Annotated in this window: 50 protein-coding genes and 8 tRNA genes (1 of these 58 running past the window's edge); 36 read left to right on the top strand and 22 right to left on the bottom strand. The window is 43.8% G+C overall.

All coding sequences use genetic code 11. The annotated features are described in order from the left end of the window. Positions 1–106, top strand: the final stretch of a protein-coding gene (locus DFP76_RS16465) for a benzoate/H(+) symporter BenE family transporter (protein WP_113875659.1). 1,082 nt of this gene lie to the left of the window's left edge; the window shows 106 of its 1,188 coding nt (coding positions 1,083–1,188); the start codon falls outside the window, past its left edge; its stop codon occupies positions 104–106. Next, positions 107–724 carry a GntR family transcriptional regulator gene (locus DFP76_RS16460; RefSeq protein WP_113875658.1) on the top strand — a complete coding sequence of 206 codons (618 nt, stop codon included), beginning with the start codon at positions 107–109 and terminating at the stop codon, positions 722–724. A 19-nt stretch (positions 725–743) separates the two neighbouring features. Here the strand turns inward: DFP76_RS16460 and DFP76_RS16455 are convergent, their stop codons facing one another. The 12 genes from DFP76_RS16455 to nadC form a co-directional block, all read right to left on the bottom strand. After that, positions 744–1,406 carry a sensor histidine kinase gene (locus DFP76_RS16455; RefSeq protein ID WP_113875657.1) on the bottom strand — a complete coding sequence of 221 codons (663 nt, stop codon included), beginning with the start codon at positions 1,404–1,406 and terminating at the stop codon, positions 744–746. A 5-nt stretch (positions 1,407–1,411) separates the two neighbouring features. Continuing rightward, positions 1,412–2,623 carry a response regulator gene (locus DFP76_RS16450; RefSeq protein WP_113875656.1) on the bottom strand — a complete coding sequence of 404 codons (1,212 nt, stop codon included), beginning with the start codon at positions 2,621–2,623 and terminating at the stop codon, positions 1,412–1,414. 26 nt (positions 2,624–2,649) lie between these two features. Then, entirely contained in the window at positions 2,650–2,868 is a 219-nt protein-coding gene (locus DFP76_RS16445) for a DNA gyrase inhibitor YacG (RefSeq protein WP_113875655.1), read from the bottom strand. Continuing rightward, a complete protein-coding gene (coaE, locus tag DFP76_RS16440; RefSeq protein WP_113875654.1) occupies positions 2,865–3,467 on the bottom strand; it encodes a dephospho-CoA kinase in 603 nt (200 codons plus the stop codon). The genes DFP76_RS16445 and coaE overlap by 4 nt, the downstream gene beginning before the upstream one ends. After that, positions 3,458–4,249: a prepilin peptidase gene (locus tag DFP76_RS16435; protein ID WP_113875653.1), complete on the bottom strand. Its 792-nt coding sequence runs from the start codon at positions 4,247–4,249 to the stop codon at positions 3,458–3,460. Before DFP76_RS16435 ends, coaE begins: the two co-directional genes overlap by 10 nt. 9 nt (positions 4,250–4,258) lie before the next feature. Next, complete coding sequence (locus tag DFP76_RS16430) at positions 4,259–5,323, bottom strand: type II secretion system F family protein (RefSeq protein ID WP_113875652.1); 1,065 nt, start codon at positions 5,321–5,323, stop codon at positions 4,259–4,261. Between the two features lie 8 nt (positions 5,324–5,331). After that, positions 5,332–6,255, bottom strand: coding sequence for a GspE/PulE family protein (locus DFP76_RS16425; protein ID WP_113875651.1), 924 nt, complete (start codon positions 6,253–6,255; stop codon positions 5,332–5,334). Continuing rightward, positions 6,252–6,704 carry a pilin gene (locus DFP76_RS16420; protein WP_113875650.1) on the bottom strand — a complete coding sequence of 151 codons (453 nt, stop codon included), beginning with the start codon at positions 6,702–6,704 and terminating at the stop codon, positions 6,252–6,254. The genes DFP76_RS16425 and DFP76_RS16420 overlap by 4 nt, the downstream gene beginning before the upstream one ends. Before the next feature lie 62 nt (positions 6,705–6,766). Next, entirely contained in the window at positions 6,767–7,147 is a 381-nt protein-coding gene (locus DFP76_RS16415; RefSeq protein WP_113875649.1) for a hypothetical protein, read from the bottom strand. Between the two features lie 117 nt (positions 7,148–7,264). Beyond that, positions 7,265–9,361 carry a phosphate acetyltransferase gene (gene pta, locus DFP76_RS16410; protein ID WP_113875648.1) on the bottom strand — a complete coding sequence of 699 codons (2,097 nt, stop codon included), beginning with the start codon at positions 9,359–9,361 and terminating at the stop codon, positions 7,265–7,267. A 44-nt stretch (positions 9,362–9,405) separates the two neighbouring features. Beyond that, the gene (locus tag DFP76_RS16405) at positions 9,406–10,599 is read right to left on the bottom strand and encodes an acetate/propionate family kinase (protein WP_113875647.1); all 1,194 of its coding nucleotides are present in this window, start codon (positions 10,597–10,599) and stop codon (positions 9,406–9,408) included. Next, entirely contained in the window at positions 10,599–11,450 is an 852-nt protein-coding gene (nadC, locus tag DFP76_RS16400) for a carboxylating nicotinate-nucleotide diphosphorylase (protein WP_113875646.1), read from the bottom strand. Before nadC ends, DFP76_RS16405 begins: the two co-directional genes overlap by 1 nt. An 882-nt stretch (positions 11,451–12,332) precedes the next feature. On the opposite strand from nadC, the gene aceE reads away from it, so the two are divergent. Further along, complete coding sequence (gene aceE, locus DFP76_RS16395) at positions 12,333–14,999, top strand: pyruvate dehydrogenase (acetyl-transferring), homodimeric type (protein WP_113875645.1); 2,667 nt, start codon at positions 12,333–12,335, stop codon at positions 14,997–14,999. A 90-nt stretch (positions 15,000–15,089) separates the two neighbouring features. Continuing rightward, on the top strand, positions 15,090–16,997 hold the full coding sequence (gene aceF, locus DFP76_RS16390; protein WP_113875644.1) for a pyruvate dehydrogenase complex dihydrolipoyllysine-residue acetyltransferase: 1,908 nt from the start codon (positions 15,090–15,092) through the stop codon (positions 16,995–16,997). Positions 16,998–17,378: 381 nt separating this feature from the next. Here the strand turns inward: aceF and DFP76_RS16385 are convergent, their stop codons facing one another. Together DFP76_RS16385 and rne are read right to left on the bottom strand one after the other, a co-directional pair. Then, positions 17,379–19,031, bottom strand: a complete 1,653-nt coding sequence (locus tag DFP76_RS16385; protein ID WP_181799868.1) for a SulP family inorganic anion transporter — start codon at positions 19,029–19,031, stop codon at positions 17,379–17,381. Positions 19,032–19,145: 114 nt separating this feature from the next. Next, on the bottom strand, positions 19,146–22,412 hold the full coding sequence (rne, locus tag DFP76_RS16380; protein WP_181799867.1) for a ribonuclease E: 3,267 nt from the start codon (positions 22,410–22,412) through the stop codon (positions 19,146–19,148). A gap of 473 nt (positions 22,413–22,885) precedes the next feature. Between rne and DFP76_RS16375 the strand changes: the two genes are divergently transcribed. The 3 genes from DFP76_RS16375 (at position 22,886) to DFP76_RS16365 (ending at position 25,344) form a co-directional block, all read left to right on the top strand. Then, a complete protein-coding gene (locus DFP76_RS16375; protein WP_113875642.1) occupies positions 22,886–23,854 on the top strand; it encodes an RluA family pseudouridine synthase in 969 nt (322 codons plus the stop codon). 221 nt (positions 23,855–24,075) lie between these two features. Further along, the gene (locus DFP76_RS16370) at positions 24,076–24,552 is read left to right on the top strand and encodes a hypothetical protein (RefSeq protein WP_113875641.1); all 477 of its coding nucleotides are present in this window, start codon (positions 24,076–24,078) and stop codon (positions 24,550–24,552) included. 27 nt (positions 24,553–24,579) lie between these two features. After that, positions 24,580–25,344 (top strand): CLCA_X family protein, encoded by a 765-nt coding sequence (locus tag DFP76_RS16365; protein WP_113875670.1) that lies wholly within the window; start codon positions 24,580–24,582, stop codon positions 25,342–25,344. 84 nt (positions 25,345–25,428) lie between these two features. Here the strand turns inward: DFP76_RS16365 and gcvP are convergent, their stop codons facing one another. The 3 genes from gcvP to glyA form a co-directional block, all read right to left on the bottom strand. Beyond that, positions 25,429–28,293, bottom strand: coding sequence for an aminomethyl-transferring glycine dehydrogenase (gene gcvP / locus DFP76_RS16360; RefSeq protein ID WP_113875640.1), 2,865 nt, complete (start codon positions 28,291–28,293; stop codon positions 25,429–25,431). 86 nt (positions 28,294–28,379) lie between these two features. Next, positions 28,380–28,763, bottom strand: a complete 384-nt coding sequence (gene gcvH / locus DFP76_RS16355) for a glycine cleavage system protein GcvH (protein ID WP_113875669.1) — start codon at positions 28,761–28,763, stop codon at positions 28,380–28,382. 55 nt (positions 28,764–28,818) lie between these two features. Next, a complete protein-coding gene (gene glyA, locus DFP76_RS16350; protein ID WP_113875639.1) occupies positions 28,819–30,096 on the bottom strand; it encodes a serine hydroxymethyltransferase in 1,278 nt (425 codons plus the stop codon). Positions 30,097–30,468: 372 nt separating this feature from the next. Between glyA and gcvT the strand changes: the two genes are divergently transcribed. The 4 genes from gcvT (at position 30,469) to DFP76_RS16330 (ending at position 34,072) form a co-directional block, all read left to right on the top strand. Continuing rightward, a complete protein-coding gene (gene gcvT, locus DFP76_RS16345) occupies positions 30,469–31,569 on the top strand; it encodes a glycine cleavage system aminomethyltransferase GcvT (RefSeq protein WP_113875668.1) in 1,101 nt (366 codons plus the stop codon). A 114-nt stretch (positions 31,570–31,683) separates the two neighbouring features. Further along, entirely contained in the window at positions 31,684–32,226 is a 543-nt protein-coding gene (locus DFP76_RS16340; RefSeq protein ID WP_113875638.1) for an elongation factor P hydroxylase, read from the top strand. After that, positions 32,207–33,337 carry a 4-phosphoerythronate dehydrogenase gene (locus DFP76_RS16335; protein WP_113875637.1) on the top strand — a complete coding sequence of 377 codons (1,131 nt, stop codon included), beginning with the start codon at positions 32,207–32,209 and terminating at the stop codon, positions 33,335–33,337. Before DFP76_RS16340 ends, DFP76_RS16335 begins: the two co-directional genes overlap by 20 nt. Positions 33,338–33,355: 18 nt before the next feature. Continuing rightward, complete coding sequence (locus DFP76_RS16330; protein WP_113875636.1) at positions 33,356–34,072, top strand: flagellar brake protein; 717 nt, start codon at positions 33,356–33,358, stop codon at positions 34,070–34,072. 74 nt (positions 34,073–34,146) lie between these two features. Here the strand turns inward: DFP76_RS16330 and htpX are convergent, their stop codons facing one another. Both htpX and DFP76_RS16320 read right to left on the bottom strand, forming a co-directional pair. Next, a complete protein-coding gene (gene htpX / locus DFP76_RS16325) occupies positions 34,147–35,025 on the bottom strand; it encodes a protease HtpX (RefSeq protein ID WP_113875635.1) in 879 nt (292 codons plus the stop codon). A gap of 79 nt (positions 35,026–35,104) precedes the next feature. After that, a complete protein-coding gene (locus tag DFP76_RS16320; protein ID WP_113875634.1) occupies positions 35,105–36,319 on the bottom strand; it encodes a pyridoxal phosphate-dependent aminotransferase in 1,215 nt (404 codons plus the stop codon). A 65-nt stretch (positions 36,320–36,384) separates the two neighbouring features. Between DFP76_RS16320 and msrB the strand changes: the two genes are divergently transcribed. Continuing rightward, positions 36,385–36,795 carry a peptide-methionine (R)-S-oxide reductase MsrB gene (gene msrB / locus DFP76_RS16315; RefSeq protein WP_113875633.1) on the top strand — a complete coding sequence of 137 codons (411 nt, stop codon included), beginning with the start codon at positions 36,385–36,387 and terminating at the stop codon, positions 36,793–36,795. A gap of 58 nt (positions 36,796–36,853) precedes the next feature. On the opposite strand, the gene DFP76_RS16310 is transcribed toward msrB, so the two are convergent. Next, positions 36,854–37,423 carry a YajG family lipoprotein gene (locus tag DFP76_RS16310; RefSeq protein WP_113875632.1) on the bottom strand — a complete coding sequence of 190 codons (570 nt, stop codon included), beginning with the start codon at positions 37,421–37,423 and terminating at the stop codon, positions 36,854–36,856. Positions 37,424–37,553: 130 nt separating this feature from the next. Between DFP76_RS16310 and DFP76_RS16305 the strand changes: the two genes are divergently transcribed. The 14 genes from DFP76_RS16305 (at position 37,554) to DFP76_RS16240 (ending at position 45,309) form a co-directional block, all read left to right on the top strand. Beyond that, a tRNA-Glu gene (locus DFP76_RS16305) sits at positions 37,554–37,629 on the top strand. Between the two features lie 58 nt (positions 37,630–37,687). Continuing rightward, positions 37,688–37,762: transfer RNA gene (locus DFP76_RS16300), tRNA-Gly, on the top strand. 28 nt (positions 37,763–37,790) lie between these two features. Continuing rightward, a tRNA-Glu gene (locus DFP76_RS16295) sits at positions 37,791–37,866 on the top strand. Positions 37,867–37,924: 58 nt separating this feature from the next. Further along, positions 37,925–37,999: transfer RNA gene (locus tag DFP76_RS16290), tRNA-Gly, on the top strand. A gap of 28 nt (positions 38,000–38,027) precedes the next feature. Continuing rightward, positions 38,028–38,103, top strand: a tRNA-Glu gene (locus DFP76_RS16285). A gap of 69 nt (positions 38,104–38,172) precedes the next feature. Next, a tRNA-Glu gene (locus DFP76_RS16280) sits at positions 38,173–38,248 on the top strand. Between the two features lie 55 nt (positions 38,249–38,303). Beyond that, positions 38,304–38,378 (top strand) — tRNA-Gly (locus DFP76_RS16275). Between the two features lie 11 nt (positions 38,379–38,389). Next, positions 38,390–38,465 (top strand) — tRNA-Glu (locus DFP76_RS16270). A gap of 47 nt (positions 38,466–38,512) precedes the next feature. Next, positions 38,513–39,340 (top strand): aminodeoxychorismate lyase, encoded by an 828-nt coding sequence (gene pabC, locus DFP76_RS16265; protein WP_113875631.1) that lies wholly within the window; start codon positions 38,513–38,515, stop codon positions 39,338–39,340. Next, positions 39,327–40,358: an endolytic transglycosylase MltG gene (gene mltG / locus DFP76_RS16260; protein ID WP_113875630.1), complete on the top strand. Its 1,032-nt coding sequence runs from the start codon at positions 39,327–39,329 to the stop codon at positions 40,356–40,358. The genes pabC and mltG overlap by 14 nt, the downstream gene beginning before the upstream one ends. A gap of 12 nt (positions 40,359–40,370) precedes the next feature. Next, a complete protein-coding gene (gene tmk, locus DFP76_RS16255; protein ID WP_113875629.1) occupies positions 40,371–41,009 on the top strand; it encodes a dTMP kinase in 639 nt (212 codons plus the stop codon). A gap of 2 nt (positions 41,010–41,011) precedes the next feature. Beyond that, entirely contained in the window at positions 41,012–41,947 is a 936-nt protein-coding gene (gene holB, locus DFP76_RS16250; RefSeq protein ID WP_113875628.1) for a DNA polymerase III subunit delta', read from the top strand. A 7-nt stretch (positions 41,948–41,954) separates the two neighbouring features. Further along, on the top strand, positions 41,955–42,761 hold the full coding sequence (locus tag DFP76_RS16245) for a TatD family hydrolase (RefSeq protein WP_113875627.1): 807 nt from the start codon (positions 41,955–41,957) through the stop codon (positions 42,759–42,761). Positions 42,762–42,873: 112 nt separating this feature from the next. Beyond that, positions 42,874–45,309 carry a Lon protease family protein gene (locus DFP76_RS16240; protein WP_113875626.1) on the top strand — a complete coding sequence of 812 codons (2,436 nt, stop codon included), beginning with the start codon at positions 42,874–42,876 and terminating at the stop codon, positions 45,307–45,309. On the opposite strand, the gene DFP76_RS16235 is transcribed toward DFP76_RS16240, so the two are convergent. Then, positions 45,306–45,599, bottom strand: a complete 294-nt coding sequence (locus DFP76_RS16235; RefSeq protein WP_113875625.1) for a hypothetical protein — start codon at positions 45,597–45,599, stop codon at positions 45,306–45,308. The two genes, DFP76_RS16240 and DFP76_RS16235, sit on opposite strands and share 4 nt — an antisense overlap. 180 nt (positions 45,600–45,779) lie before the next feature. Here DFP76_RS16235 and DFP76_RS16230 point away from each other — a divergent pair, with 180 nt between their 5' ends. The 9 genes from DFP76_RS16230 (at position 45,780) to DFP76_RS16190 (ending at position 56,492) form a co-directional block, all read left to right on the top strand. Further along, a complete protein-coding gene (locus tag DFP76_RS16230) occupies positions 45,780–46,211 on the top strand; it encodes a cytochrome b562 (RefSeq protein ID WP_113875624.1) in 432 nt (143 codons plus the stop codon). Between the two features lie 60 nt (positions 46,212–46,271). After that, entirely contained in the window at positions 46,272–46,619 is a 348-nt protein-coding gene (locus DFP76_RS16225) for a hypothetical protein (RefSeq protein WP_113875623.1), read from the top strand. A gap of 101 nt (positions 46,620–46,720) precedes the next feature. Further along, positions 46,721–47,794, top strand: a complete 1,074-nt coding sequence (locus DFP76_RS16220) for an AraC family transcriptional regulator (protein ID WP_113875622.1) — start codon at positions 46,721–46,723, stop codon at positions 47,792–47,794. 131 nt (positions 47,795–47,925) lie between these two features. Continuing rightward, positions 47,926–49,695, top strand: coding sequence for an acyl-CoA dehydrogenase family protein (locus DFP76_RS16215; protein WP_113875621.1), 1,770 nt, complete (start codon positions 47,926–47,928; stop codon positions 49,693–49,695). Positions 49,696–49,737: 42 nt separating this feature from the next. Continuing rightward, positions 49,738–51,387, top strand: coding sequence for an electron transfer flavoprotein-ubiquinone oxidoreductase (locus DFP76_RS16210; RefSeq protein ID WP_113875620.1), 1,650 nt, complete (start codon positions 49,738–49,740; stop codon positions 51,385–51,387). A gap of 117 nt (positions 51,388–51,504) precedes the next feature. After that, positions 51,505–51,954, top strand: coding sequence for a YaiI/YqxD family protein (locus DFP76_RS16205; RefSeq protein ID WP_013796216.1), 450 nt, complete (start codon positions 51,505–51,507; stop codon positions 51,952–51,954). A gap of 92 nt (positions 51,955–52,046) precedes the next feature. Beyond that, positions 52,047–53,336, top strand: coding sequence for an NAD(P)/FAD-dependent oxidoreductase (locus tag DFP76_RS16200; RefSeq protein WP_113875619.1), 1,290 nt, complete (start codon positions 52,047–52,049; stop codon positions 53,334–53,336). 158 nt (positions 53,337–53,494) lie between these two features. After that, positions 53,495–53,947 (top strand): MerR family transcriptional regulator, encoded by a 453-nt coding sequence (locus DFP76_RS16195; RefSeq protein ID WP_113875618.1) that lies wholly within the window; start codon positions 53,495–53,497, stop codon positions 53,945–53,947. Then, positions 53,931–56,492, top strand: coding sequence for a heavy metal translocating P-type ATPase (locus tag DFP76_RS16190; RefSeq protein WP_113875617.1), 2,562 nt, complete (start codon positions 53,931–53,933; stop codon positions 56,490–56,492). Before DFP76_RS16195 ends, DFP76_RS16190 begins: the two co-directional genes overlap by 17 nt. 97 nt (positions 56,493–56,589) lie before the next feature. Here DFP76_RS16190 and DFP76_RS18405 read toward each other — a convergent pair whose 3' ends face one another. After that, complete coding sequence (locus DFP76_RS18405) at positions 56,590–56,793, bottom strand: LysR substrate-binding domain-containing protein (RefSeq protein WP_425451762.1); 204 nt, start codon at positions 56,791–56,793, stop codon at positions 56,590–56,592. A gap of 25 nt (positions 56,794–56,818) precedes the next feature. Between DFP76_RS18405 and dkgB the strand changes: the two genes are divergently transcribed. Then, positions 56,819–57,619, top strand: a complete 801-nt coding sequence (dkgB, locus tag DFP76_RS16180; RefSeq protein WP_113875615.1) for a 2,5-didehydrogluconate reductase DkgB — start codon at positions 56,819–56,821, stop codon at positions 57,617–57,619. Positions 57,620–57,671: the final 52 nt, after the last annotated feature.

The following is a 57,671-nucleotide window of genomic DNA, read 5'->3' as shown; positions in this document are numbered from 1 at the left end:
TGTCTCGGGTGTCTCGTTTGCTGGTATCGCGTCGGCGTTTTGGGGGATTCTGTTTGGTGTCATTTGCTTACTGGTCAGCAAGCTAAAATGGTCTAGGACGCGCTAAATGGAATTAATAAATAGAATAAAAGAAGATATTTTAAATAATCGATTACCGATGGGCGTGGCCTTAAGGCAAACGGTTCTATCGACACGCTATGAGGTTAGCCGAATTCCTGTTCGCGATGCGTTACAAGCTTTAAAAGCAGAGGCTTGGCTAGTACCTCATGGCAAAGCGGGAGTGATGATTCCAAAGCTAAATTGGAAAGAAGCGGAAGATCTAGCTTTGATGCGTGCAAAGCTAGAAACTTTAGCACTAGAGTTTGCTTTTGAGCACATTAGGTCAACTCATTTGGGTGAAGCATACTCGTATCTCAGGAAGCTAGAGGTGAGAGACTTAACTTTATTAGAGCGCGGCAACTTAAACTGGCGTTTTCATTATGCTATTTACCGAGCTTGTGATCGTCCAACTTTAATGAGAAGTATTGAGGTGTTAAATATTCAAGCAAGTCGTTACCTTGGCTTTCAGTTTGGACCATTAGGTTATCATAATCACAGTCAACAAGAGCATAGCGAGTGGTTGGAATTAATCACATGTCACGATAAAGTGGCGGCGGTGCAGTTGCTTAAAAAGCATATTGTATCTGCTGGGGAGCGTTTAACGGAACATTTGAAGAAAGCTTAATGCGTTCTTCATGTTGAGGTTATGGGGTTTGTGGTAAGTACACAGACAGACAAGCGCCACCGAAGCGGGAAGCCGATTTTTTAATGTATCCGCAGGTTTCACCGTAAGTATGGGCATTCGCCGAGAGCTCTGCGAAATATAAGCCTAGTCCTGTATTGTCATCTAATAAAGCATCGTGATGCTCTTCATCATTAACAAAGCCAGGGCCATCATCTTCGACATTGATAATCAAAAAAGTTTCATCTCGAAAAGCGGTTAATACGATCTTACTTTTTGCATAGCGAAAGGCGTTGTAAACAGCAGTACTGACAACAGCAGTCATGAGACGTTCGTCAAAACACCCCGTCAGTTTTGCGTCACACTCAAAGTCTAATTGCAGATCTTTTGCGATAGCGGAGGGCGATAAAGCAAACACCTGGTCATCTAAAAACTCTTCCATTAAGAAGGTATCAGGATGCAGCTCATAGCCATCCGAAGCTAACCGATACAAATATAGGTATTCAACCCATTCGTCATTAAGTTTTTTTAAAGACTCTTCAATTTGAATGATTTTGCGGTTTTGAGGGGCCTCAATACCTAAGCTTTCTTTGACAGTCTGCAGTTGATAGAGCAGAGTGCCTACTTGATTTTTACTCTCATGAATAGCGCTGGCTAAAATGGTGCTTATATTAACTTTTTCCATCTTGGTTAGCTTCCGAATGCACTTGAATAACGATCAGTTTGTTGTTTGCTAGGCGCAGTAGCCGCGGCCGAGCCTACATCGCTAAGCCAAACCTCAAATATTTGCTTTGCGGTTGAAATTTCGTTGTCCGCGATGCAAATGTCCATTTCATACTCATAAGCTTTTGCTCTTGAGTCTGGCTCATCAAAAAAACCATCATGAATTTTCTTCAAAGTACTGTCAAAGTTGTCTTTTTGGCGTGGAATCAATGGGCCACTGTCAGCGATTCTGGCCAATGACTCCAAATGTTTTAAGTATACTTCAGAGGTATTATAGCAAGAATGTTTAGCGAGAAAGACGGCTTTACGATACGCCATTTCTGCTGTGATACTGTCACCAAGGAGTAAACTGATTCGTCCCAGCTCCATTTGACGCAGGATGTTTTTAGGTGACTTAGTAATGGCAGCGATTAGCGTTGATTGTGCTTCAGCCACTTTGTCTTGTTTCAATAACACTTTGGCCAGCCAATCATAAGCATTAACAAAGAAACGATTGTCTAACATTAGTTGGTTTAACAACTTTTCTGCTTTATCCAGTTCATCCATCAAGTAATAGGATTTGGCTTTGCCAAATAAAGCCCAAGGCATTTTGCGGCTTTTGATGGTTTTGTTAAACAGAGCGAGTGCTTTTTTATATTCTTTCAATTCTAAAAAACAATCACCCATAATGCGTTCGCATTTGCCTTCAAGAGAAGGGTACTTGTCCATCACGATTTTTGCTTCGCTTATGGCTGTTTCGTACTCTTTGTTATCCAGCGCTAGGTTGACTTTATATAGTCTTTCTTTGGTCTCTAGAAGCTTATTGAGTCGGCGCTGAAGCATAGCCTGAGAAAAAGGCTTTGTGACATAACCATCTGGTTGATATTCAATGGCGCCCATGACCATCTCAATTGACGTTTCCGCCGTAACCATTAAGTAGGTTGCGGTGTTAGGGATCAGTGCGGAGTGACGAACTTCTTCGAGCAACTGTTGGCCGTCTTTACCTTTCCCCAAATTGTAATCCGATAGAATGACATCAAATGATTTGCTACGAAGCAATTCAATGGCGGTTTCAGCTTTCATGGCTATATCGATTGAAGTGAAACCAAAATCGGTCAGCATTTTGCGCTGCATGATTCGAGCTTCAGCCATATCTTCAATCAAAAGTGCTTTTTTATTAGAAAAATCTTGCTGAGCCATAAAATATTATATTCCCACTCTAAACATCATAAAAAAGACTTATTAGGGTTTGCTGCTAAGTCTTCGGAGAAAATTTCATCTTCCTCAGACGTTTGCTGAGGTATGGCATAGGACTCATTAGCCCACTCACCAAGATCAATTAATTTACAGCGAGCACTGCAAAAAGGTCGATCTGGATTATCAATTGACCATGCGGATTTTGTTTGGCAGGTTGGACAAGCAACAAGACTTTTGTTCTCTATCATTTGATCAACCTTAAAATGGTTTCATGCATCTTTAAAACTTTATCATTCATCTCATTAATATTTCCAGCATTTTCAAGGACTAAATCTGCTTTATCGAGCCTATCCTGATTGCTTAATTGAGAATTGATAATATTAAGGGTGGTTTCTTCATCAATTCGATCACGACTCATGACTCTTTGGATTTGAATCTCTTTTGGAGTATCAATTGCTACAACATAGCGGCACATTTTGTTTTGCTGAGTTTCAAACAATAAAGGGTGAACCAGCAAAACATAAGCTGAAGTTGCTTTTTTTAAGGCGGTGTCTAATGACTCTCTAATAGCCGGATGGGTAACACTTTCTAACCAAGCCTTTTCTTCTGGTTGACTGAAAATGATATGACGTAAGGCACGACGGTTAAGCGTACCATCTGTAAGAAGAATCGCATCACCAAATCTCTGATGGATTTTGTTGAGTGCTGGGGTGCCAAGCTCAACGACTTGTCGGGCGACATCATCAGCATCAATGCTTTCAATACCAAGTTGATTAAATAGGGCGGCAATGGTGCTTTTTCCAGAACCAATGCCGCCGGCTAAACCAATAATAGGGACTACTGCCATAATATTTTTACGTAAAATAAGAAAATACTCGAAAATGTTAAAAAAGGACCAAAAGCAATGAATTTTACTTCATGCCCCTTAATAGAGACAGTGTATAAGATTCCGAGTATACATGCACAAACTAGAATGTCAGAAAGGTGCAAAATTCCAAGCCATGCCCCTAAAACGGCCATTAATTTTGCGTCCCCAAGACCAATGCCAGTTTGTTTTCGGACCCTGTAATATAGTGTTTTAAGACAATATATTGTTAAGAAACCAATCATGGCCCCCAGCACATGATTAGACAGTTGGGCTGAGTGAAGCTGTGCTAACAAAGCGCAAATAATTGCGACTAAGAGACACTCGTCTGGTAATAGATAATGCTCAAAATCTATAAAGGAAGCAGTAATTAAGGCGCTAATGAGCAAGCAGTTCAGGATTAAAGTATGCATATCATGAATGTAAAACGGCAGTGCAGCACATGTGATCAAATGTGTTACTTCAATGATTGTATAGCGGGCTGAAATTCTTTGCTGGCAATAGCGGCAGCGTCGTTGAAGCAAGACAAAACTTACGATAGGGATGAGATCCCAGACAGAAAGTTGGTGCTGGCATGAAGGGCAGTGAGAGTAATTGGATAAGCTATGGCTATCGGTGGTTTTAGGAGGGAGATCTAGTATGAGTCTAGCTTCTTTTTGCCAATTTAACGCTTGTTGCTTGGGCCAACGATAACCGTATGCACCAGAAAAACTCCCTAGACTTAGAACAAAGATGAGATATAAAGCATAGTGAATGCTGTCCATGGCGTTCCTCTAGGATAAATTTAACAAGGGAGCATAGATGCTAACGAGTGCTGAGGCGACAAAGCTGCCAGCTATCAAAAGGCAAACCGCTGGAATGAGTTTTTCAAGAAGATGTATCTTTTTCTGCCAGTTTTTTTCGTGCCTTTTCGCTGCAATCAATAATGCGCGATCTAAATCCCCATCTTGTTCTGCTGAATAAAGGGCAATTGCTGCCTCATCAGGAAACCAATGACCAGGAAAACTCTCAACATAACTTCGACCAAGCTTGAGTTGATAATAAGTAAATAGAATCTCGTCTATTGTTGCTGAGTGGTTCAAAAATAAGTGCATTCTTTGCAAGGTCTGCTGCAGAGTAGTTCCTGTGCTTCTTGCTGTTGATAGCAAAGAAAATATCTTAGTTAAACGAAATGTAATGCTGATTTTTTCTAACCAGAAACAGGCGTTTCCATTGTGTAAGGACAGCAATATATAGAGTTGCCCAAGGCTGGTTAAAACATAGACTGAACCCATTGGTAGCATGGCGGTAATCATTTTTTGGTCTGATTCGAGCTGCCAGTAATGATTGAGGATTGACATGATCAAAGCAATTTGAATGATGCAAAAGGGATACAGAATGGCTTTGAAAATTCGAGTTGACCAATCCAGCAAAGAGGTCAGTTGCAAAATCGATGTGGTTAAACTTTGCTGGCAGTCTTCTCTGGATCCTTTTGCATTAATAAGCTGACAATATGGCACCGTAATATTGAGGCACAAACTGGAAAGGGTGAAATTGAAACTCTTGCCTTTGTTTAGTTCGGTTAACAAGGCTTTATTTATGGCGGTGAGGGAATCTTTACGTGATGCCAAGGCCAGATGTTCTATTGCCTCTGTGAGTTGAAGGCCAGACCGTAGAGCGCTGTCAATTTCCTTATAGAAGGTTAATAAAGTGGCGTAATTAAGATAGGTTGGTTGCCATTTCCTAATATCCCTTGGCCATTTTCCATGGGGAATGAGCGCTAAAACAAGCTCAGCTTCAGAATCGGCTTGATATATCTCTTCGCGTTTATCATCGAGTATCACTTTGAACCAAGTCATATGAAAGCCTATGAGTGATTCATGGCATGCCAGAGATGATTAGAGTGAATCAGCGTATCGTAAGTGTCTGGCATACGATCACGCCAGAGAGGTTTTAAAGCGCTAAAAACAGCGTGTTGACCTTGTTCTTCAAATTGCATGGATTGGTGGATGATGAGCTTCAAAGAGCTAACCAGAGAGAAAAAGTCAACTTGCCAAGCATGACATCGGTGAATGGCATCCAAAGCAGAGTTAGTATGAAGTGTCGCCAGAACAAGATGTCCAGTTAATGCAGCATTAACGGCCAAGTTTGCGGTGGTAGCGTCTCGTATTTCCCCTAGCATTATGATGTCAGGATCTTGCCTTAATAATGATTTCAATAAGGCTGCTGGACTAAGGTCTATGGCTGGATTGGGTTCACATTGAAATAAGCCAGGCAATTCATATTCGACAGGGTCTTCAATGGTAAAAATGCTTTTCTGTCCACTGTTTAATGCTTCTAGGCAAGCGTAGAGCGTCGTACTTTTTCCAGCCCCCGTTGCTCCACAAACCAATATTAAACCGCTGGTGGATTGGATTGCGGTGTCTAGTTGGCTGAAAATGCTTTTGGGTAAGCCAATTTCATCCAAGCTTAATTGGTGTTTTTCTGGTAATAGGCGTAAGGCGACTTTTTCACCTTTTACAGTGGCAATGATGCTAACTCGAATGAAGGTGGTTTTGTTTTTTTCAGTAAAAGAGAATTGACCTTCTTGAGTTCGCCGAGACTCTGAAAGGTCTAAGTTCGCTTTCATTTTAATTCGATTGAGCAAACCTTCATTTGAGGATAGCTCGCTCATTTTTTTCAATAAACCGAATTGCCTTTGATAAACATAAATGACCTGATCTGTCTGTTCAATGTGTATGTCTGTGGCTCTGTTGTGAATTGCGGTGGTTAAGATTTCTTCCAGTGTCATTCTTCTTCTCCAATGCTAGAGGTACATTGCTGAGGTAGAAGCTGCTCATTTATGTCAGAGGTACAAGACCAGTTTCGATTGCTATCACGTTGATAGGTGATCATTTGGCCTTCAGTAATGTCGGTACTGTTGTTTAGGGTTAATACGAGATCGCCGCTGATACTATTTTGGTTCTTAACAGTGAGACTTTTAACAATTGAATTATCTGCCAAAGTGCGTCTGTAGAGAGCAAATTCTTCAGTACTTGGAAAATGCCCATTTAATAAAATGAATTCTTCCACAATTGCTTGGTGTTGGGTGGCGATATTTTGGGCATCAATTAATTTGGCCTTCGCAATTTGGCGAGTAAAGGTGGGGGCTGAAAGGCTGGCTAAAATAGAGATAATGGCAATAACAACCATAAGTTCAAGCAAGGTAAAGCCTTGCTGAACATTGCGGTAAATAAACATTCTTCACTCCTTGAAGATATTGTTAGGCATCCTGCCTTTATATTAAGAATTGTTATTCATTATTAGACGGTTTGATCTAACATCTCACCCGTAGGCGTTTTTTCTGAATAGAACTCTGATTTGCTTGTTTTTCCAAATACAGGTAAAGAGGCGTCATCTCCTTCGAGAAATTCATCCTCGATTAGGTCTTCTCGGGTTTCGGATGATGTTTCTTTTTTCTTCTTAGTTTCTTCGAATTGCTTTCGAGTTCGACCTTGAAGCGCTTGTCCTTGTTCCGATATGGTGACGACTAGATCACTGGAGGCTTTGGCATTTCGGGCATTTAATGCGGCCATATTCGTATCTTCGTCAGAACGAACATCGTAAGTCGTATAGCCTGGCTGGGCTACATTGGATTGTGTTTGGTTGGACACCGCGATGGAATGGGGGAGGCTACCGGACATAATACTCACCACCTACAATTGTAATTTATTGTTAATGGTTAAATATTAATCGGCAAAATGGTGATTGTCCAATCCGGTTTTCATTATAGGATCCCGGATTGGACAAAGTGAGCTACATTAAGACTTGATTTCACCTGCTTGAATGGCTGTGATCGCAATGGTGTAGACAATATCATCCACCAAGGCTCCACGAGACAAATCGTTCACTGGCTTGCGAATACCTTGCAGCATTGGACCGATACTAACCACGTCAGCACTTCGTTGTACGGCCTTATAAGTTGTATTGCCGGTATTTAAATCAGGGAAAATAAATACAGTAGCTTTACCTGCAACTTTACTGTTGGGCGCTTTTTGCTTGGCGACTTTTTCCATGATCGCGGCATCGTATTGCAATGGGCCATCAATTAAAAGGTCAGGGCGAAGTTGTTGAGCAATTTCTGTTGCTTCACGTACTTTATCGACATCGTTCCCTGTGCCTGAACCGCCAGTACTGTAACTGATCATAGCGACTTTCGGTGTAATACCAAACGCGCTTGCTGAATCCGCACTTTGAATCGCAATTTCAGCGAGTTGCTCTGCACTAGGGTCTGGGTTAATCGCACAATCACCATACACTAGGACTTGATCTGGTAAGCACATGAAGAAAACAGAAGAAACCAAGCTAGCATCTGGAGAGGTTTTGATTAATTGTAAAGCAGGGCGAATGGTGTTGGCCGTGGTGTGAACTGCGCCAGAGACTAGACCATCTACGTCACCCGTTTGCAGCATCATAGTTCCTAAAACCACGTTATCTTCGAGTTGTTCACGAGCCACAATCTCTGTTAAGCCGCGATTCTTACGAAGTTCGACCATTGGGCCAACATAACGCTCTAAAATGCTGGCAGGGTCTAAAATTTCAACGCCATGACTTAATTCGATACCATTGTTTTGAGCCGTGCGAAGAATTTCTTGCTCATTTCCAAGTAGAGTACAGCGTGCAATGCCACGTTCTGCACAAATAGAGGCCGCTTGAATGGTGCGAATTTCTTCGCCTTCTGGCAGTACGATGCGTTTGTTTAGGGAGCGAGCTAATTCAATTAAGCGGAAACGGAAAGCAGGCGGTGAAAGCTTTCTTTCTTCTTGATTGAGAGCAAAAGAATTAATCCAGTCATGGTCAATACAGCGTGCTATGTGTTCTTTTACCATAGAGACACGCTCTTTATCATCGAGCGGGATTTCTTGGTTAAAAGATTGCATATTAATCACGGTTTCCCAGCTATTCGAATTAACGGATAACACTGGCAAGCCTTTGGCCATGGCTTTACCACAAAGGGACATTAAGGCTTCACTTGGTTGATAACCACCAGTTACCACTAATGCGGCGATTTTAATGTCGTTTAGAGCGGCAATGGCAGTGGCCATGATGACGTCTGTACGATCGCCCGGTGTAAAGACGACCACGCCAGGTTTTAAGGCCTCAAGAACATTCTCAACGCCTCGAGCACAAAGTGTATAAGATTGCACTCGTCGGGTTTCCATTTCACCCGCATTCACAATGTTTGCGCCCAAAAAATCTGCGACGTCTTTTACCCTCGGAAAGGTCAGTTCGTCGGCCGATGGTATTTGGCCTAGTAAGCTGAAGTTACGTTTAAAAATGCCGCGTTGGGCAAACAAGTCACCGTAGGATTTCACTCCTAGTGAACCAGGTGTTGTTTTATTTAGAATACAGCCGATGACATCATCTGCTTTAATGCCGCCATAAGAGCCAGCAGCAATCTCAACATGATGCTCTAGTTCATTTACTCGCATGTTATTAGGAGCGGTGACCAGCACTAAGCCAGCATCCAGAGTACGAGCAATGGCTTTATTCAAGCGAGTCGCATACGGATGCCCGGCAATTTGCGCTAAGCCTTCTACTATAACCGTCGAGTCAGGCTCAACACTGGCTTGGAAGCGGCCGACGATTTCTTCCATTAATTCATCAATGTTGTCGTTATAAAGAAAACGCTCGGCTTCGTGCAATGGGATAGGTTCGGCCGGTGTTAAGGATGAGCCTTGCGCTACCATGGCAGTCGATTTATCTGGCCCTTTATCACCTGGTTGAGGTTGAGCGACTGGTTTAAAGAAGCTCGCTTTCAGTCCTTGCTGTTCAAGAGCACGAACTAGGCCAACCGAAACGGATGTTAAGCCAACACCTGGTCCTGTTGGAACTGTCATAAGTACGTTAATTGTCATATGTAAGAATCCTATGTTAGTCCATTAATAGTGGGCTGAACCTGTTATGAACCTTGTATCAAGCTAATGGTATCCAATGCAATCATAAGCTCCTCATTTGTTGGGATGATCCAGACTTGAGTTTGGCTACCCTCGGCGCTTATGTTTGATGCTTCACCACGAGGAGCGTGGTTGTTTAGACTATCATCCAGCTTAATATTAAAGGCACGCAGTTGTTGGCAAATGGCATTACGTAGATAAACTGAATTCTCGCCGATACCACCGGTGAAGACCAAGTGATCAATACTTTCTAAAGTTGTGGCGGTACTGACTAGGTATTTAGCGGTCCGAACAGCAAACATATCGAGAGCTAACTTGGCTCTCTCGTCACCTGATATCATGGCATCTTCTAACGTACGGCAATCATTTGAAAGTTCAGATACACCAAGCAAGCCACTTTTTTTATTAAGCACATCAAGTGCTTCTTCTGCGGAAAGGTGTTTGGCTTTCATGATAAAGGTTAGCAAGCTTGGATCCAGACTGCCGGAACGAGTTCCCATCATTAACCCTTCAAGAGGTGTAATCCCCATGCTGGTATCCGACGACTTGCCTTTGTTAATGGCGCAAGTGCTCGCACCATTACCAAGGTGAGCTACCAAAACCCCTTGCTGATCGCTGCCGGGCGCTAATTTAGCAAGCTGTTGATTGATGTAGCGATAGCTGGTGCCATGAAAGCCGTATTTGCGAAAGTGGTGTTCTCGATAAAAATCCATTGGGATCGGGTAAAGAAACTGCTCTTTCGACAGGCTTTGGTGGAACGAGGTGTCAAATACTGCGGCCTGTGGTAAGCCTGGGAACAACACTAAGGAAACTTCAATGCCTTTTAAATGTGCGGGGCTGTGAAGTGGGGCTAAGCTGGCACATTCTTGAATGCCATTAATGACCTCTTGATTGATCAATACGGACTGATTAAATGTTTCACCACCATGAACGATGCGGTGTCCAATCCCAACTAAGGAATGGTTGATGTCTGAGTGTAGATCTAACCAAGCCTTAATCTCTTTCACTGCATGCTCATGATTGCCTACAGCAAGAGGCTTTTGATTTTTTTCACCTTGGTGTTTAAAAGTAATGGTGCTGGTGTCTGAGCCAAGTTGGTCGGCAATACCTTCCATCAATGTATCTTGTCCGGCGTTGGCTAAGATAGCGAACTTCAGTGATGAACTACCGCAATTAATTACTAGAATACTGTCTTTCATCATGACTCCTGATATACACGTAAAGATAAATCGATGGCTGTAACATGCTTTGTTAGTGCACCTATTGATACAAAGTCAACGCCAGTTTTGGCTACTTCTGGCAAGCGTTGTTTGTCCATATTGCCAGAAGCTTCAAATTTTACTGAACCTTGATACTGGTGAACGGCTTTGCGCATGTCGTCGTAGGAAAAGTTATCTAACATGATGATGTCAGCACCGGCGTTAACCGCTTCGGCGACTTCTTCTAGATTTTCTGTTTCCACTTCAATGGTTTTGCCTGGTGCAATTTGTTTTGCCATCGCAACAGCATTAGCAATAGAGCCAGCAGCCATAATATGATTTTCCTTGATCAGGAACGCGTCATATAAACCAATGCGATGATTTTGACCACCGCCAGTCGTCACGGCATATTTCTGTGCTAAGCGCATACCCGGAATGGTTTTGCGAGTATCCAGTATGGTTAATGCAGTTCCTTCCACTAACTGGCAATATTGGCGTGTGACAGTGGCGGTATAGGATAGGCTTTGAATGAAGTTAAGGGCGGTTCTCTCACCTGTTAAGATCGTTCGGGCATGTCCCTTGATGGTCAGAAAAACTTGATCGGCGGATATTAGGTCGCCGTCTTGTTGATGCCAAGTTAAGCTGACATCATTTCCAAGCTGTTTAAATACTTCATTGGCCCAAGCTTGACCACAGAGTACAGCGTCTTCTCGACTGATGAGATTGGCAGTAATGTATTGATCATCTGGAATCAGTTGCGCCGTAATGTCGCCACTACCGATATCTTCTTTGAGTGCAAAAGCAACCTGAGTTTGAATATGCTCAATTAATTGAGCGTCCAAAGGGGTCATGTACAGTCCTATAATGCGCATTTTTGAATTCACTATTGTAGCTTTATATTCACAAATCGTCAGTGCTGAATTGATCATAATGATTGATTTATATGACATTCAGCTGAATTCGTATCTGAATTAAGCAAAATATACTCAGTGGTTGAGAGTGAGTGTGTGCAAAATGCCATATGAAAAGAGTGGTGTTCATGTAATTTTATTACGGTTTTTTAGGTTATATAGATCAAGTTATGAACAATTTTACTTCTATTAATGTGATTTATAGTCTGCATTTATTTTGTGAATTGAAGGTTTTACAGTTAGACTGAGGCCGAATTGGTCGGACTTTACATGGATTTGTGTCAGTAAAACGTCATGTTTTAAAGCTACAAAAGTGGTCTTGATCTATGCTTGTTGCGTAGTTTGTCTATGCGATTTCTTGTTTAGGTGTTAATCTTACGCCCGAATTAGAAGAGCATAAGACAAAAAATAGCCTAATTTAGATTGGTTAGACTAAAGTGAAGTAACACTTTATTTGCGCTTTCTACTTTCATTATACAGTAATGAAATTTTGTATTTTCATTCTCAGTTAGTCATGCTGCTGAGGTGAAAAATAAATGAAGGGTCTGTTGAACCAGACTCAAATTGGAAGCGAGCCGACCAGCGTATTTCAGCTGGTGGTTGATTCAATGGTGAACAATTAAAACAAAAACTATGACCATTGGTGCAGATAAAACGACACGCTAGCTCAAACGAGTAGGGTGTCGTTTTATCTAGGTCGACTGAAATAAATGGTGCAACACACCGTTCATTTCTGGCTCGTTTAAGTAGCTTTTAAATGGTTAGCAACACTGATTATTTGAAGGTTAAGTATCTGTTCTAATAGCGGGAGTTATTAACACGATGACTGAGCAGCATATTCTCGAAGACATCGATCCAATTGAAACCAAAGAGTGGGTCGATGCGCTTGAGTCTGTCCTTCGCGAAGAAGGTCCTGATCGCGCGCAATACATTTTAAACCGTCTGACTGGTGAAGCCTCTAAAGCGGGCACTTCACTACCAGCCTCTATTACGACGCCATATCGCAATACGATAGCGCCAGAAGATGAAGCGCCACTTCCTGGCGACATCTTTATGGAGCGTCGTATTCGTTCAATCATTCGTTGGAATGCATTGGCAATGGTAATGAAAGCAAACCGAGCGGATTCTACCCTTGGTGGCCACATTACCAGTTTCTCATCTGCAGCAACCTTGTACGATATCGGCTTTAACCACTTTTTCCGTGGTAATGACGGTAAACAAGAAGCAGATATGGTGTTCTTCCAAGGCCATATTTCCCCAGGAATTTATGCTCGTTCATACATTGAAGGTCGTTTGACTGATGAGCAGCTTGATAACTTCCGTCGTGAAGTAGATGGCAAAGGTATCTCTTCGTATCCACACCCATGGTTGATGCCAGATTACTGGCAGTTCCCAACGGTATCTATGGGTCTTGGGCCACTACAAGCCATTTACCAAGCTCACGTGATGAAATATCAGCACAGCCGTGGCTTGATCGATCAAGGTGATCGTAAAGTCTGGGCTTTCCTAGGTGATGGTGAGTGTGATGAGCCAGAATCTTTGGGTGCGATTGCGCTTGCGGGTCGTGAGAAGCTAGATAACTTAATCTTCGTGATCAACTGTAACTTACAGCGTCTTGATGGGCCTGTACGTGGTAACAGCAAGATTGTTCAAGAATTGGAAGGTGTCTTCCGAGGTGCTGGTTGGAATGTTGTTAAGTGTCTTTGGGGTCGTCATTGGGATCCTTTATTCGAAAAAGACACCAAAGGTTTGCTTGTTAAGCGCATGAACGAAGTGTGCGATGGCGAACTACAGAACTACAAAGCGAACGGTGGTGCTTATACTCGTGAGCATTTCTTCGGTAAGTACCCTGAGTTGCTAGAAATGGTTAAAGACATGACTGACGATGAGATTATGAATCTTAATCGCGGTGGTCACGATCCATATAAAGTATATGCGGCTTATAAAGAAGCGACTTCTCATAAAGGTCAACCTACTGTTGTCTTGGCTCAAACGGTCAAGGGTTACGGCATGTTTAAAGCGGCTGAAGCGCAAAATACAGCTCACCAGACTAAGAAACTTGATGAAGAGTCTCTTGCTCAGTTCCGTGACAAATTTGGTATTCCAATCAGTGATGAAGAGCTGAAAGATCTACCTTATTACAAGCCAGCTGAAGACAGCCCAGAAATGCAATACTTGCGCTCACGTCGTAAAGAATTGCATGGTGACTTCCCAACACGTCGTCGTGATTGTGAAGCTCTGGAAGTGCCGTCTCTTGAAGCGTTTAAAGCACAAATTGCAGGCACTAAAGGTCGTGAAATTTCCACGACGATGGCATTTGTTCGTGCTTTGAACGTGATGGTGAAAGACAAGCAAATTGGTCCGCGCGTTGTGCCAATTCTTGCCGATGAAGCACGTACTTTCGGTATGGAAGGTATGTTCCGTCAGTTGGGTATTTATTCTTCTGAAGGTCAGCGTTACACGCCACATGACCATACTCAGATCATGTACTACAAAGAGTCACAAGACGGGCAGATTCTTCAGGAAGGTATCAACGAAGCAGGGGCATTCTCTTCTTGGTTGGCGCTTGCTACGTCATACAGCAACAGCAATCTACCTATGATTCCTGTTTACATCTACTACTCTATGTTTGGTTTCCAACGTATTGGTGACTTGGCATGGGCAGCAGGTGACTCTCAAGCACGTGGCTTCTTGATTGGTGCCACTGCAGGTCGTACTACGCTTAATGGTGAAGGTCTACAGCACGAAGATGGTCACTCACACATCTTGGCTGGTACGATTCCAAACTGTATTTCTTACGACCCGACTTACTCTTACGAAGTGGCTGTTATCGTTCAAGATGGCTTACGTCGTATGTACAAAGAGAAAGAGAGTGTTTTCTATTACCTAACAGTAATGAATGAAAACTACGCTCACGAAGATATGCCTGAAGGTGTTGAAGACGGCATCCTGAAAGGTATGTACAAGCTGAAATCTCACACTAAGAAAACCAATAAGAAGCAAGTTCAATTACTTGGTTCTGGTGTTATTCTTCGTGAAGTGGAAGCGGCCGCTGAAATTCTGTTCAATGACTTCGGTGTGAACTCGGATGTTTGGAGTGTGACTTCTTTCAATGAATTGCGTCGTGAAGGTTTGGATGCAAGTCGTTGGAATATGCTTCACCCTGAAGCTGAGCAACGCCAGTCTTATGTTGAGACTTGCTTAGACGGTAAAGGGCCTGTGATTGCATCAACTGACCACATGAAGTTGTTTGCTGATCAGATCCGCCCATTTGTAAAAGGTACATACAATGTACTTGGAACAGATGGTTTCGGTCGAAGCGATACACGTGCTCAATTGCGTCATTTCTTTGAGATCAACCGTTACTGGGTTGTTGTTTCTGCCTTGAGTGCACTGGCAAAAGACGGTGTGGTTGATGCATCCGTAGTTAGTGAGGCGATTGCTAAGTTTGGTTTAGATCCTGAGAAGCCAAATCCAGTTATTTGCTAATTACTTGACAAGCTAGGTATCTGGTTTTGATTTTATCAAAACCAGATAAGATTTTAAGTTTGATGCGTCTAAACGACAAAGGAGATTTCTGTGAGTACTGAAATCATTCGAGTACCGGATATTGGCGGTGCGACTGATGTCGAAGTTATCGAGGTCAGTGTTAAGGTTGGTGACATTATTGAAGTTGACCAATCAATTATTGTTTTAGAAACGGACAAGGCTTCAATGGATGTGCCTTCATCGCAAGCAGGTAAAGTAACGAAAATTTCCGTTGCTGAAGGCGATAAAGTGTCTGAAGGTGATGAAGTTCTAGTGATCGAACTTGAAGGTTCCGCTAGTGTTGATCAGCCTGCTGAAGCAGAACAAGCAGCTGGGTCGACTGCTGCACCTGCACCTGCTGCTACGTCTAGTGAGCAACAAGTTGTTGTACCTGATATTGGTGGTGCTACAGACGTTGAGGTGATAGAGCTTTGTGTCGCTGAAGGTGATCAGGTAGAAGAAGGTGATTCTTTAATCGTTCTTGAAACGGACAAAGCGTCAATGGATATACCTTCACCATTTACAGGTAAAGTTGGTGCTATCTCTATCAAAGTAGGCGATACAGTGTCAGAAGGAAGTGCCATCTTAGCCATGGTTACGGAATCTGCAGGTGCCTCTGAAGAGGTTGCTGAGCCTGCTCAACAGGCAGCCGAAGCTGCACCTGTTGCGACTTCTGGTGGTGTCGAATCCGTTAAGGTGCCTGATATTGGCGGTGCTGAAGGTGTTGATGTCATCGAAGTGGCGGTTGCCGCTGGCGATGAGGTCAAAGAGGGTGATTCAATCATTGTGCTTGAAACAGACAAAGCATCAATGGACATTCCTGCGCCTAAATCCGGTAAAGTGAAGTCTATCTCTATAAAAGAGGGCGATCAGGTTTCTGAGGGTGATTTGATCCTAGAGCTTGAAGTGGAAGGGGCTGTTTCAGCACCTGCTACACAAGCAACAGCGCCAGCACCAGAGAAGAAAGCCGAAGCGCCAGCTGCAAGTCAGCCAAAAGCGGCGGCTCCTGCTGTAGATCAATCTGCTGTATTGACTGAGCCATCCAAGAAAGTTCACGCAGGTCCTGCTGTTCGCATGTTGGCTCGTGAGTTGGGTGTAGATTTATCGCTTGTTCGTGCTACTGGCCCTCGTGGTCGTATCTTGAAAGAAGATCTACATGCTTATGTTAAAGCGGCTGTACAGAAGGCGGCATCTGCACCTACTGCGGGCGCGGCCTCTGGTGCAGGTTTGCCAACGGTTCCAGATCAAGACTTTAGCAAGTTCGGTGAAATCGAAATTGTTAAGATGAGTAAGATCCAGCGATTGACAGCTGAAAACATGGTTCGCAACTCTTTGGTTGTGCCACAAGTGACTCAGTTTGATAAAGCCGATATTTCGAATCTAGAAGAATTCCGTAAGAGCTTGAAGCCAGAAATGGAAAAGCAAGGTGTGAAATTGACACCACTACCATTCCTGATCAAAGCCGTTGCGCAAGCAATGGTGGCTAACCCAGCATTCAATGTGTCTTTGATGGCTGATGGCGAAAGTTATGTGCAGAAGCACTATGTCAACATCGGTATTGCTGTTGATTCCCCTGTTGGACTTGTTGTTCCTGTATTGCGTGATGCGGATAAGAAATCTGTTGTGCAGATCGCAAAAGAGGCGGGCGTGTTGATCAAAAAAGCGCTTGATAAGCAGCTTAAGCCTGCTGATATGCAAGGTGGCTGTTTTACTATCTCTAGCCTTGGTGCGATTGGTGGTACTGGTTTCACGCCTATTGTTAACTGCCCAGAAGTAGGGATTCTAGGTGTGTCCAAAGCCGATATCGAACCACGTTGGAACGGTAAAGACTTCGAGCCTCGCACTATGTTGCCTTTGTGCTTGTCTTATGATCACAGAGCCATTAACGGTGGTGATGCAGGTCGCTTCTTAACTTACTTGAACTCACTGTTGAGCGATGTTCGTCGTCTAACACTGTAATCTTCAGGTCTGCTATGCATACTAAAAAGCCACTCATTTTGAGTGGCTTTTTTTTGTGCTTACAATATGTCTATTGGTGGCTTCAGTTGTATATTTCATACATGCTGAATTGTACTGATTTAAATGCTTTCTAAGGGTTATTTGGGCGTCTATTTCTGCGACGTATGTATTTACTAAGGCTTTGCTTGTCTTGCATGAAAAGCCGTAAATCACTTAGTTAGCAAGTTAGCAAGTTAGCAAGTTAGCAAGTTAGCAAGTTAGCAAGTTAGCAAGTTAGCAAGTTAGCAAGTTAGCAAGTTAGCTTAATAGGGATGAGTTTTTGGGTTATAAAAAAGCCTATCGATAAACGATAGGCTTTTGAAGGTTGTGATTATGAAAAGGTTAGGCAGAAGTTATGCTGTTTGTGGCATGTTCAAGTGCTTGTAGGCGCGAATCACAAAAAGCATTATCAGGAAGTCGACTAATAACGCCAAGTTTTTCAAGTCGCTCTGTGGTTTGTCCATTAGGGCTGTAAATGTATACGGCACAATCAGCATCGATAGCGTCTTTAATGGCGTTCTCCAGAGCTAAGCCAATGGTTAAATCCATCATAGGTACCGCGCTTAAATCCAATACAACCGCTTGGTAGTTATGAATTCGATTATGATGCTTAGCGATGGCTTTACTTGCCCCAAAAATCATTGGCCCGGAAAGATAGAATAGCAACACTTTGCCATTTGCATTGTCTAGCAAACTCTTTTCGTCTTCGGTCAGTGGAATGTCGTCGTCGGCATCACTGATTGCTTTCACATTGCCAGACTGCAGGCGGCTAAGCTTCTCGATGGTGATGATGTTGGCAATAAACACCCCAATACCTACCGCAACCATGAGGTCAACGAAGACAGTTAACGCCATAACGCCATACATGATAATGGTAGGGGATAAGGCAACTTTGTGGGCTCGCTTCAGGAAGCTCCAGTCAAGGATGTTGATCCCTACATAGAGGGCAATTCCGGCCAGTACAGCCATAGGGATTGGGCTGATTAATTGTGACGCTCCGAGTACAACAAGTAGCAGGATAATGGCGCGAGTGATGCCTGCAAGAGGGGATTTTGCCCCTGTTTGAATGTTCACTACTGTTCCCATGGTTGCACCAGCGCCAGGTAGGCCGCCTAGTAAGCCAGAAACGAAGTTGGCCACGCCTTGGCCAATTAACTCGCGATTAGAGTCGTGCTCTTTACGAGTTAAGCTATCTGCAATGACTGCTGTTAAGAGTGTGTCAATGCAGCCTAGTGTTCCCAACACCAATCCGTTAATGATCATTTCCATAATCACTGAGAACTCAAAGGTTGGCCAATGGATGGAAGGGAGTCCTGATGGAATAATGCCGATTCGACGGACATCAGAGTCATCAAATAGGATGATCGAAATTAGAGTGATGGCAACTAGGGCAATCAGTTGGGGAGGCGCATAACGACGCCATTTTTTGGGAACGTAAAACAACACGCCCAATGTCATGAGCCCAAGAAATAACTCGGAGAATTTTAGGTTCATCAATAGGTTGGGGAGGGCGGTAAGTGTGCCAACCACGCCGCCAGCTGGAGACGGGTGCCCTAAGAAAGGGGCCAGTTGTAGAATAACGAGAATAACGCCTATACCAGACATGAATCCGGAAATAACACTGTAAGGCATCAGTGTGATGTATTTACCGAGTTTTAAATAGCCTAGGGTTATTTGAAACGCGCCTGCAATCATCACCACAGTAAACGCCATGGCTAGACCACTTTCAGGGCTGCTTGCCATCATGCTGGTTAGTACAGCGGTCATGATAACTGTCATAGGGCCGGTTGGCTCGGAAATTAGGCTAGTGGAACCGCCAAATAGTGCCGCAAATAACCCAACTAAAATCGCACCCCAAAGGCCGGCTTCAGCGCCCGCGCCTGAGGCAACGCCAAACGCGAGTGCAAGAGGGAGTGAAACAACCGCAGTGGTTGCTCCTCCAAATAAGTCACCAACTAATGTCCAATCTTTGAACCTAGAAAAATCAATAATCATTGAATTTACCTATCCGTTTTTAATCAAAATCAATCCGTTGAAAAAGTCTACATTTGTCTGTAAAAGAGCCCGCAAAAGCGGGCTCTAAGTAAAAGAATAAAGAATCAATTAATCCTAATTTGATTCAGCGCTTTCTTCTACTGGTTTGCCTTCTTCGCGAGCCAGTCTAGGGTCGTTTTTAACGCGACCTGATGTGGCGCGGCGTCGAGAAGAGGCTGCATTGCGTTTTTCTTCTTGCTCTTGGCGGAACTTTTCTTGCTGGGCAAGAATCGCTTCTGGCAGTTCAACCGGTGCAGTCGTTTCAGCGCTTGCTGCTTTGGCGACAGGCTTGCCACGACCGCGTCGAGGAACACGAACTTTTTTATCTGTCGCTTGCTCTGTTTCAGCGTTGTCGACTTGAGCGTCGTCTACTGAAGTGCTTTGCGCTTGATTAGCTGAGGTGGTCTCTTCACTAGACTGCTCTGCTGGGCTGACGGCTTCTTGTTGAGGGGCTAGTTCAGCCTTCTCGGTGGTCGTCTCTTCAGCTACCGGCTCTTCTGTTTTCGTTGCTTCGACATGTGCAGTGTCTTGTTCTTTGGAATCTTCTGAACTGCTTGCTTCAGAGGTCTGTTTTGCAGGCACTTCCTCGGTTGTTGCTTGTTCTTGAGAGGATGTGTCAGCACTTGTTTCCGCCGTAGTGTTCTCAGTCGTTTCAGCTGGCTCAACATCTTTTTTCGATGTTTCAGCTTCAGCAGCGACATCAGCACTTATTGCGTCTGCTTTTTCAGATTCTTTGCTTGTCGTCTCAGAATCAGTCAAATCAGACGTTTCTTCCGATTGGGTAGCTTCTGACTCAGCAGTTTGTTCTGCTTTACTGATTTGTGCCTTAACCGACATTTTTGGCTTAGGTTTCACGACTTCTTCTGCTTTCGCGTCTGAGGTTGTGTTGCTTTCAGCTTCTTTGTCTGTTTGAGCTTCAGATGTTGCAGCATTGTTTTCATCAAGTGCTTGTGTTGCCGCTTCAACAACCTCTGCGCTGATTGGAGCAGTGACTTCGGTTGAAGTTTCTACTGGTTCAGCTGGAGCGGTAGTTGCTTGAGTCTCAGGTTGTTCTGTCTCTGCTGCATTATTCTCTGTGGTGTTCTCTTCGCGCTGAGGGCGGCGAGAACGACGTGAGCGGCGAGAACGACGTTGTTGAGGCTCATCACCAGAGTTTTTCTGCTGATTAGACTGATTTTCAGCCTCGGCTTTTTCCGCAGATTCTGCTTTTGCAGCTTGTTCTGCTTCTTGAAGTTTTGCGTTTTCTACTGCTTCATCTTTGATTTTGCCATTGCGACGACGATTTTCATTGCGGTCGCGTTTGCGCTCTTTAACGTCAGGCACTTCTTTCTGCTGACGTGCGGCTTTTGGTGTCTGCTCTTGTGTCTCGGTCTTATTGTCCTGATCGTTTTGACGGTTAGGGCGGTTGTTACGACGACCGTTATTGTTTTTGCCACCAGCTTCAGCTTGCTCACGACGAGATTGACGTGTTGAACGTGCTTTCTCTTGCGACTCTTCACGTTCAGCGCTTTGGTGTTTTACGTTGCGCTTGTTGCGATTTGGTCGTGCATTTTTGGGTGCATTCTTATTAGTGTTGTTACGAGTGTTTTTATTGCTCGTGGTGTTTTTGGTATTTTTGTCTGTATTTTTTGAGTCAGTGGACTCACCAAATAGGGCCGTAATGATACGACTCAACAGGCTAGGCTTGCTCACTTTGCTCGGTTTACTTTTTACTGGCACATTAGTGTGTGCCGGTGCAGGGGCCTTTGGAGCAATGCTGGTAACAGCTGCTTGTTGACGAACGACTTCATTTGCCTGGCGTGGCTCGTATGGAGGCTGCTCAGGTGTCTCTACTAGCGTGTAGCTTGTATCGTTCTGTGATACGACTGAGTTGTCATCACGGATTCGTTCAACTTCAAAGTGCGGTGTTTCCATGTGTGGGTTTGGCACAAGGATGATATGAACACTATTGCGCTTTTCAATTTTAGCAATGTTGGTGCGTTTCTCGTTCAATAGGAAAGTAGCAACAGAGACAGGCAACACAGCGCGAATTTGTGCTGTACGCTCTTTTGCGCACTCTTCTTCGATTAGACGAAGTACAGACAAGGCAAGTGATTCAACATCACGAATGAAGCCCTGACCGTTACAGCGTGGGCAAACAATGCCGCTGGTCTCACCCAAAGATGGGCGCAAGCGTTGACGAGACATTTCAAGTAGGCCGAAGCGTGAAATGCGACCTAGCTGAACACGAGCTCGGTCAGCTTCAAGCGCCGTTTTCATGCGATTTTCTACTTCTTTCTGGTTACGCACTGGTGTCATATCGATGAAGTCGATGACAACCAAGCCGCCAATATCTCGAAGTCTTAGTTGGCGAGCAATTTCATCTGCCGCCTCAAGGTTGGTCTGAAGGGCGGTTTCTTCAATGTCGCCACCTTTGGTTGCTCGTGCCGAGTTGATATCGATAGATACCAGAGCTTCGGTAGGGTCAATCACAATAGAGCCACCAGAAGGTAAGCGTACTTCTCGTTGGAAGGCTGTTTCGATCTGGGTTTCAATCTGGAAACGATTAAATAAAGGCGTTGAATCTGTGTAAAGCTTAATGCGAGATTTAAAGTGAGGCATGACTTGCATCACAAAGTTAACGGCATCTTGGTAAGCTTGTTTTTCATCAATCAGCACTTCGCCAATGTCTTCACGCAAGTAGTCTCGAATGGCGCGAATAACAATGTTACTTTCCTGGTAAATTAGGAAAGGAGCAGGCTTCTCAGTTGCTGCTTTGGTGATAGAGCTCCATAGGGTTTCTAGGTAGTCCAAATCCCACTGAAGTTCTTCTGTTGAACGACCAACCCCTGCAGTACGGACAATTAAACCGCCATTTTCGGGTGTTTTCAGACCGGACATAGCTTCTTTCAATTGCGAGCGATCATCACCATCAATACGACGAGAAATACCGCCAGCACGTGGGTTGTTCGGCATCAATACAAGGTAACGACCGGCCAAGCTAACGAAAGTAGTCAGAGCGGCACCTTTGTTGCCTCGCTCTTCTTTGTCAACCTGAACGATGACTTCCTGACCTTCGCTGATCACATCTTTGATGTTGATGCGGCCGTCATGGTTGGCTTTTTTGGAGAAGTAAGTTTTAGATATTTCTTTGAGAGGAAGGAATCCGTGGCGATCTGCGCCAAAATCAACAAATGCGGCTTCAAGACTCGGTTCTACTCGAGTAATTTTACCTTTATAAATGTTGGACTTTTTCTGCTCGCGAGAGCCAGATTCGATGTCTAGGTCATACAGACGTTGACCGTCTACTAGTGCAACGCGCAACTCTTCTTGTTGAGTTGCATTTATTAACATTCTAATCATTTTATGTGTGAACTCTGTTAGCGGATACGAAAACGCCACAGCAGTGTCAGGGCAACCATTAATCAATCTGACTCAAAATTATAGAGCAAATCATTCAGTTTTTTGTCTGGCGAGATGAATACAGGATTCATTTATTTCTAACTAAACGCGTGTAGCGGTCGCTGCCTCGATTATTACTAAATAGTCTCTTTAACTGGTCTCGTTTCTTTGCCTTTTTGTCAAACATCGCGAACGCGCGGTTGAGCAATTTAATGAAATTCCTTCCACTGATGCGGTTTTTTCCGAATCATGCGGTTTAATATTTAAGATTAACTGTTACAGAGGTAAGATAGGGGCCAAAGTGTCGCTCTGGCAGTATCATTCAATTCTTGCTTCTTATCTTCGAGGCGTTTTGTTGCCTCTTACCCTTTGCGATATTTAATATAACAGTAAAAACTAAGTGCTTCAATTATAAAGGAAACCAATCTTTGCATATGTCTGAAACAGACCCGAATTTAGCCCCTCGTCCCGCCGTACGCTATGTAACGATAGATGAAAACAATCATGGTCAAAGGATTGATAATTTCCTTGTTACTTTTTTGAAGGGTGTGCCTAAGGGGAAAATTTATAACCTACTGAGAAAGGGTGAAATTCGCGTTAATAAAAAGCGAACCAAGCCAGATTATCGATTGCAGTCGGATGATGTGGTTCGTATTGCGCCAATCGTGATTGCCCCAGAGGCTAAAAAGCCAGATCTATCCGATAAGCTAAAAAATGAGATCGAATCTCGAATTGTGTATGAGGATAAAGGCTTGTTAGTGGTTAATAAGCCATCTGGATTGGCCGTGCATGGTGGCAGTGGGCTGAGCTTTGGTTTGGTGGAAGTGGTGCGTCAAATGCGTCCACAAGAAAAATTTATTGAGCTTGTTCATCGTTTAGACCGAGATACCTCGGGTTTAATTATGATTGCCAAAAAGCGATCGGTTTTAAAAGAACTGCATACCGCGCTACGTGAAAAAGAAGGCGTACAAAAAACGTATTTGGCGTTGGTTTATGGTGGTTGGCCAAAACGTAAGCAACAGGTGAATGCGCCTTTGTTAAAAAATGAGCTTAAATCCGGTGAGCGAGTGGTAAAAGTTCACACAGATGGCAAAGAAAGTTTAACTTTGTTCAAATTGGTTAGGCAGTTTGAAGGTTATAGTCTGATTGAGTGTGAACCTATTACGGGTAGAACACATCAAATTCGCGTGCATACCTTGCATGCTGGTTATCCTATTGTGGGCGACGATAAATATTCGCCAGCGGAAGATTTGAAGGCCAGCAAAGCATTAGGTTTTAAACGTTTGTGTTTGCATGCCACGCGCTTGGTTATAGAGCTTAATGGCGAGAAAAAAGTCTTTGAAGCCCCTCTAGAGGATGAGTGGCAATCTTTGATGAGTCATACTCTAAAGGCGCTCTATTAATCTTATCGGCTTTCATTCTACCTAGAGTAAGTTCGTGGCACCGGTTGTCACGAGCTTGTTATTTTATCCTGCCTTAATTAGTGCTTTTTATTCTTGTTAAATGGTCTGTATTGATCATGAGATTTACAGATGAGATTCAATTGTGCATTTGTATTAATAAGTCTTGTCGCTATTCATTGGCTCAGGCTTAATGATCGGACTATTAATGTAATGAGCACCTAATGATGTTGATGTCTACATTAAAATATTTAAAGTCGTTTACCGCGACCTGCTTGGTGGTGATTTCGCCAATTGGTTTCACTGGCACTGCAGAAAATACTAACGCATTCGTTCAATCTATTTCTGATGTTAGGGCCAGTTCCGCTTCAAATAATCGAAATGATAGAAAGAAGCAAGATGATGAATTGCCATCGCTATTGTGGCAACAGACATTCAATTCTGTTGGTAGGCAGCTGGAGTCGCAAGGCTTCCCCAGGAATCTTGAACAACAAATTGCTTTAACTAAGATTGAAGAGGCGTATCAGGATGAAGTTGATCGTTTACTTGACTGGCAAGATGAGCAAATTATAACGCTGGCTCAAGACGAGCATGCGATTGCAGCGCTACGTGCTCATGTGCAATGCGAGTTGTTAGCCTGTAAACAAGTTAAACAAGCCAAACTGGAACAAGTTAAGCGTCTATATTTGCATAAGATATAAAACCAATAACAAGAAGCTAAAATGCCAATGTCCCATCCTTCTGAAACCCAAATCTCTTTTGTCTCAATCCGGCGTCAATTTGATTTTCGCGGGATTGAAATGGGTCGTTGGGTTACCCCCCATGAACGAGATCGAGCGGCGATCAACTTTTATCAAGCTTTGTTGGATCTAATGACTGTCTTGCAGGGGCCGGAAACCTTAATCTCATTACGTGGAACGCTAGGGTTGCAATATGGTAAGGGTGGACAGCCTGGCGTAGCAGCACATTATACTCCAGCGACCAGGCAGCTTGCCTTAGCGAAAAATGCGGGGGCTGGTAGTCTCGCACACGAATGGTTTCATGCCTTTGATCACTATATCGCAGAAAAACTGTACCCTCATTCACCGGCTCTGAGTTTTGCGTCTAGACAGTGGCTAAATTTGTCTGATGTGACACAGGTTTCTAATCATCCTTTGAATCTGGCTTTAATTGACTGCTTTAAAGTCATTATGTTGAATCCGGCGGGGGATGAAACTAGTGAGTTGTTTCGTGCGTCTCAGCAAGCGGATCAAGAATATAATATTTTATATTATGCGAAGCCTGAAGAACTCTGTGCCCGCTCTTTTGAAGCGTTTGTCGAAGATGCATGCCCTAATAATGATTTTTTGGTCAGAGGGTCGCGATATTCCACAGAAGCGAGCCGTGGTTTGTATCCACAGGGACGGCAAAGGGAGCGTATTAATCAGGCTTTTACGATCTACTTTCAGCAGCTTGGCAGGGCACTTTGGAGGGAGGTAGAGAATAGCGAATAAAAAAGCGAGACTAACAGATTGTTAGTCTCGCTTTAGGTTGTTTCTACTCAGAGGCAAATGTAGATCTCAGTTTTGATCGTAGAATCAGCCTTCGTAGCTTTCAATCGGTGGGCACTCACAGAATAAGTTGCGGTCACCGTAAACATTGTCAATTCGACCTACTGGCGGCCAATATTTTCTAGCTTTAATCCAAGCCAATGGATAGGCTGCTTCTTCGCGAGTGTAACCGTGGCTCCAATCCGCTGCTAACAAGCTTGCCGCTGTATGTGGGGCGTTAACAAGTGGGTTGTCCTCCAAGCTCCATTCGCCAGCTTGAACCTTACTAATTTCTTTGCGAATTTGAATCATGGCGTCACAAAAACGATCCAGTTCTTCAAGGTTTTCGGATTCTGTTGGCTCAATCATCAAGGTGCCAGCCACAGGGAAAGACATGGTAGGCGCATGGAAACCAAAGTCCATTAGGCGTTTAGCAATGTCTTCTTCTGAAATGCCAGATTCTGCTTTTAACGGACGAATGTCGATGATGCATTCGTGAGCAACTGTATTGTTTTTGCCAGTATAAAGTACGGGGTAGTGCTCACCCAGACGTTTGGCCACATAGTTGGCGTTTAAGATGGCGTTATAGGTTGCATCTTTTAAGCCTTGGTCGCCCATCATTTTGATGTACATCCATGTAATTACAAGAATGCTGGCACTGCCGTAAGGGGCGGCAGATACAGCGCCATGTTGTTCTTCCATGTCCAAAACAGGGCTAATAGTGTGGCCTGGTAAGAAAGGTGCAAGGTGTGATTTCACGCCAATTGGTCCCATTCCTGGGCCACCACCACCGTGTGGAATGCAGAAGGTTTTATGCAAGTTTAGGTGAGACACATCGCCACCAAAGCTGCCCGGAGGGGCAATACCAACCAAGGCGTTAAGGTTAGCGCCATCAATGTAAACTTGGCCGCCATATTTGTGTACTGTGTCACATACTTCACGAATGTGCTCTTCAAACACGCCGTGAGTAGAAGGGTAAGTCGCCATAATGCAGCTAAGTTGATCTGCGTGTTTTTCTGCTTTTTCCGCAAGATCGGTCAAGTCAATGTTGCCGTTTTCATCGCATTTAACAATGACGACCTTCATTCCGGCAAGAGCGGCCGAAGCGGGGTTGGTGCCGTGAGCCGAACTTGGTATCAGGCACACATCACGGTCATGATCGCCGCGTGACTTATGGTACTTGTCAATAGCGACCAAGCCAGCATATTCGCCTTGAGCACCAGAGTTAGGTTGTAAGGAAACCGTATCATAACCTGTGGCTTTAGAGAGCATCGCGATCAGCTCTTGTAGCAAGGCGTGATAACCAGACACTTGGTTGTCTGGTGCAAATGGGTGAATGCGGCCAAATTCGGCCCAAGTCACAGGAATCATTTCAGAAGCGGCGTTCAGCTTCATGGTGCATGAACCTAGTGGAATCATGCTTTGATTAAGAGCGATGTCTTTGACTTCAAGCTGATGCATGTAACGCATTAGTTCGGTTTCGCTGTGATGACTGTTGAATACAGGGTGGGTCAGAATCTCGTCTTGGCGTAATAGGTTGTCTGCAATACCAAAGCGAATGTCCATGTTGGCAATGCTATCAACATCGGTTGTCACGCCAAAACAGGCTAAGATATCGACGATATCTTGAGGCTTGGTTGTTTCGTTTAAAGCGATAGATAAGCTGTTGTCACTGGCACGATAGAAGTTCATTAACTTCGCTTGTGCATTGTCATAGATGGCTTGCGTTTTATCGCCGGTTTCAATAATGAGTGTGTCAAAATGACTAGTATTGCTACTAAAGCCATTAGCTTGCAATTGAGTAGCAAGAAGGTGTGTTAGTCCAGCAACGCGAGAGGCAATTTTCTTAAGACCGTCTGGTCCGTGATAAACCGCGTAAAAGCTGGCCATCATAGCGAGCAGGGCTTGTGCCGTACAAATGTTGGACGTGGCTTTCTCGCGACGGATGTGTTGTTCACGAGTCTGCATCGCCATACGCAGGGCTGGCTGATCGTGACTGTCTTTGGAAACGCCGATGACGCGACCAGGCATGGAGCGCTTAAATGCGTCTTTTGTCGCAAGGAAGGCAGCGTGTGGGCCACCAAAGCCCATTGGTACACCGAAACGTTGGGCGCTACCAAAAACAATGTCTGCACTCATGTCGCCTGGGGATTTTAGCAAGACAAGAGAGAGTAGGTCGACGGCCACGCTGACTAGAGCTTTTTGTTCGTGAGCGGCCGCAATGAAAGAGGTTAAGTCATTTACTTCACCATCGATGCCTGGATATTGAACAATGGCGCCGAAGATATCGTGATCATTCAGTTTTTCTAGCTTATCCACCACCACGTCAATACCGAGTAATTCAGCGCGAGTTTTCACCACATCAATGGTCTGCGGCAAACAATGATCTGCCACAAAGAGTAAATTGCTTTTCTTTCGGTTTGAGCGCTTCATTAGCGTCATGGCTTCCGCGGCAGCCGTCGCTTCGTCCAACAGTGATGCGTTGGAGATCTCCATCCCTGTTAGGTCAATAATAACTTGTTGGAAGTTTAGTAGTGCTTCTAGACGACCTTGTGATATCTCAGGCTGGTAAGGCGTGTAAGCGGTGTACCAACCTGGATTTTCTAATAGGTTTCGTAAAATAGGTGATGGTACAAACGTATCGTGATAACCCATGCCAATAAAAGAACGTGCGACTTTGTTTTGTTGTGCTATGGCTTTAAGTTCGACTAAGGCATCGTTTTCGCTGACTGCTTGAGCACTTAAATCTAGGTTTGCTTGGCGAATAGCCTCAGGAACCGTTTTTTCAATCAATTCAGCGAGATCGCTTGCGCCAATGGTGGTCAGCATTTTAGCTTGTTCTTGGCTATCTGGTCCGATATGGCGAGCGATGAATTCGTCGTTGTTCAACAAATCGCGGATGCACGATGTCATAGTTCAATCACCTATTAAAAGAAGAGAAGAGAGAATATGCTCTTTCATGGTAATGAAAGAGCAGGGCAGTTCGAATGAGAGTCTAATTACTCAATGGAGTCGGCGTAGCCTGATGCATTGAGTAATTTATCAAGATCAGCTGGGTCACTAAGTTTGATTTTAGCGATCCAAGCGCCTTCATAAGGTTCTTCATTGATTAGCTCAGGAGCGTCTTCTAGTGCTTCATTGACTTCAATGATTTCACCATTAACTGGGGCGTAAATATCTGATGCAGCTTTTACAGATTCAATTAGTGAAAATTGCTCTGAAGCTGTTGTGGCTGTGCCTACTTCAGGTAATTCGACGTAAACAACATCGCCAAGCAAGTCTTGTGCATGATCCGTAATACCAACTGTGACAGTGCCATCACCATTGTCTAGAACCCACTCATGTGAATCGGCGTATTTTAAATTTTCTGGGATAGTGCTCATCTGTTGTTTGCCTCTTAAAAAAATACCCAAGAGGAAGTCCCCTTGGGTATGTTGATTAGCGGTAAAGTGGGAAGCGTTTGCAAAGTTCTTTCACTTCTGCAAGTACGCGAGCTTCTACTTCTGGATTACCTTCTGGCATTGCCACTAGGCCATCAAGAACATCACTGATTAGGTGACCCACTTTGCGGAATTCTTCTTCACCAAAACCACGAGAAGTCGCAGCAGGTGTACCAATACGGATACCTGATGTGATCATTGGCTTTTCAGTGTCAAATGGAATGCCATTTTTGTTACAAGTGATACCGGCACGTTCAAGTGCTTTATCGGCCATATTACCTTTGATGCCTTTCGGACGTAGGTCAACCAGCATTAGGTGGTTATCGGTACCACCAGTGACCACATCACAACCACGTTCAATCATCACTTCAGCCAAAACTTTGGCGTTAGTAACCACTTGATCAATGTAAGTTTTGAACTCAGGCTTCAATGCTTCACCGAATGCCACAGCTTTACCGGCAATCACGTGCATTAATGGGCCACCTTGGTAGCCTGGGAATACAGCAGAGTTAATTTTTTTGCCCAAATCCAAGTCGTTAGACAAGATCATGCCACCACGAGGACCGCGCAATGTTTTGTGAGTCGTTGTTGTCACAACATGAGCGTGTGGTAGTGGTGATGGATGAGCACCTGTGGCAACAAGACCAGCGATATGAGCCATGTCGACAAATAAGTAAGCGCCAACCTTGTCAGCAATTTCACGGAAACGTTTGAAATCGATAACGCGAGGGATCGCGGAACCACCAGCGATGATCATTTTAGGTTTGCATTCTAGTGCTTGCGCTTCAATAGCATCGTAGTCGATCAAAAGAGTATCAGGGTTAACTTGATATTGAACAGCATTAAACCATTTACCAGATTGAGCTGGTGGCGCACCGTGTGTTAAGTGACCGCCTGCATCAAGTGACATGCCAAGAATTGTGTCGCCTGGTTGTAATAGTGCCAGCATAACTGCGCCGTTTGCTTGTGCACCTGAGTGAGGCTGAACATTAGCAAATTCACAGTTAAACAATTGTTTCGCACGGTCAATGGCCAATTGCTCAGTTACGTCAACCGCTTCACAACCACCGTAATAGCGACGGTTTGGATAACCTTCCGCGTATTTGTTTGTCAGCACAGAACCTTGCGCTTCAAGTACGGCTTTTGAAGTGATGTTTTCAGAGGCAATCAACTCAATGCCAGTTTCTTGGCGTTCTTGCTCTTCTGTAATCGTTGCATAAAGCTCAGGATCTCGCTCTGCGAGAGTTTGGCTGAAAAAGGCTTCGGTGTTGGCCATGGGGAAATTTCCTCTTAAATAAACATGTATGCCCATAAGACAATGAGTCTTCGCTATAATAACACTTTGGCAGTCTAAGGTGATGAAAAAAGATCATCTTTCTTAGAGCGTCAGTCATTGTCCTGTTCACGTCAATTTTTGCTTATCATAATCAAAAAGTTTCCAATTGGAAACATGAAAAACTCACTTGCGTTAAAAAAATGTTTGATCATTCTATTTGACCGAATGGTCTGGTTTTTTATCTATATTGTACGCTGCAATGTGGCGCTTGGTTTAAATAAAAGCCGAATGGCACTTGTCAACAAGGCTGCCTTTTGGGTAACCTGTTTCCAATTGGAAACTTTCTCAAACAAGAATCTTGCAGGTAATAAAATGAAACGTACTGCCTTATATGAACAGCATATTGCTAGTGATGCCAGAATGGTTGAGTTTGCAGGTTACGAGATGCCTGTGCAGTATCCACTAGGTGTGAAAAAAGAACATTTGTGGACACGAGAGCAGGCAGGGTTATTTGATGTATCCCATATGGGGCAGGTTATTTTAAAAGGTGCGAATGTTAAATCTGAGCTTGAGGCAATCTTACCTGTTGACGTGCTTGGCTTGGCAGAAGGTATGCAGAGATATGGCATGTTTACCACTCAAGAAGGTGGGATTGCTGATGATCTAATGTTTGCTAATTGGGGTGACAAGGTATTTATGGTGGTAAATGCGGCTTGTAAAGAGCAGGACATTGCTTACCTAAAAAGCCAATTAACCACATCAGAGGTGGAAGTGGTTGAAGATCGTGCATTGTTGGCTATTCAAGGGCCTAAAGCCCGTGATGTATTTTCTCGCCTTGTGCCGGACGCGGCTCAAATGACCTTTATGCAGAGCTTGGTATTTACTTGGCAAGGGGTCGAGCTTTGGGTGAGTTGTTCTGGCTACACAGGAGAAGATGGCTACGAAATTTCGGTTCCTAACGAGTATGCAGCAGAATTTGCGCAAGCATTGCTGTCTCAGAATGAAGTCGAATGGATTGGTCTTGGGGCGCGTGATTCTCTTAGACTGGAAGCGGGCTTATGTTTATACGGTCATGACCTTGATACCAATACCACTCCTGTTGAAGCTTCTTTAAACTGGGCAATTCAAAAAGTTCGCCGTTCAGGTGGGGAACGTGCAGGGCAATTTGTTGGTGCGGATATTATTCTGCCTCAGTTTGAACAAAAGCCAGCGAAGAAGCGAGTTGGTTATCTTGTAGATGGTAGAGCGCCTGTACGTGAAGGGGTTGAGCTGGTGACAGCAGATGGTAGTAAAGTAGGTCAGGTTACCAGTGGCGGCTTTTCACCAAGTTTGTCTCAGCCCATTCTAATGGCTTATGTTTCAACCTCTGTTCTTGATTCAGGTGACGCTGTTTTTGCAGAGATGCGTGGTAAGCAAATTGCTTTAACACAAGCAAGCATGCCTTTTGTGCCATCTCGATACTACCGCGGTTAAATTCGTTTCCCTGTAATCAGGTTTATAATGTGTTAATGCGTCATGTAGAGGGTGTCTTTACATGGCGCATTTTTATTTGTTGTGTGATAATTCTCATTTTTTGGAGAGTCTGTATTGGCAAGTGTTACTCAACTTGTTGCAGCCTTTGATGCCTGCTTTTTATCGTCTTTTAATACCCGTTTGATTGGTAATGCCGATGAGCCCTTGTATCTTCCAGCGACCACGAATGAGCCTGCGAAAATTTTATTCCGTCTGGATTACGTATCAAGCGCCTTACATGAGATCAGCCATTGGTGTATCGCAGGAGCTGAACGTCGTCGTCTAGAAGATTATGGTTACTGGTATGAATCAGACGCCCGTAATCTAACGACGCAAAAGCAATTTGAACAGGTAGAGGTCAAACCTCAGGCAGTCGAATGTCTTTTGCATTGGGCGGCAGGATTGGATTTTCGGGTCAGTGTGGATAATTTAGCCTTGCCTGAATACGATTTTTCGCACTTTGAGCAAGCCGTTATGCGTCAGGTTGATCGTTATATAAATGAAGGAAACTTGCCTGAAAGGGCTTTGTTGTTCTCGCGCTATCTATTGTCACAACGCCATCCTAATCAAGATTTGAGTGAGTTTTTAAAGCAGAAGTATGAAGATTATTGCAGATGAGAATATGCCTAAGGTGAGAGCATTGTTTTCACACTTAGGCGAAGTAACTTTAGTAAATGGCCGTAACTTAACTCATGAGCAAGTTAAAGGGGCGGATATTTTACTAGTAAGGTCTGTCACTAAGGTGAATAAGGCCTTATTGGAAGGGAGTCAAATTCGCTTCGTTGGCAGCGCAACGATAGGGGTTGATCATATTGATTTGGATTATCTTTCGCAAAAAGGCATTCAATTTTCTAGTGCACCTGGGTGCAACGCTCAGGCCGTCGCCGATTATGTCTTCAGTGGTTTAAGTCATTTATATCTTGCTAAAGGGGTGAAATGGCTTGATCGTAAAATCGGTATTCTTGGCTATGGTAATGTGGGTAAAACCGTCTATCAAAGGTTTAAGGCGTTAGGATGTGATGTTTGTGTTTATGACCCACTAAAGCAGCATGAGGATAATGAGGCAGCCAATTTTGTCTCTTTAGCTGATGTCTTGTCTTGTCAGGTTGTTTCTCTGCATGCTCCTTTGACGAAAGCTGGGGAATACCCGACAGTTGATATGATCAGTGGGGCAGAGCTTGAACAGCTGGCGGCCGACAGCGTTATTATTTCTGCAGGTCGAGGTGGTGTGATAAACGAATCGGCCCTGATAGCCCGATATCATAAATTACAGGGCCAGTTGCATTTGGTTATGGATGTTTGGGATGGTGAGCCGAGTATCAACCCATCGTTATTGTCGCTTGTCGATATCGCCACGCCGCACATTGCAGGATACAGTAAACAAGGCCGTGAAAAGGGCAGCTGGATGGTCTACCAAGCACTGTGTGAATTTTTGCAGCTACCAACAAAAATTGCTTATAAAGAAGCCATCAGCGCAGGAAATATTTCATCAATTCAATTGTTTGACGGTGTTTGTAAAGAAGAAATGCTGGCGAGAAGCATGCATGCCCTTTATGATGTGGCTAGAGATGATGCTCGTTTAAGGTATCAATATCGACAAAATACAAAAGAGAACATATTTGATTGGCTCAGAAAAAACTACGTTGAACGTGATGAATTTAATACTTGTCAGGTGAAACATCATTCTGAGCAGGCTACCTTGACAGCAGTTGGCTTCAATCAATCATAAAAAATACTAAGGTAAAGCATGGCTGGAGTAATGCAGGTTGATTTAGGCGACCTTGACGTGCCCATTGGTACGAGTGTGCAGTTAGAATTTATTTCACCACCAGGTCGTCATATGGTGAAAGTGTTAGGGAATCTCCCAGGCGTTTCTTTGATTCTATCTTGTCCAAAATTAAATGGTAAAAATATCCTGGTTCGTGACAGTCAGGTTGTGAATATACGATTAATGCTAAGCACTCATGTGTGTGCGTTTTCCAGTAAGGTAGCAAAGAGTTATCTGGAGCCGGCTGCTCATCTGCACATTGCCTATCCAAGTTATGTTGAAGCGTCAGAAGTAAGGCAAGCCGTTCGAGTTGAAACGCGGCTGATTAGTAATATTGAAGGGGACGATAGCGAGACTTCGATTCCTGCCGCTTCTTCTGCGATTATCACCGATTTAAGTTATGGCGGAGCTAAACTTATTTCAAAAGAAGATTTTGGTGCTGTCAGTCAGACTATGAAAATGGCGTGCAGTGTCAAAGTCGGACCTTATTCTCAGCTGCTGAAATTGGATTGTGAAATTCGCTCACAAGAGATTCAGATGCTCGAACAAGTTCAGGCGAATATGGTGGATAATGAATTTCTTACCCGAATGGGGGCGGAATATTTTTACGTCTACGGTATACGATTTGTTAACCTCTCTAAGGAGAACGGAATTCCACTTATGGCCTATATATTAGACACGTTAAAGAAAAAATAACGACAATAGGTCCATCAGTATCACAAAAAAATGCCAGCAATTTTGCTGGCATTTTTGTCTTTGTGCTATGAGGGTTAAAGTTTTTGTAATGCGTCAATTCGATCCCGAATTGGAGGATGGCTTGAAAACAGTTCACCTAGCGTCGGTCTCTTGCCTTGGCGGATGCCAAAAGCCATCATAGAGTCTGGCATGTGGGTTTCTTCGTGTTCCTGCTGTAAACGTGCTAAGGCCGCGATCATAGCGCCTTTGCCAGCAAGTTTTGCTCCAGCTTCATCGGCACGGAACTCACGAAAACGTGAAAACCACATTACGATCATGGAAGCCAAGATGCCAAATAAAATCTCAAAAACGAAAGTTGTAATGTAGTACCCCCAACCAACCGAACCTTCGTTGTCGTCTTTGCGAAGAAACTGATCAACTGCGTAGGCGGCAATGCGGGCAAAGAACATGACAAACGTATTTACCACGCCCTGTATTAGAGAAAGCGTGACCATATCGCCGTTCGCCACGTGGCCAATCTCATGACCGAGTACGGCTTTAATTTCATCTGGCGGAAAGCGGTCTAGCATGCCGCTAGAAACAGCAACTAAAGCATCGTTTTTATTCCAACCTGTCGTAAAAGCGTTGGCATCATGAGATGGGAAGACGGCGACTTCTGGCATGCGGATGCCGGCGTTATCAGACAGCTCCTTGACGGTATCTAACAGCCAGACCTCTTTATGGTTGCGTGGTTGTTCGATAACTACTGCACCTGATCCACGCTTAGCCATGAATTTAGACAAAAGCAACGAGATAAGGCTTCCGGCAAAACCGAATACGGCGCAGAAAATCAGCAAATTGCTAAAGTTCAGGCCATTGCTGGTCATATAGCCGTTAACACCTAATAAGCTTAACACTATGCCTGCCACGACCATGACAGCAAGGTTTGTTAAAAGGAAAAGAATGATACGCATTTTACTATGCTCCTAGAAAGACTGGTAAGGAGCATAGTAGGGTTTTAAGGGATTATTTCAAGATGCCAAATTAAGGATTTTAGCGTCTCAATCTATGCAAGAAAGCGGCGAATCGCTCCATAGCGGGAGTGAGTTCTTCTATATGAGGCAGGAAGACAAAGCGCACATGATCTGGGGTTGGCCAATTAAAGCCTGTGCCTTGAACGATGAGTACTTTTTCTTCTTGCAAAAACTGCAGAACTAAATCCATGTCGTTTTGTATCTGGTAGACCTTAGGGTCTAGCTGTGGGAACAGATACATTGCCCCTTGAGGTTTATGGCAATTAACACCTGGAATTGAATCTAGCACATCAAAGGCTACCTGACGTTGCTCATATAATCGGCCTCCCGGAACAATCAGTTCATTGATGCTCTGATAGCCGCCAAGAGCCGTTTGGACCGCATGTTGTGCTGGGACGTTGGCGCAGAGCCGCATAGAGCTGAGGATGTCTAAACCATCAATGTAATCCGAAATCTTGCTGCGATCACCGGTGATGGTCATCCAGCCCGAGCGAAAGCCTGCGGTTCGATATACTTTGGATAAGCCGCCAAAAGTGACACAAGGAATGCGGCCTTCTGTTAATGTGGCTGTGGGTATGTGTTGTGCCTCGTCATAAAGGATCTTGTCATAAATTTCATCGGAGAAAATAAGTAAATTATGTTCATCCGCTAAATCGACAATAGCCTGTATCAGGCTTTTTTCATACACTGCCCCTGTAGGATTGTTCGGGTTAATAATGACAATGGCTTTGGTCTTATTTGAGATTTTCGCACGTATATCATTAATATCAGGCTGCCATCCGGAACCTGGGTCGCACATATAGTGTCTAACATAGCCGCCAGACAGCGTCGCGGCAGCTGTCCATAGTGGATAGTCCGGTGCAGGAATTAAAATTTCATCGCCATCATTAAGTAGAGCTTGCATGGCCATCACAATTAACTCACTGACGCCGTTCCCCATCCATACGTGATTGACGTCAGCGGACTTAATGCCCATAGCTTGGTACTTTTGCATGACGGCTTTACGAGCGGAAAAAAGCCCTTTGGATTCACAGTAGCCCTGTGACGTGGGTAGGTTGCGGATGACGTCGACTAAAATTTCATCCGGAGCTTCAAAGCCAAATGGCGCGGGATTGCCAATGTTAAGTTTTAGAATGCGTTGACCTTCTTCTTCCATGCGCATGGCTTCTTTAAGAACGGGTCCACGGATTTCATAACAGATGTTGGCGAGTTTATTTGATTTACGAATTTGCACCAAATTGTCCTTACATAAAGCTGGGCGAAATGAGTAACTTTACACCTAACTTGGGAGCATTCAAGATGGCTGAGTCAGTTAACGAGGAAAAAATTGTGAAATCGGAAGACGAGTGGCAGCAAGAGTTGCCAGAAGACGTATTTAATATTGTACGTAAAAAAGGCACAGAGCGAGCGTTTACTGGGAAATACGAAAAATTTTATGAGCCAGGTGAGTATCATTGTCGTTGTTGTGGCGCGCTTTTGTTTCATTCAGATACCAAATATGACTCTGGTTCCGGTTGGCCAAGTTTTTATGATGCTAATATGTCGAACATTGAAGAAAAGACAGATGTTTCTTGGATGATGCAGCGTACTGAGATTATTTGTCGTCAGTGTGATGCACACTTGGGGCATGTCTTTGAAGATGGTCCGCAGCCGACCGGACTACGTTATTGTGTTAATTCCGCGTCTTTGTCTTTTAAAGATAAGGAATGACGTATTGATGGCGGTTTGAATGGAATAGGGCAAGTCGACTGACTTGTCCTTTTTTTATTCATTTTAATAGGCTAATAATGTTCGGATCGGCTAACAAACGAGTAACGGTTTGGCTCGCCAGCTCATTCATATCTTCTTGGATACTGGATTGATAAGGCATGGTGCCATACTCACGAACTTTCTGAGAGCCGAAGTTGGCTTTGTAGGTTTGGCCTTTAGCAGCTAATACGACATTAAGTTCAAAATCCATTGTCGCCACGGTTTTAAGAGCATCAACTTTGGTTGTGTAGCTCATTTTAGTGATATGGATTTGTAAATCGGCTGCAGGCAAAACGCCTTGGTCTGGGGTAAAGCCGAGTTGACGTAAACCGGTAACGACACTCTCTCTTACACTTTCTTTTACGTCATTTGTTGTATAAATGTCAGCACGTTCATTTAGACCAGTTTTAATAGAGCCAATGCTATTGGTTATTTTTGTACTAGTAGAGACCTTAATGACTCGCTCATTTGTTAGGTTGGTGTTCTCGACAGCGGCTTTAGGTTCAACACTAATATAGTGCGTTGTTGAACAGCCAGCTAAAAGTAGTGTTGATATGGATAGGGCGAGAATGATGGATTTGTTTCGCATAAGAGCTCCGTTAATATTGATTTAGAAAGAGGTTTTTCTCTAAGTCGCTTAAATTAATGAAAAAAACTGTTGATTTTAAGATTAGTAACAGTAATATACGCACCCGCTCACACAGCAAGATTATGTTTTAGTCCCATTCGTCTAGAGGCCTAGGACACCGCCCTTTCACGGCGGTAACAGGGGTTCGAACCCCCTATGGGACGCCAATCTTAAATTGATTGCAACATAGTCTAACGGTAAAAGTAGTGGGTGATAAGTTTTTTTGCGGGAATAGCTCAGTGGTAGAGCACAACCTTGCCAAGGTTGGGGTCGCGAGTTCGAGCCTCGTTTCCCGCTCCAGTTTCGCACTTTCGTAAAAGTGTATTGTGTCCCATTCGTCTAGAGGCCTAGGACACCGCCCTTTCACGGCGGTAACAGGGGTTCGAACCCCCTATGGGACGCCACTAATTTTAACCATGTTGCTTGCGAGAGCAGGGTGGTGATAGAAGAAAATAGAGTTTTGCGGGAATAGCTCAGTGGTAGAGCACAACCTTGCCAAGGTTGGGGTCGCGAGTTCGAGCCTCGTTTCCCGCTCCAGTTTCGCACTTTCGTAAAAGTGTATTGTGTCCCATTCGTCTAGAGGCCTAGGACACCGCCCTTTCACGGCGGTAACAGGGGTTCGAACCCCCTATGGGACGCCATTCTTATTTAGATTTGGTGTCATGACTTGTAATTGATAGCAAATTATAAAATGAGAGTGTTTAGACTGTGTCCCATTCGTCTAGAGGCCTAGGACACCGCCCTTTCACGGCGGTAACAGGGGTTCGAACCCCCTATGGGACGCCACTAATTTTAACCACTTTGCTGATTGATAGCAGGGCGGTCACAATTAAATAGTATTGCGGGAATAGCTCAGTGGTAGAGCACAACCTTGCCAAGGTTGGGGTCGCGAGTTCGAGCCTCGTTTCCCGCTCCATTTCAAAATATGTCCCATTCGTCTAGAGGCCTAGGACACTGCCCTTTCACGGCAGTAACAGGGGTTCGAACCCCCTATGGGACGCCATTCTTTTTTGCGCTATCATAGCTGACTTTAATTTGAGCTTATTAGCCATGACTTGGTTTGTTAATTATACATTAGACACTTCAATTGCACCTGCTGATCGTGGATTAGCCTATGGTGACGGTGTGTTTGAAACCATGCATGCTAATCAAAATGGCTTCATACGTTTATCCTCTCATTTAGCTCGCTTGTACAAAGGCCTAGAAAAGCTCTTAATGCCCTTTGATGCTGAGCAAAAAGAACAGTTATCTTATTTTTTACATACCATTTTGCCTGATTACCTTGATAGCGATGCTGTTGTGAAAATAATAGTGACTCGTGGACAGGGTGGACGAGGTTATCAGCCGCCCCAAACGGTAACGCACACCATCATAATCGGTATTTTACCGTTTCCTGACTATCAAGCTGAAAGCCGTCAAGGGGTTGGGGTGTCGCTGTCGCCTATACCCGTTAATGCGAATCCGTATTTAGCTGGCATTAAACACCTCAATCGACTTGAGCATGTGATCGCCAAACAACATTTGGCGCTTAATGATTTTGAAGCCATCATGTTGGATTCTCAGGGTAATGTTATCGAAGGCATACAGAGCAATGTCTTTTGGTTTAAAGGTGGTTGTCTATGTACCCCTGCTTTAGATCATGCTGGAGTGGAAGGGACATACAGACAGGCAATCCTGGCTGAAATGGCAACACAAACGACCTTGATAGAGAGCTTCACCGCGAACCACTTGCTGGCAGCGGATGAAGTGTTTATGGCGAACAGTTTAATGAAAATCGTTCCTGTTGTTCGGATTGATCGTCAAACCTTTGCGATCGGTCCGAAGACTAAAAAATTACAATCTTTGATGCAAGCTAAGGAAATGCATGGCATACATTAAATGGTTCTACCGAGCAGTGTTTCTCATAATTACCTTGTTGGCCTTATGTGCTGGCTATCTTTATATACAGGTAACCTCCCCAATCGCCTTATCTGGACCCACTACGTTTGAGGTCGTAAAAGGTGACAGTGCTTACAGTTTGGGGCACCGCTTGCATTCAGACGGTCTCATTGAACAGCCTTATCTAACTCGTGTTGTGGCCAAGTTAAAACCAGCTTGGGTACCTAAAGTGGGGAAGTATGCGCTTGATCCCAGTATGAATTTAATACAGGTAATGTCTTTATTCGATTCAGGCGAATCCATATCTTACGATATCACCCTGTTAGAAGGTAAAACGACGCGGGATTATCTATTGGCAATGAAAGCCAAAGGCAATATCAAAATGACTTTGCTGGGTTTATCAGACGAAGAAATCGCCGAAAAATTGGCGCTTAAAGTTGCTCATCCAGAAGGTCGTTTCTTTGCTAATACCTATCGATATCACGATGGTGACACGGATGTGAGTATTTTAAAGCATGCGAACGGTTTGTTAGTGAATACGTTAGACGTACTATGGCAGAACAAGGCGGAGGGGGTACCTTATAAAACCTCTTATGAGGCTTTGATTATGGCATCCATAATTGAAAAGGAAACGGCCGTACCGGCAGAGCGTCCTTTGATCGCTAGAGTCTTCATCAGCCGTTTACAAAAACGTATGCGATTACAAACTGATCCAACTGTGATTTATGGTTTAGGCGATGAATTTACAGGCAATTTGACACGCAAAGGGTTACAGTCAAAATCGCCTTACAATACCTATCGTGTTTATGGTTTGCCGCCGACGCCCATTGCCAATGTTGGACGTGAAGCCATAGCGGCCGCACTGAACCCGGGCCAAACCAAGGCACTTTACTTTGTCGCTAAAGGGGATGGTTCGCATGCCTTTTCTAATACCTTAAAAGAGCATAATCGGGCCGTTAGAAAATATCAGTATAAGCGTCGCGATGATTATCGCTCCACGCCCGAAATCACGCAGTAGAAGGTGAATGCCATGAAAGGAAAATTTATTACCCTTGAGGGTGGCGAAGGCAGCGGCAAGTCAACTGCCATCGAATCAATTAAGCAATGGCTTGATGCGCATTCTATACCATACCTTATGACGCGTGAGCCTGGTGGGACGCCTTTAGCAGAAGATATCCGTAATTTAATTTTGCAAGCAAGAGAGGAATCTGTCAGTGATATGGCAGAGTTACTGCTGGTCTTTGCGGCACGGGCTCAACATATTGCGGAAAAAATTCGGCCAGCGCTTGATCAGGGCATTTGGGTGATCAGTGATCGTTTCTTGGACTCATCTTATGTTTACCAAGGAAATGCTCGAGGTGGATCCTTTGCCATCATCGATCAATTGGCTCAATGGGTTGTCTCTGATTGTCAGCCTGATGCGACTTTGCTGTTAGATGTTTCTGTGGAAATTGGTCAGCAGCGAGTGGTGCAACGTCAGCAGCAAGATAGATTAGATAAAGAATCGTTTAATTTCCACGAGAAAGTGAGACAAGGTTTTCTAGAGCGTGCCGAGGCAGAACCCAAGCGAGTGTCCATTATCGATGCAAGTCAAGATATTGAATCTGTAAAACAACAGATTAAAGCTGAACTCGATCGTTTACAGTCAAATTGGACTTCAGGGAAGTAAAGATGTCAATTGCACCTTGGTTGCAACAAAGTCAGCAACACATTCAGCGTCTCAAGGCGTCTGGGGATTTATCTCATGCGCTACTGATTACTGGCGCTGATGGTGTTGGGCAAGAGTCTTTGGCGTTTGCGATGGCGAAAGATTTAATGTGCGAATCTCAGCAAGCGGCGGCGTGTGGTCAATGTCATTCTTGCCAATTAATGGCGGCAGATACGCACCCAGATTTTCGGGTGCTAGATGGTGAATCGGGCACAATCAAGGTTGACCAAATTCGCAACCTAGTGCAAAAAATCACACAGAAACCACAAGTCGGTCAAACCAAAGTGGTGCTGATTAGTCATGCTCAATCAATGAACGTTAATGCTGCGAACGCTGTGCTTAAAGCGTTAGAAGAACCATCTGATCGCACTTTCTTTTTGTTAACGAGTTCACAATCAACCAGTTTATTACCGACTATTCGTAGTCGCTGTTTATTGGTGAATGTGCCGACGCCTAATATTACTCAGGTGGATGCTTGGCTTGCACAATACAACCCAGAAGCCAATTTGAGTCGCTTATTTTGGTTAACGACTCAACCTTTTCGCTTGTTGTCGATTGAAAAAAACCAAAAAACGGAATTGTTTTTAAGTTTGCCAGATAAAGTGAATCAGTTGCTACAGCAAGAAATGAAGGTGGCAGAGTTGCTAAAAGGACTAGATAGTCAAAATATCGAAGATTATTGCAATGGTTTAGCCGCCATTCTTCATCAATCACTGTGTCATTCTGCAGGTGCCCCCTTGCACCCTTCACTGGAGGCGGTCTACGCCAATCTTATTCGTCGAATTGGCATTCGAGCCTTAATGGATCGCTATCAGGCAATACAAAATTTGAAATTGGCCCTACAAAAAACAAATTTAAACCCCATTATGCAATTAACAAACGAATTAAATCAGTGGTAACTCTTGTATGTTGATCGACACCCATTGCCATTTAGACATGTTAGATTTGGCGCCTTACGATAATAATTTAGACCTTGCGATTGATGCGGCTTACCAACAGGGCGTACGCCAACTTCTGAGCATTTCAGTCGACCTCGATAAAATCGACACGATTCTGGCTTTTACCCAGCGTGATGGTGTTTTTGCCAGTTGTGGTGTGCATCCATTGCAAACTGAGGGACTATTGGCTGACCCTCAACGTCTGCTTGAACTGGCTAAGCATCCTAAAGTGGTGGCTATCGGTGAAACAGGGTTAGATTATTTTTATGAAAAATCTAGCGAGATTCACCTGGCGCAGCAAGACAGTTTTAAACATCATTTGATCGCTGCTGGTCAGCTTGGTTTGCCAGTTATTGTGCATACACGTGAAGCAAAACAAGATACCTTATCCTTGATTCGACAGCATGGAAACTCTAATTCTGCGGGTGTCCTGCATTGCTTTACGGAAGATTACGAGATGGCTAAAGCCGCCGTTGATGAAAATTACCTGATTTCCATCTCAGGCATTGTGACCTTTAAAACAGCACAAGATTTAAAAGAAACAGTGCAAAAATTGCCGCTTGAATCTTTGATTGTGGAAACAGATTCACCTTACCTTGCCCCCGTACCATACCGTGGTAAGAAAAATGAGCCGAAATATGTCGCCGAGGTAGCTCAATATGTCGCCGATTTAAAAGGCATTCGTTATGAAGAGCTATTAGAAGCTACGGCGGCAAACTTCCATCGCGTCTTTAACAGAGTGCCCATGAATGAGCACTTAGTTCTTAGCGTTTAGTATTTTTGTGGGACTGTCACTCAACTGAGTGTTAGTCTTACCTATTTATCATTTACAGACCCCAGGCATGACAAGTTAGCTATTGCTTGTTATCTCATAAGGAAGCTCATTGATGTCCAATATGGTTACTGCTTTACCTTACCAAGCGCTTGCTGCAAAAGTACCAACAGATCACTTACCTTTTAAAACCCTAAAAGACATTGAGCCCCTGAGCGGCATTCTAGGCCAAGAGCGTGCCGTAGAGGCGATTCAGTTTGGTGTGGCTATGCAGCGCCCTGGTTACAATATCTACGCAATGGGGGATTCTGGAACCGGTCGTTCATCTTATGTGATGAGCTATTTGAAAAGTGAAGCCAAGCGTCGACCTGCACCAACGGAATGGGTATACGTGAATAACTTCACAGAAAGCTATCGCCCTAAAGCCATTGAATTTGCGCCGGATATGGCGTCTGAGTTTGAAAAAGAAATTCGCGGCTTAATTGACGGTTTAATGGCGACTTTTCCTGCGGCTTTTGAAAACCCGACTTACCAACAGCAAAAGAGCATTATAGATCGCGCGTTTAATGATAAATACGAAGCGGCGATTAATCGGGTTGAACGAGTGTCAGGCAAAATTGGTGTCGCCATGTTCCGTGATGCATCATCGGTCAGTTTTGCGCCGATGAAAGAAGGAAAGGCGCTGGAAGAAAATGAATTTGCCGCGTTGACTGATGAAGAGCGTGACGCTTTTCAGGAAGGTGTTTCGACATTAGAAGGCCTACTTAACGAAGAACTACTAGGTTTGCCTCAATGGAAGCGCGAAACCTATGACTTATTGCGTCAGTTAAATTTAGATACGGTGAAAGAAGCGCTTGATCCCTTAATGCAGCCGCTACTAGACACCTACAAAGAGCACGAGCAAGTTATGGAGTATCTTACTGCTCTGCGTGCGGATCTCGACAAAACTATTATTGATCAAATGGCAGACGATAAAGCTTCTGAAAATCGTGATGAAGTGGGACGTCGACAAATGTACGAAGATTTGTATCTGCCTAATATTGCGGTGACAAACGAAAAAGACGGTGGGCAGCCAGTGATTTATGAGCCGCACCCAACTTACCGTAATTTATTTGGTCAAGTTGAACACAGCAGTGATCAAGGTATGTTGGTGACTAGTTATCGCCTTATTCGCTCTGGCAGTTTGCACGCCGCGAATGGTGGGTATTTGATCTTAGATGCTGAAAAATTGCTAACGGATCATTATTTATGGGAAGCTTTAAAGCGAGCTCTGAAGAGTAAGACGCTAAAGATTGAGCACCCTTATTCAGACATGGGACTGATGAATACTACTACCTTAACGCCACAAGATTTGCCTTTGCAGGTTAAAGTGGTGTTGATTGGGGCAAGAGATATTTATTACTTACTGCAAGACGCTGATCCAGATTTCCAAGAAATGTTCCGTGTACTTGTGGACTTTGATGACAGTTTAAAGCGCACTAAAGATTCAGAGTACGCGTTTGCTCGTTTAATGAAAGACCGGGTAGATAAAGAGGAATACGCTAACGTTACTCGTGATGGTGTGGCAGCATTGATTGAATACAGTAGCCGTCTTGCGGAGCATCAACGCGAAATGGCGGCGAAAATTGGTGATGTTTTTGAGTTGCTTGGCGAGGCAGATTTTGTTCGTCAAATGGCCAAGGATGAAGAAATTAATGCCGATCACATTCAGCGAGCATTGAAAGCCAAGAAGCATCGTACAGGCCGTGTTAGTGAGAAGATCATCGAAGAAATCATCGAAGGCACAGTGTTACTGGAAAGTGATGGTTATGCTGTAGGGAAAATCAATGGCTTAACCGTGATGCAGATAGGTGACAGTAGCTTTGGTGCCCCAGCACGTATTTCTACGACCGTTTATCCTGGTGGTAAAGGTATTATCGATATTGAGCGCGAGTCTAACCTTGGTCAGAATATTCACTCCAAAGGCGTGTTGATTCTATCTGGTTACTTAGGTAACAAGTACGCCCAGCGTTTCCCGCTTGAAATCTCAGCTTCTATTGCCATGGAGCAAAGCTATGGTTATGTGGATGGAGACAGTGCGTCAACGGCTGAATTATGCTGCCTTTTATCTGCACTCATTCAGGTGCCGTTACGCCAAGATTTGGCCATCACAGGTTCATTGAACCAATACGGGGAAGTGCAAGCAATTGGTGGTGTGAATGAAAAAATTGAAGGTTTCTTTAACGTCTGTCAAGCACGGGAATTAACGGGCAAACAAGGGGTAATTATTCCCAAGTCAAATGCCAATAACTTGATGTTAAATGATGACATTATTGAGGCAGTCAAGGCAGGTTTGTTCCACATATATGCAATTGAGTCCGCTGATGAAGCATTGCACCTGTTAACCGGTATTGAGCCGGGTGTTCCAGATGAAAATGGTGAGTACTCTGAGGGGACTTTATCTTACAAAGTCATCCAGCGTTTGGAAGAAATTGCCAAGCTTGGCGAGGACGAAGAAGAGGAAGAGGGCGAAGACGAAGAAAATGCAGAGGAAAACACGAAAAAAGCTTAGTGCTTACCATTTGTGCGTTTTATTATTTGCGCTTTGCACTTTGAATTAATCAAAGAAAACACCGTATAGTAGAGGTCGTCCGCTTTAACATAGATATAGCTGGCGACCTCTTTACGTTTACTGGGTAAATGTTTTTTCAGTACCATGGCGCGTTTAAAGGCTTTTCCTGAGACGTATTTCTCGGCGGCTTTATCTGCGGCGGCTCTGGAATCCCAATCAGGACATTCTGCATAGGCTTGTGTTGCACTTAATAGAATTAAAAAGGCGCATAAGCATTTGACCAGATACATGGATTCATCTCTTAATCTATAATTCCCTCTAGTATCCATTAACGATGCCACCACTGGCAAGCTTAGCGGTAAAATGAAAATCTGCTCTGATTCTCTAGTGCTTTTTACTTTGAAAATGCTATTTTAATAGTGTGGGAAAGGTGGAAACCAAATTACAGTGACTATTGAAAGGGTGTTTTTATGAAAAAAAGTTTGCTTGCCGGGGCAATCTTATTGGCGACGTTATCGTCTGTCAGTGTGGCACATGGTTCATGTGGTGATACAAATTTGCATGGTTATATGCAGGACATCAAAAGTGACATGCGTCAAATGTCATCGGCTGTGAAGTCTGGTGACTTTGATACCGCAACAGAGTATGTTGATCAGTTGATTGTCTCATTTCAGAAATCTCGTAATACTCATCCACATCAGTTTGAAATGGATGGCTTAGAAGGTGAGGCTTTGGCTCAACAGACAGAGCAATATGTCGAGTTGATCGATAGCACAATTAAAACCTTAGAGGATTTGAATGTGGCGTTGGCGGAAAATGATAAAAAAGCCATACGTCAGCTGGCTGGCGAGATGGGGAAACACCGTAAAGTTGGCCATAGCACTTTTAAAGGAAGTTGCTAATCCCCTTGATGACCTAGACTTTAATCGCTGTTACAATGCGCGCGTTAAAGAGAGGAAATTATGGCTCGTGTAAAAAAATCACGTTCAATGCGTGGAAAGTTAGGTAAAACTGGCTCAAAAGAGATGATGAAAGAGCAAAATAAAGCTCGTAAGGCATCTTCTGTCCGCCGTTTTGCAACAAAGAAATCAAAGCAGCGTAAAGATCAAGCTCATAAGAAATTAGAGCGTCTAGGGCTTTTACCAGAAAAAGAAGAGGCGGTTCCAGCAACTCGCCCTCGTCGTTTTGTGTTTGTTAAGCCTGAGGCAGAAAAGCCGTCAGAGCCTACTAAGGTGTCTGAATCTGTCCAGTCTGATCGCGAAGATTTGTCTGTAGATGAACTTTTGTCTGCATTTACAGAAGAAAATTAAGCAAAAGTATGTAGAATTAGAAAGGCTGCCTTGCAGCCTTTTTTTATGCTCCAAGTTTCTGATTTGTATTGATTAAATTTTAATTGATTAAGGTGACAACATTGAAAGCTTCCGTTCCCATGTCGAGTGTTCGCTATCTTCTAAAAGCAGTAGAGAAACAGGGGCTCGATCGAGAAGCAGTGCTAGAAAGCTTAGAAATTACCGCTGAAGAGCTGGAGCAGAGTGATTCTTTCTCTGCTTATCGATTTGGTATGTTATACCAAAAAATCATGTGGTTAATGCAGGATGAGTCGTTCGGTATGCTAAGTGGTGGGAAGATTCCAAATGGGACTTTTCGCATGATGTGTTTGTGTATCATTCATGCACGCAGCTTGGCACATGCACTTTATCGTTGTAGTGATTTTTATGAAATTTGTCGTGGTCCAACCGTCAAACCTGTACTGATCAAAAAAGGTCGCTTTGCTATGGTGACTTTTGGGCCGTTAAGTTCATCTGATGAAGACATCGACAGCTTGGTTTTGGCCGAATCTAATGAACAGCTGAGAACAACCCTGTCCATGTGGCATCATTTCATTTGCTGGCTAATCGGTCGTCGTTTAAATCTTAAAGCCGCGTATTTTACTAATGAACGCCCTGACGATGTGGAATACTACAAAACCTTGTTCCAATCAGAAGTAAAGTTTAATCAGCATGCTAACGCACTGGTGTTTCCTGCCAGTTATCTTGATATGCCTATTGTCCAAACCGAAGACAGTCTCAGAGGTTTTTTAAAAACCGCACCATATCAGTTATTGGTGATGGTTGAGAATGACAACAGTTTGAAGTCGCAGGTGATGGCAATGTTAGGGAAAGACTTTTCTCGAGAGATGCCAAGTGCGGAAGAAGTGGCCAGCGGTCTAAACATGAGTGTTTCTACTTTGCGCCGCCGATTAAATGATGAAAAAACCTCTTATCAACAGATCAAAGATGAGTGTCGTAAGGAGGCGGCGATTACCTACATGAATGCGCCTCAGTTAAGCATTAATGATATTGCTGCCTTGATGGGCTTTGATGAACCCAGTGCTTTTTTCCGTTCATTTAAGAAATGGACAGGCATGACACCTGGTGAATACCGAAAAAGTGAGGAATATTTAAAGTTCGGTAAGGATATGAAACGCCCTGATAACAAGGTCTGAGTAATACCTTAATAACATTGTGAATGTATTTGTTAGAAATATAGGTTTGAAATGTTATTGAGGAATCGTCGTTCTTTTTCCATTCTATAGGTATATATCCGCTCGGATAACCTATACCGGAGAATAAAAAAATGAGCGACTACCAATATCCTGTAAATGACATTTTATTTAGCCTACTTTCAATTGCCGACATCAACAAGTTGTCGCCTTATCTAGAAGAGCCTGTTGATCAAGAACTGCTTGAAGCCATTTTAGGCGAAGCCGGAAAACTTTCTGAACAAGTTATTGCGCCAATTAATGCCAGTGGTGACAGTGAAGGTTCAAGAGTTGAGAATGGTGAAGTAATTGAAGCGAAAGGTTTTAAAGAAGCTTTCAAAGCCTATACCGATGGCGGCTGGGTTGGCTTATCTGGTGATCCAGAATACGGTGGTCAAGGGCTACCATCCTTCATTGCTACGGCCGTAAACGAAGGCGTGCAATCTGCGAACTTAGCTTTTTCTCTTTGTCCTCTATTAAGTCACGGGGCGATCGAAGCCATCAGTCATCACGCCAGTGATGAATTAAAGTCGCAATACCTCCCCAAAATGCTTAGTGGTGAGTGGGCCGGCACCATGAACCTGACTGAGCCATCTGCTGGCTCTGATCTTGCGGCTATTGCTTGTAAAGCGATACCAGATGGTGATGCTTACCGTATTAAAGGCCAAAAAATCTACATTACATGGGGTGATCACCAAATGAGCGATAACATCATTCATTTGGTGTTAGCTCGTCTACCTGACGCGCCAGAGGGCGTCAAAGGCATTTCTTTATTCTTAGCACCGAAGTTCTTGTTAGATGACGCGGGAGAGCCTTCACAGCGCAACGACGTGCAAGTCGTGTCTGTAGAACATAAATTGGGTATTCATGCATCACCTACTTGTGTGATGAGCTTTGGTGAGAACGAAGGGGCATTGGGTTACCTAGTTGGTGAAAAGCATCAGGGGCTAAAAGCCATGTTCACTATGATGAACAATGCTCGCCAAGGTGTTGGATTGCAAGGTCTGGCGATTGCAGAGCGCGCTTATCAGCAAGCTTTAGCTTATGCCAAAGAGCGTAAACAAGGTATGAAAGCTGATCGTTCTGGAAAAGCAGCTATTATCGAGCATCCAGATGTACTGCGCATGTTGATGACAATGAAGTCGCAAATCGACGCAATGCGCTCATTAGTTTATGTGGCAGCCGTTGAGAATGATCTTTCCCATATTGCCGATGGTGAGGTGAAGCAAAAAGCGGTTGCAAGAACAGCACTTTACACACCAATCGTAAAAGGCTGGATCACTGAGCAAGCTCAAGAAATCACTTCCTTAGCTATTCAAGTACATGGTGGCATGGGTTTCATTGAAGAAACAGGGGTCGCACAACATGCTCGTGACGCTCGAATCTTACCGATTTATGAAGGCACTAATGGTATCCAGGCCATCGATTTGATTGGACGTAAACTTTATGCCGATAAAGGCGCTGCTATGCAGGATTTGTTGGCTGAGATGGGAGCTGATTTAGACCAATGGAAAGCAGACAATTTTAATGCGCCGCTAGAAAAATTAGAGAATGCCTTAGAACAAGCTAAACAAGCGACCGATTTTTGTTTAGCTGCAATGCAAAAAGACAGTACGTTAGGTACAGGTTCCGCCTATGCTTATATGATGTTAATGGGTTATGTCGTTGGCGCTTGGTTGCAAATCAAAGCCCTGGCGGCAAGTCAGCAAGATGCGCAAATGGGCAATCAACAAAAACAATCTTGGTGTCAGTCAGTGGTCTTTTATTGTGATCATATTTTGCCAAGAGCAAGTGCTTTCTATCAGGCCATTGAGTCTGGTCACGAGTCGGTAGAAGTACTAAATGAAACAAGCTTTGCGCGTTAATATCGCGAAATAACAATAAAAATGCCGTTGTTGGGAGGCAGTATGACAGATAGAGAAGTAATGGAATTTGATGTGGTGATTGTCGGTGGTGGCCCAGCAGGTCTTTCCACTGCGTGCCGCATTATGCAAAAGGCTCAGGCTGATGAAAAAGAAATCAGCGTTTGTTTGGTCGAAAAGGGTTCAGAAATTGGTGCGCATATTTTGTCTGGCGCAGTGGTAGACCCAAAAGCTTTGACCGAATTGTTTCCAGGTTGGCAAGAAATGGGCGCACCACTTGAAACCAAAGTGAATGTGGATGAGCTACATTGGTTAAGTTCAGATACTTCTGGTCGTCAACTAAGCAGCTGGATGATGCCAAAAACACTTCACAATGAAGGTAATTACATCATTAGCTTAGGCAACCTTACTCGTTGGTTAGCCGAACAAGCTGAAAACCTAGGGGTGGAAGTCTTTCCAGGGTTCTCTGCTGCCCAATTGGCGTATGATGAAGAGGGCAAGGTTGAAGGCATTATCACAGGAGATATGGGGATAGCGGAAGATGGTACGGAAAAAGACAGCTATATGCCAGGAATGCTGTTAAAAGCCAAATACACCATTTTCTCTGAAGGTTGCCGCGGTCATTTGGGTAAAGAGCTTATTGCTCAATACCAATTGGATGAAGGCAAAGCCCCACAGCATTACGGTCTAGGTATTAAAGAATTATGGGATGTTCCTGCTGAAATGAGTAAGCCTGGCACAGTAATTCACACAGCAGGTTGGCCATTAGGCAAAGAAGCGGGCGGTGGTGGCTTCCTTTATCATCTTGAGAATAATCAAGTGGTGGTCGGTTTGATCGTGGACCTTAATTATAAGAATCCGCATCTAAGCCCTTATGATGAATTTCAGCGTTACAAACATCATCCAGTTATAGCAAAGCATTTAGAAGGGGCCAAACGAGTTTCTTACGGAGCGCGAGCCATTGCTAAAGGTGGTTGGTCTTCATTGCCAAAATTGAGTTTCCCGGGTGGTCTTATTATCGGTTGTGATGCCGGTACCCTGAACCCAGCTAAGATTAAAGGGACTCATACCGCCATGAAGAGTGGCATGATAGCCGCTGACACTGTTTATGACGCATTGCAAGCAGACAGTTTCGTGGCTGAGCTTGCTCATTTTGATGAGGCGCTTGCGTCATCATGGTTGGGTAAAGAGTTGCAGCAAGCACGAAACTTTGTTCCTGTTATGCATAAGTTAGGTACTTTCTGGGGTGGTGCTTATAACTGGTTAGATCAAAATATCTTTTCGGGCAGCCTGCCTTTTACATTCAATGATATGACGCCAGATTACGCTTGCCTTGAAACAGCGGACAAACACACGGCGCCAGAATATCGGAAACCAGATGGCTTATTAAGCTTTGATAAGCCTTCTTCTGTGTTTCTTTCTAATACGAATCATGAAGAAGATCAGCCTTGTCACTTGAAGTTGAAAGATGCTGCTATCCCATTAGATCACAATTTGCCTAAATACAATGAGCCTGCTCAGCGTTATTGTCCGGCAGGTGTGTATGAAGTGGTTGAGTCAGATGGCGAGTCACGCTTTCAAATTAATTCGCAAAACTGCGTTCACTGCAAAACTTGTGATATTAAAGATCCCGCTCAAAATATCACTTGGGTAACACCTGAAGGAGCTGGCGGTCCAAACTACCCTAATATGTAACATAAGCAGGGTAAAACAAAACAAGGAGACAGCAGTCTCCTTGTTTTGTTTCATATTCGTCACTGGATTTACACCTCAGCCTGTTTAATAATGTGCTCCACAATATAAGGGGTTATTATGCGTTTATGGGTTGATGCGGACGCCTGTCCAAATGTAATCAAAAATATATTATTTCGTGCCGCTGAACGAGTTCAAGTGCCATGCATATTAGTGGCCAACCAAGCCATTGCTATCCCACCATCGAAATGGGTTGAGCGTCGTGTTGTTAGCTCAGGTTTTGATGTTGCCGATAATTATATTGTAGAGCAAGCCTCACCAGATGATTTAGTCGTTACCGCTGATATTCCATTGGCATCGGAAGTGATTGATAAAGGGGCTTTAGCCATTAACCCTCGCGGTGAACTTTATACGAAAGAAAACATCAAGCAACGCCTAAATATGCGCGACTTTATGGAACAAATGCGTTCCTCTGGAGTGCAAACAGGTGGGCCTGCTAGTTTTAGTCAGCAAGATAGAATGGCATTTGCCAATACGCTCGATAAATTATTAGCACAACGGGCAACCTAGTTGCCTGTTAGTTAGCTGAATGAGAATTGTGTTATCGGGAAAGGGTTTTAAGAATCTTTTCCCGATAATTCAACATTTATAGGTGAGCACATATGAAAAAGATTGTGGTTGTTGGTGGTGGTGCTGGCGGATTAGAGCTGGTGACCAAACTCGGTAAAGCATTTGGGAAAAAGCGCCAAGCAGAGGTCGTGTTGATCGACCGAAGTCAGACGCACATATGGAAGCCCCTGCTTCATGAGGTGGCGACCGGTTCGTTAGACATTAACAATGATGGTCTAAACTATCGCGCCCACGCTGCCAAACATCATTATCAATTTCAACTTGGCACACTAATTAATGTTGACCCAAAAGAGCGAGTATTAACCCTTGCAGCCATTGATGATGATAAAGGTCATCAGGTCTTACCGGAACGACATGTCAGTTACGATATTTTGGTGATGGCCGTTGGTAGTGTGAGCAATGACTTTGGAACACCAGGTGTCGCTGAACATTGCTATTTTCTAGATTCTCATCGCCAAGCTGAGCGCTTTCAGCAAGCGTTACTACAACAATTCTTACGAGTGAATCAAGAAGGTGCTGAGTCTAAGCTAAAATTAGCGATTGTTGGTGGTGGGGCAACAGGTGTTGAATTGTCCGCAGAGTTGTTTCATGTTGCAGATTTAATGAAGTCTTATGGAATGCCGGAGATGTCTGGCAAACGTGTTCAGGTGCAATTAATTGAAGCAGGTGAGCGCATTTTACCGGCTTTACCTGAGCGCATTGCTGGTTTGGCCAGTAAAGAGCTACAGCATCTTGGTGTTCATATCAGTGAGAAAACAAGAGTGGTTCGCGCCTTTGATGGTGGCTTCCAGACAGCGGAAGAAGAAACAATCGATGCTCATCTTATGATTTGGGCAGCAGGGGTGAAAGCGCCAGATTTTGTCGCAAACATTGAAGGCTTCGAAACTACCCGTAATAATCAAATATTAGTAAGAAATACCTTACAAGCAACAGAGTTTGATAACGTTTATGTTATTGGTGATTGTTGCGCCTGTAAGCAAGCGGATGGTTCTTTTGTGCCGCCAAGAGCACAATCAGCGCATCAGATGGCGTCATTAGTCTTTGCCAACATCAAAGCATCCTTCTTAGGAGAGCCTCAAAAAGAATACACCTATAAAGATTATGGCTCTTTGGTGAACTTAAGTCGCTACAGTACAGTGGGTAGCTTGATGGGAAATCTGAGTAATCGTTCTATGTTTATAGAAGGTCGCTTAGCGCGGTTTGTCTATGTGTCTCTTTACCGCTTACACTTGATAGCCATACATGGTTGGCTCAAAGCAACCATCATTATGGCGGCACAGAAGGTAGGCAAGGTAGTGAAACCGAAATTAAAACTCCATTAAATAAACTTTTCGAGATTCTTGAGAGCGCCAAATGGCCTTTCGTTTAGGTCTAAAACCGATATGCAGTTTGTGTATCGGTTTTTTTTGCTTTGATATTTGACCTATGTGTAACTCATAGGTTTTATACTCTTTAGAATGAATTCAGAAGGAGGTGTGATATGCGAGTCAGTGAAATAGCAAGAAAAGCCCTAGTCACTGCAGACACGGTTCGGCATTACACGCGTTTAGGCTTAATTTCAGCTGAGCGGGATCCTGACAATGACTATCAGCTTTATGACAAAACGGCTTTACAAAGGTTGAAATTTATTCGCCAAGCAACGGAGCTGGGCTTTAGTCTTAAACAAGTGGAGAATATTCTACAGCAATCTGACTGTGGTGATTCGCCTTGCCCTATGGTCAGAGATTTACTGCAGCAAAAGGTGCCGGAAACAAAAGCCAAAATAGCACAGTTACAAGCACACCTAGCAAAAATGGAAACGGCATTGGCAGCTTGGGAATCCATGCCAGACGGCGTACCAGATGGTCACTCTATTTGTTGCTTAATAGAAGATTGGGAAAACGTTTCCCTACAAGATAACGCACCGGAGGGATGTCATGACGGATGTAAATAAAGATAAAGTGTCTTTGTCTGTTTACGGTATGAGTTGCCAAGGTTGTGTTCGAAAAATCCGTGAACAAATTCAATTAAAAAGCCCAAATGCCGACGTGATTGGTGAACCAAAAGCTAATCGTTTAGACGTGTTATCGGATTTAAATTTGACGCAAATTCAGGATGCCGTTGAGCAAGCAGGGTTTGCCATAAGTGCCAATAAACTAAACCAAGAAATCAATCCTTCCTCGTCTAGTAATGATGCAGAATTGGATAAGCCGTCCTCTGAAGGAAAGACAAAACAAGCAGTAGATTATCAAATTGCCATCTCGGGAATGACCTGTGCTGGTTGTGTAAATACCGTTCAGTCAGCGATAGCCAAAGTGGATGGCACCATAAAAGTTGAGGTGAACTTTGCCAGCCATCTTGCGCAAGTAACCAGTTCTGCTCGTTATCAGGAGTTATTAACAGCGATAAGCGATGTGGGCTATCAAGGTGAGTTAGTAACTGACGCACAACAAAATGCAGAGAATAAAATAGCAAAGGATGCTAATGAATATCGTCAGAAAATAACTTCATCCTTTATGGGGCTTTCTTTTGGTGTGCCGCTTATGCTGTATGGCCTATTAGGTGGCAGCATGAAGGTGAGCTCGCTCACTGAACAATTTGTTTGGTTGTTAATTGGCTCTGTATGCGCGCTTATCATGTATTTTGCAGGTAAGCATTATTTCATAAGCGCATGGAAAGCGGTGCGCTCACATCACGCCAATATGGATCTGTTAATTGCCATTGGCACTGGTAGTGCTTGGTTATATTCCATGTTTGTGGTGTTGTTTCCAGACTTTTTGCCAGCGAATACTCGACATTTGTATTTTGAAGCCGCGGTGATGATTATTGGTCTAATTAATCTCGGTCAAGCGTTAGAGGTGAAAGCAAGAAGTAAAACCAACCAAGCCTTGCAGAAATTGTTAGACCTTGCACCCAAACAAGCCATACTTGTTCGTGATGGGCAGGATGTTCAAGTCCCTGTTGCAAATGTAAATGTGGGTGATCTACTTCGGTTGCGTTCCGGCGATGCAGTCCCCGTCGATGGTGACGTGATAGAAGGGCAGTCCTATTTGAATGAAGCCATGCTAACGGGAGAATCCGTTCCTGTTCGCAAAGCCGTAGGGGATTCGGTTAAGGCCGGCACTATTAATACTAATGGTAGCCTAGTCATTAAAGTACTTAAAACAGGGAAACAAACCCAATTGGCTAAGATAGTCGATATGGTCAGTCGCGCACAAAATTCAAAACCGCCAATCAGCCATTTGGCAGATAAAGTTTCGGCGATATTTGTACCCAGCGTCATCATTATTGCCATACTGACTGCGTTAGCTTGGTTTAACTTTGCCAATGCCCATGATTATTCCTATATGTTGGTAACCGCTGTATCCGTGCTGATTATTGCTTGCCCTTGTGCGCTTGGATTGGCGACTCCAATTTCAACTATGATTGGTGTTGGCAAAGCTGCCGAAATGGGGGGATTGATTCGTAACGGTGAAGCATTACAGGTGGCAAGTAATATTGACTGCCTGGTTTTCGATAAAACAGGCACCATTACCCAAGGAAAGCCAAGTGTAACCAAGGTTGATTATTTTGATGAGCGCGCTCAAACTGAATTAATTAATCCTTTGGTTAAAGCCCTTGAAAGTAAAGTGAGCCACCCGTTAGCTCAAGCTTTGCTTGAATACATTGATCAACAAGACTCAAAACAAACCACAGACAAAACCTCAGTTGATCACATCGCATTGAGTGAATATGAAAACTTACCTGGTTTAGGAGTTCGCGGACGATTTAAAAATGACTGGTATTATCTCGGTAATGAAAAACTGCTTAGCCAAGCCGGTCTATCTGTTCCGTCTTCAATAAATACAGAGGAGGCAGGGAGTCATGTCTACTTGTTTTCGAGCGACGCATTGCTTAGCCATTATTTGCTGCAAGATCCAATTCAAGAAAGTGCTGCTAACGCACTAAAAAACCTTAAGAGCATGGGCATAAAATTGATCATGCTGACCGGCGATCAAAAAGTCAACGCATCACAGGTTGCCGCGCAACTAAACATAGATGAGTATCACGCAGAATTGATGCCCGAAGACAAATTAAAATGGATTAAGTCCCTACAGCGTAATGGGAATATTGTCGGCATGATAGGCGATGGTATTAATGATGCACCGGCATTAGCACAGGCAAATGTAGGCTTTGCTATGGGAGAAGGAACTGACGTGGCGATGGAAAGTGCAGATGTCACCTTACTGCATAACAACCTTAATGCCTTGGTGGATGTGATTTCAGTGAGTAAAGCTACTATCCGTAATATCAAACAAAACCTCTGGGGAGCTTTTACCTATAACAGCTTAGGAATACCTGTTGCGGCAGGCTTGTTATATCCCATAACAGGTTGGTTATTGAGCCCAATTATTGCTGGTGTAGCTATGTCGTTATCATCCGTCACAGTCGTATTAAATGCGAATAGACTCAGACGAGTAATTAAGCAGCAATTAAAGGAGGTTGAGCGTGCTCATTAACCTTTTAGGAATCCTTGCCGTAGCTTTTGTTATCTACTGGTTCTGGTACGCAAAGAAGTAATTCACTTGAAATGAGCGCCTAGCAAAATGCGTTTTTTTATAGCTTAAGTCTAGGTGCGATGTATTCGATAAAAGCGCTAATCCTAGCCGATAGTGCTGAATGTCGGTAATAAACCGCATGGATCATCTCTCTATCGTTTGGGGTCGTCAGAGTATTGGGCAATACTTCAATTAGTGTGCCCGATGCTCTTGCTTGATGGGTCATAAAGTCTGATAACACGGCAATTCCATGACCTGCCAACCATAGAGACAATCAAGGAGTGGCTATGAATACCCCGATGTTAGGTATGGGAATTTTTCGTTTAGAAGGCGATGTTGCCTATCTGTCTGTCAAAATGGCGCTTGAAGAAGGCTTTAGACATATAGACACGGCTCAAATTTATGGTAATGAAGAGCAGGTGGGTAAAGCCATTGCTGAGAGTGGTATTGCTCGCGATGAGCTCTTTATTACGACTAAAGTTTGGAATGACAGCTTAACGGTTGAAGGCTTTATAGAGAGCGTTCATAAAAGTCTAAAGAAGTTACGTTTAAGCTATGTTGATTTGTTATTAATACATTGGCCAGCAGCACCTGAAGGCGTGCAAATGGAAGAGTATTTAGCAGAACTACTGAAAGCAAAAGAAATGGGATTAACCCGTGAAATTGGTATTTCTAATTTCACCGTTGCACAAATGCAGCAAGCTGCAGAAATCTTGCCGCAAGGCAGTATTTATACCAATCAGGTAGAAGTTCATCCATATTTGCAAAACAAAGCAGTTAGAAAGGCCGCTGATGCTTTAAATATTAAAATCACAGGTTATATGCCATTTGCTGTCGGTAAAGTGTTGGCGGACCCTGTGATGAAAGACATTGCCGACAAGCATCAGGCGCATCCAGCACAAGTGGCGATTGCATGGTCGTTACAGCAAGGGATGATGTCGATACCGTCATCAACTAAGCGAATCAATCTGCAAACTAACTTTGTCGCACCTAAGATTACTTTGGATCAAAATGACATGGCAAAGATTGCCACATTAGATAGAAATGTAATCCCCCCATTTTTAACAGGGGTGAAAAGTAGAGCCTAAGCTGCCTTCATAAGCCATTTAGGTGGAATGCCACCAATGGCACTGTTTGGCC

Origin of the sequence: Marinomonas aquiplantarum, from assembly GCF_003314975.1 — a bacterium.
GTDB lineage: Bacteria > Pseudomonadota > Gammaproteobacteria > Pseudomonadales > Marinomonadaceae > Marinomonas > Marinomonas aquiplantarum.
This window is presented reverse-complemented; position numbering and strand designations above follow the sequence as displayed.

What these genes read in the sequence shown, in the direction of transcription:
- DFP76_RS16460 (WP_113875658.1), top strand. Translation starts at nt 107, where the DNA reads ATGGAATTAATAAATAGAATAAAAGAAGATATTTTAAATAATCGATTA.
- DFP76_RS16455 (WP_113875657.1), bottom strand. Translation starts at nt 1,406, where the DNA reads ATGGAAAAAGTTAATATAAGCACCATTTTAGCCAGCGCTATTCATGAG.
- DFP76_RS16450 (WP_113875656.1), bottom strand. Translation starts at nt 2,623, where the DNA reads ATGGCTCAGCAAGATTTTTCTAATAAAAAAGCACTTTTGATTGAAGAT.
- DFP76_RS16445 (WP_113875655.1), bottom strand. Translation starts at nt 2,868, where the DNA reads ATGATAGAGAACAAAAGTCTTGTTGCTTGTCCAACCTGCCAAACAAAA.
- coaE (WP_113875654.1), bottom strand. Translation starts at nt 3,467, where the DNA reads ATGGCAGTAGTCCCTATTATTGGTTTAGCCGGCGGCATTGGTTCTGGA.
- DFP76_RS16435 (WP_113875653.1), bottom strand. Translation starts at nt 4,249, where the DNA reads ATGGACAGCATTCACTATGCTTTATATCTCATCTTTGTTCTAAGTCTA.
- DFP76_RS16430 (WP_113875652.1), bottom strand. Translation starts at nt 5,323, where the DNA reads ATGACTTGGTTCAAAGTGATACTCGATGATAAACGCGAAGAGATATAT.
- DFP76_RS16425 (WP_113875651.1), bottom strand. Translation starts at nt 6,255, where the DNA reads ATGACACTGGAAGAAATCTTAACCACCGCAATTCACAACAGAGCCACA.
- DFP76_RS16420 (WP_113875650.1), bottom strand. Translation starts at nt 6,704, where the DNA reads ATGTTTATTTACCGCAATGTTCAGCAAGGCTTTACCTTGCTTGAACTT.
- DFP76_RS16415 (WP_113875649.1), bottom strand. Translation starts at nt 7,147, where the DNA reads ATGTCCGGTAGCCTCCCCCATTCCATCGCGGTGTCCAACCAAACACAA.
- pta (WP_113875648.1), bottom strand. Translation starts at nt 9,361, where the DNA reads ATGACAATTAACGTACTTATGACAGTTCCAACAGGACCAGGTGTTGGC.
- DFP76_RS16405 (WP_113875647.1), bottom strand. Translation starts at nt 10,599, where the DNA reads ATGAAAGACAGTATTCTAGTAATTAATTGCGGTAGTTCATCACTGAAG.
- nadC (WP_113875646.1), bottom strand. Translation starts at nt 11,450, where the DNA reads ATGACCCCTTTGGACGCTCAATTAATTGAGCATATTCAAACTCAGGTT.
- aceE (WP_113875645.1), top strand. Translation starts at nt 12,333, where the DNA reads ATGACTGAGCAGCATATTCTCGAAGACATCGATCCAATTGAAACCAAA.
- DFP76_RS16385 (WP_181799868.1), bottom strand. Translation starts at nt 19,031, where the DNA reads ATGATTATTGATTTTTCTAGGTTCAAAGATTGGACATTAGTTGGTGAC.
- rne (WP_181799867.1), bottom strand. Translation starts at nt 22,412, where the DNA reads ATGATTAGAATGTTAATAAATGCAACTCAACAAGAAGAGTTGCGCGTT.
- DFP76_RS16375 (WP_113875642.1), top strand. Translation starts at nt 22,886, where the DNA reads ATGTCTGAAACAGACCCGAATTTAGCCCCTCGTCCCGCCGTACGCTAT.
- DFP76_RS16370 (WP_113875641.1), top strand. Translation starts at nt 24,076, where the DNA reads ATGATGTTGATGTCTACATTAAAATATTTAAAGTCGTTTACCGCGACC.
- DFP76_RS16365 (WP_113875670.1), top strand. Translation starts at nt 24,580, where the DNA reads ATGTCCCATCCTTCTGAAACCCAAATCTCTTTTGTCTCAATCCGGCGT.
- gcvP (WP_113875640.1), bottom strand. Translation starts at nt 28,293, where the DNA reads ATGACATCGTGCATCCGCGATTTGTTGAACAACGACGAATTCATCGCT.
- gcvH (WP_113875669.1), bottom strand. Translation starts at nt 28,763, where the DNA reads ATGAGCACTATCCCAGAAAATTTAAAATACGCCGATTCACATGAGTGG.
- glyA (WP_113875639.1), bottom strand. Translation starts at nt 30,096, where the DNA reads ATGGCCAACACCGAAGCCTTTTTCAGCCAAACTCTCGCAGAGCGAGAT.
- gcvT (WP_113875668.1), top strand. Translation starts at nt 30,469, where the DNA reads ATGAAACGTACTGCCTTATATGAACAGCATATTGCTAGTGATGCCAGA.
- DFP76_RS16335 (WP_113875637.1), top strand. Translation starts at nt 32,207, where the DNA reads ATGAAGATTATTGCAGATGAGAATATGCCTAAGGTGAGAGCATTGTTT.
- DFP76_RS16330 (WP_113875636.1), top strand. Translation starts at nt 33,356, where the DNA reads ATGGCTGGAGTAATGCAGGTTGATTTAGGCGACCTTGACGTGCCCATT.
- htpX (WP_113875635.1), bottom strand. Translation starts at nt 35,025, where the DNA reads ATGCGTATCATTCTTTTCCTTTTAACAAACCTTGCTGTCATGGTCGTG.
- msrB (WP_113875633.1), top strand. Translation starts at nt 36,385, where the DNA reads ATGGCTGAGTCAGTTAACGAGGAAAAAATTGTGAAATCGGAAGACGAG.
- DFP76_RS16310 (WP_113875632.1), bottom strand. Translation starts at nt 37,423, where the DNA reads ATGCGAAACAAATCCATCATTCTCGCCCTATCCATATCAACACTACTT.
- pabC (WP_113875631.1), top strand. Translation starts at nt 38,513, where the DNA reads ATGACTTGGTTTGTTAATTATACATTAGACACTTCAATTGCACCTGCT.
- mltG (WP_113875630.1), top strand. Translation starts at nt 39,327, where the DNA reads ATGGCATACATTAAATGGTTCTACCGAGCAGTGTTTCTCATAATTACC.
- tmk (WP_113875629.1), top strand. Translation starts at nt 40,371, where the DNA reads ATGAAAGGAAAATTTATTACCCTTGAGGGTGGCGAAGGCAGCGGCAAG.
- holB (WP_113875628.1), top strand. Translation starts at nt 41,012, where the DNA reads ATGTCAATTGCACCTTGGTTGCAACAAAGTCAGCAACACATTCAGCGT.
- DFP76_RS16245 (WP_113875627.1), top strand. Translation starts at nt 41,955, where the DNA reads ATGTTGATCGACACCCATTGCCATTTAGACATGTTAGATTTGGCGCCT.
- DFP76_RS16240 (WP_113875626.1), top strand. Translation starts at nt 42,874, where the DNA reads ATGTCCAATATGGTTACTGCTTTACCTTACCAAGCGCTTGCTGCAAAA.
- DFP76_RS16235 (WP_113875625.1), bottom strand. Translation starts at nt 45,599, where the DNA reads ATGTATCTGGTCAAATGCTTATGCGCCTTTTTAATTCTATTAAGTGCA.
- DFP76_RS16230 (WP_113875624.1), top strand. Translation starts at nt 45,780, where the DNA reads ATGAAAAAAAGTTTGCTTGCCGGGGCAATCTTATTGGCGACGTTATCG.
- DFP76_RS16225 (WP_113875623.1), top strand. Translation starts at nt 46,272, where the DNA reads ATGGCTCGTGTAAAAAAATCACGTTCAATGCGTGGAAAGTTAGGTAAA.
- DFP76_RS16215 (WP_113875621.1), top strand. Translation starts at nt 47,926, where the DNA reads ATGAGCGACTACCAATATCCTGTAAATGACATTTTATTTAGCCTACTT.
- DFP76_RS16210 (WP_113875620.1), top strand. Translation starts at nt 49,738, where the DNA reads ATGACAGATAGAGAAGTAATGGAATTTGATGTGGTGATTGTCGGTGGT.
- DFP76_RS16205 (WP_013796216.1), top strand. Translation starts at nt 51,505, where the DNA reads ATGCGTTTATGGGTTGATGCGGACGCCTGTCCAAATGTAATCAAAAAT.
- DFP76_RS16200 (WP_113875619.1), top strand. Translation starts at nt 52,047, where the DNA reads ATGAAAAAGATTGTGGTTGTTGGTGGTGGTGCTGGCGGATTAGAGCTG.
- DFP76_RS16195 (WP_113875618.1), top strand. Translation starts at nt 53,495, where the DNA reads ATGCGAGTCAGTGAAATAGCAAGAAAAGCCCTAGTCACTGCAGACACG.
- DFP76_RS16190 (WP_113875617.1), top strand. Translation starts at nt 53,931, where the DNA reads ATGACGGATGTAAATAAAGATAAAGTGTCTTTGTCTGTTTACGGTATG.
- dkgB (WP_113875615.1), top strand. Translation starts at nt 56,819, where the DNA reads ATGAATACCCCGATGTTAGGTATGGGAATTTTTCGTTTAGAAGGCGAT.